Annotated in this window: 56 protein-coding genes and 2 pseudogenes (1 of these 58 running past the window's edge); 42 read left to right on the top strand and 16 right to left on the bottom strand. The window is 70.9% G+C overall.

Annotated features, from left to right (window positions below):
• On the bottom strand, positions 1-49 hold the beginning of the coding sequence (locus CCL05_RS14380) for a GH32 C-terminal domain-containing protein (protein ID WP_086560893.1). 2,510 nt of this gene lie to the left of the window's left edge; the window shows 49 of its 2,559 coding nt (coding positions 1-49); its start codon is at positions 47-49; its stop codon lies off the left edge, out of view.
• A gap of 580 nt (positions 50-629) precedes the next feature.
• On the opposite strand from CCL05_RS14380, the gene CCL05_RS46135 reads away from it, so the two are divergent.
• Positions 630-908, top strand: coding sequence for a hypothetical protein (locus CCL05_RS46135; protein ID WP_086560892.1), 279 nt, complete (start codon positions 630-632; stop codon positions 906-908).
• 109 nt (positions 909-1,017) lie between these two features.
• Positions 1,018-2,112, top strand: a complete 1,095-nt coding sequence (locus tag CCL05_RS14370; RefSeq protein WP_086560891.1) for a tartrate dehydrogenase — start codon at positions 1,018-1,020, stop codon at positions 2,110-2,112.
• A 69-nt stretch (positions 2,113-2,181) separates the two neighbouring features.
• Here the strand turns inward: CCL05_RS14370 and CCL05_RS14365 are convergent, their stop codons facing one another.
• A complete protein-coding gene (locus CCL05_RS14365) occupies positions 2,182-3,090 on the bottom strand; it encodes a LysR family transcriptional regulator (protein ID WP_086560890.1) in 909 nt (302 codons plus the stop codon).
• A gap of 137 nt (positions 3,091-3,227) precedes the next feature.
• Here CCL05_RS14365 and CCL05_RS47475 point away from each other — a divergent pair, with 137 nt between their 5' ends.
• From CCL05_RS47475 to CCL05_RS14315, 11 genes are all read left to right on the top strand, one after another.
• The gene (locus tag CCL05_RS47475) at positions 3,228-3,308 is read left to right on the top strand and encodes a putative leader peptide (protein WP_358839838.1); all 81 of its coding nucleotides are present in this window, start codon (positions 3,228-3,230) and stop codon (positions 3,306-3,308) included.
• Between the two features lie 186 nt (positions 3,309-3,494).
• On the top strand, positions 3,495-4,616 hold the full coding sequence (sfnG, locus tag CCL05_RS14360; RefSeq protein ID WP_086560889.1) for a dimethylsulfone monooxygenase SfnG: 1,122 nt from the start codon (positions 3,495-3,497) through the stop codon (positions 4,614-4,616).
• Between the two features lie 57 nt (positions 4,617-4,673).
• Positions 4,674-5,231, top strand: a complete 558-nt coding sequence (gene ssuE / locus CCL05_RS14355; protein ID WP_086560888.1) for an NADPH-dependent FMN reductase — start codon at positions 4,674-4,676, stop codon at positions 5,229-5,231.
• The gene (locus CCL05_RS14350) at positions 5,228-6,424 is read left to right on the top strand and encodes an SfnB family sulfur acquisition oxidoreductase (protein ID WP_086560887.1); all 1,197 of its coding nucleotides are present in this window, start codon (positions 5,228-5,230) and stop codon (positions 6,422-6,424) included. Before ssuE ends, CCL05_RS14350 begins: the two co-directional genes overlap by 4 nt.
• A 26-nt stretch (positions 6,425-6,450) precedes the next feature.
• A complete protein-coding gene (locus CCL05_RS14345; RefSeq protein ID WP_086560886.1) occupies positions 6,451-7,614 on the top strand; it encodes an LLM class flavin-dependent oxidoreductase in 1,164 nt (387 codons plus the stop codon).
• Entirely contained in the window at positions 7,611-8,795 is a 1,185-nt protein-coding gene (locus tag CCL05_RS14340; RefSeq protein ID WP_086560885.1) for an SfnB family sulfur acquisition oxidoreductase, read from the top strand. Before CCL05_RS14345 ends, CCL05_RS14340 begins: the two co-directional genes overlap by 4 nt.
• Positions 8,796-8,808: 13 nt before the next feature.
• Complete coding sequence (locus CCL05_RS14335) at positions 8,809-10,002, top strand: acyl-CoA dehydrogenase family protein (protein WP_086560884.1); 1,194 nt, start codon at positions 8,809-8,811, stop codon at positions 10,000-10,002.
• A 20-nt stretch (positions 10,003-10,022) separates the two neighbouring features.
• Entirely contained in the window at positions 10,023-11,375 is a 1,353-nt protein-coding gene (locus tag CCL05_RS14330; protein WP_086560883.1) for an ABC transporter substrate-binding protein, read from the top strand.
• On the top strand, positions 11,372-12,250 hold the full coding sequence (locus CCL05_RS14325) for a carbohydrate ABC transporter permease (protein ID WP_086560882.1): 879 nt from the start codon (positions 11,372-11,374) through the stop codon (positions 12,248-12,250). The genes CCL05_RS14330 and CCL05_RS14325 overlap by 4 nt, the downstream gene beginning before the upstream one ends.
• The gene (locus CCL05_RS14320) at positions 12,247-13,128 is read left to right on the top strand and encodes a carbohydrate ABC transporter permease (RefSeq protein WP_086560881.1); all 882 of its coding nucleotides are present in this window, start codon (positions 12,247-12,249) and stop codon (positions 13,126-13,128) included. The genes CCL05_RS14325 and CCL05_RS14320 overlap by 4 nt, the downstream gene beginning before the upstream one ends.
• Positions 13,125-14,537 carry an LLM class flavin-dependent oxidoreductase gene (locus tag CCL05_RS14315; protein WP_244204268.1) on the top strand — a complete coding sequence of 471 codons (1,413 nt, stop codon included), beginning with the start codon at positions 13,125-13,127 and terminating at the stop codon, positions 14,535-14,537. The genes CCL05_RS14320 and CCL05_RS14315 overlap by 4 nt, the downstream gene beginning before the upstream one ends.
• 9 nt (positions 14,538-14,546) lie before the next feature.
• On the opposite strand, the gene CCL05_RS14310 is transcribed toward CCL05_RS14315, so the two are convergent.
• A complete protein-coding gene (locus CCL05_RS14310) occupies positions 14,547-15,932 on the bottom strand; it encodes an FAD-binding oxidoreductase (RefSeq protein WP_086560880.1) in 1,386 nt (461 codons plus the stop codon).
• Positions 15,929-16,720 (bottom strand): acyl-CoA dehydrogenase family protein, encoded by a 792-nt coding sequence (locus CCL05_RS14305; protein WP_244204267.1) that lies wholly within the window; start codon positions 16,718-16,720, stop codon positions 15,929-15,931. Before CCL05_RS14305 ends, CCL05_RS14310 begins: the two co-directional genes overlap by 4 nt.
• A gap of 6 nt (positions 16,721-16,726) precedes the next feature.
• On the opposite strand from CCL05_RS14305, the gene CCL05_RS14300 reads away from it, so the two are divergent.
• From CCL05_RS14300 to CCL05_RS14295, 3 genes are all read left to right on the top strand, one after another.
• Positions 16,727-17,092, top strand: a complete 366-nt coding sequence (locus tag CCL05_RS14300; protein ID WP_208641503.1) for a hypothetical protein — start codon at positions 16,727-16,729, stop codon at positions 17,090-17,092.
• A gap of 17 nt (positions 17,093-17,109) precedes the next feature.
• Positions 17,110-17,265, top strand: coding sequence for a hypothetical protein (locus tag CCL05_RS45200; RefSeq protein WP_167409562.1), 156 nt, complete (start codon positions 17,110-17,112; stop codon positions 17,263-17,265).
• Between the two features lie 93 nt (positions 17,266-17,358).
• A complete protein-coding gene (locus CCL05_RS14295; RefSeq protein WP_086560879.1) occupies positions 17,359-18,231 on the top strand; it encodes a glutathione S-transferase C-terminal domain-containing protein in 873 nt (290 codons plus the stop codon).
• Between the two features lie 107 nt (positions 18,232-18,338).
• Here CCL05_RS14295 and CCL05_RS14290 read toward each other — a convergent pair whose 3' ends face one another.
• Positions 18,339-19,082 carry a CbtA family protein gene (locus CCL05_RS14290; protein WP_086560878.1) on the bottom strand — a complete coding sequence of 248 codons (744 nt, stop codon included), beginning with the start codon at positions 19,080-19,082 and terminating at the stop codon, positions 18,339-18,341.
• Positions 19,083-19,095: 13 nt separating this feature from the next.
• Positions 19,096-19,317 carry a CbtB domain-containing protein gene (locus tag CCL05_RS14285; RefSeq protein WP_086560877.1) on the bottom strand — a complete coding sequence of 74 codons (222 nt, stop codon included), beginning with the start codon at positions 19,315-19,317 and terminating at the stop codon, positions 19,096-19,098.
• 249 nt (positions 19,318-19,566) lie between these two features.
• Between CCL05_RS14285 and CCL05_RS14280 the strand changes: the two genes are divergently transcribed.
• Both CCL05_RS14280 and CCL05_RS14275 read left to right on the top strand, forming a co-directional pair.
• A complete protein-coding gene (locus CCL05_RS14280) occupies positions 19,567-20,136 on the top strand; it encodes a histidine phosphatase family protein (RefSeq protein ID WP_086560876.1) in 570 nt (189 codons plus the stop codon).
• A 66-nt stretch (positions 20,137-20,202) separates the two neighbouring features.
• Positions 20,203-20,699 (top strand): annotated as a pseudogene (locus CCL05_RS14275) (transposase).
• A 51-nt stretch (positions 20,700-20,750) separates the two neighbouring features.
• Here the strand turns inward: CCL05_RS14275 and CCL05_RS14270 are convergent.
• From CCL05_RS14270 to CCL05_RS14255, 5 genes are all read right to left on the bottom strand, one after another.
• Positions 20,751-21,251, bottom strand: a complete 501-nt coding sequence (locus CCL05_RS14270; RefSeq protein ID WP_086560875.1) for a cupin domain-containing protein — start codon at positions 21,249-21,251, stop codon at positions 20,751-20,753.
• A gap of 25 nt (positions 21,252-21,276) precedes the next feature.
• On the bottom strand, positions 21,277-21,645 hold the full coding sequence (locus CCL05_RS47470) for an alpha/beta hydrolase (RefSeq protein ID WP_425275917.1): 369 nt from the start codon (positions 21,643-21,645) through the stop codon (positions 21,277-21,279).
• Positions 21,594-22,073, bottom strand: a complete 480-nt coding sequence (locus tag CCL05_RS47260) for an alpha/beta hydrolase fold domain-containing protein (protein WP_341868255.1) — start codon at positions 22,071-22,073, stop codon at positions 21,594-21,596. The genes CCL05_RS47470 and CCL05_RS47260 overlap by 52 nt, the downstream gene beginning before the upstream one ends.
• Positions 22,074-22,102: 29 nt before the next feature.
• A complete protein-coding gene (locus CCL05_RS14260) occupies positions 22,103-23,047 on the bottom strand; it encodes an NADP-dependent oxidoreductase (RefSeq protein ID WP_086560874.1) in 945 nt (314 codons plus the stop codon).
• Positions 23,048-23,144: 97 nt separating this feature from the next.
• The gene (locus CCL05_RS14255) at positions 23,145-23,720 is read right to left on the bottom strand and encodes an NAD(P)H-dependent oxidoreductase (protein WP_086560873.1); all 576 of its coding nucleotides are present in this window, start codon (positions 23,718-23,720) and stop codon (positions 23,145-23,147) included.
• Between the two features lie 312 nt (positions 23,721-24,032).
• Between CCL05_RS14255 and CCL05_RS14250 the strand changes: the two genes are divergently transcribed.
• Together CCL05_RS14250 and CCL05_RS14245 are read left to right on the top strand one after the other, a co-directional pair.
• A complete protein-coding gene (locus CCL05_RS14250) occupies positions 24,033-24,536 on the top strand; it encodes a MarR family winged helix-turn-helix transcriptional regulator (RefSeq protein WP_086560872.1) in 504 nt (167 codons plus the stop codon).
• Positions 24,537-24,695: 159 nt separating this feature from the next.
• Positions 24,696-26,753, top strand: a complete 2,058-nt coding sequence (locus tag CCL05_RS14245) for an ATP-binding protein (protein WP_208641501.1) — start codon at positions 24,696-24,698, stop codon at positions 26,751-26,753.
• A gap of 133 nt (positions 26,754-26,886) precedes the next feature.
• On the opposite strand, the gene CCL05_RS14240 is transcribed toward CCL05_RS14245, so the two are convergent.
• Positions 26,887-27,483, bottom strand: coding sequence for a TetR/AcrR family transcriptional regulator (locus CCL05_RS14240; RefSeq protein WP_086560870.1), 597 nt, complete (start codon positions 27,481-27,483; stop codon positions 26,887-26,889).
• Between the two features lie 95 nt (positions 27,484-27,578).
• On the opposite strand from CCL05_RS14240, the gene CCL05_RS14235 reads away from it, so the two are divergent.
• Entirely contained in the window at positions 27,579-28,622 is a 1,044-nt protein-coding gene (locus CCL05_RS14235; protein ID WP_086560869.1) for an NAD(P)-dependent alcohol dehydrogenase, read from the top strand.
• A 61-nt stretch (positions 28,623-28,683) separates the two neighbouring features.
• Positions 28,684-29,054, top strand: a pseudogene (locus CCL05_RS14230) (transposase).
• Positions 29,055-29,101: 47 nt separating this feature from the next.
• Here the strand turns inward: CCL05_RS14230 and CCL05_RS14225 are convergent.
• Complete coding sequence (locus tag CCL05_RS14225) at positions 29,102-29,611, bottom strand: DUF4396 domain-containing protein (RefSeq protein ID WP_086560867.1); 510 nt, start codon at positions 29,609-29,611, stop codon at positions 29,102-29,104.
• A gap of 118 nt (positions 29,612-29,729) precedes the next feature.
• On the bottom strand, positions 29,730-31,172 hold the full coding sequence (locus CCL05_RS14220) for an MFS transporter (protein WP_086560866.1): 1,443 nt from the start codon (positions 31,170-31,172) through the stop codon (positions 29,730-29,732).
• 115 nt (positions 31,173-31,287) lie between these two features.
• On the opposite strand from CCL05_RS14220, the gene CCL05_RS14215 reads away from it, so the two are divergent.
• Complete coding sequence (locus CCL05_RS14215; protein WP_086560865.1) at positions 31,288-31,938, top strand: TetR/AcrR family transcriptional regulator; 651 nt, start codon at positions 31,288-31,290, stop codon at positions 31,936-31,938.
• A gap of 213 nt (positions 31,939-32,151) precedes the next feature.
• Here the strand turns inward: CCL05_RS14215 and CCL05_RS14210 are convergent, their stop codons facing one another.
• On the bottom strand, positions 32,152-32,448 hold the full coding sequence (locus CCL05_RS14210) for a heavy-metal-associated domain-containing protein (protein ID WP_086560864.1): 297 nt from the start codon (positions 32,446-32,448) through the stop codon (positions 32,152-32,154).
• Between the two features lie 226 nt (positions 32,449-32,674).
• Between CCL05_RS14210 and CCL05_RS14205 the strand changes: the two genes are divergently transcribed.
• From CCL05_RS14205 to CCL05_RS14165, 9 genes are all read left to right on the top strand, one after another.
• A complete protein-coding gene (locus CCL05_RS14205) occupies positions 32,675-33,103 on the top strand; it encodes a hypothetical protein (protein WP_086560863.1) in 429 nt (142 codons plus the stop codon).
• 128 nt (positions 33,104-33,231) lie between these two features.
• Positions 33,232-33,669, top strand: coding sequence for a hypothetical protein (locus CCL05_RS14200; RefSeq protein ID WP_143589885.1), 438 nt, complete (start codon positions 33,232-33,234; stop codon positions 33,667-33,669).
• Positions 33,670-33,813: 144 nt separating this feature from the next.
• Entirely contained in the window at positions 33,814-34,899 is a 1,086-nt protein-coding gene (locus tag CCL05_RS14195; RefSeq protein ID WP_279629937.1) for a PLP-dependent cysteine synthase family protein, read from the top strand.
• A complete protein-coding gene (locus tag CCL05_RS14190) occupies positions 34,896-36,197 on the top strand; it encodes an MFS transporter (protein ID WP_086560860.1) in 1,302 nt (433 codons plus the stop codon). The genes CCL05_RS14195 and CCL05_RS14190 overlap by 4 nt, the downstream gene beginning before the upstream one ends.
• Positions 36,198-36,390: 193 nt before the next feature.
• Positions 36,391-37,476 carry an S-(hydroxymethyl)mycothiol dehydrogenase gene (locus CCL05_RS14185; RefSeq protein ID WP_086560859.1) on the top strand — a complete coding sequence of 362 codons (1,086 nt, stop codon included), beginning with the start codon at positions 36,391-36,393 and terminating at the stop codon, positions 37,474-37,476.
• The gene (locus CCL05_RS14180) at positions 37,476-37,988 is read left to right on the top strand and encodes an MBL fold metallo-hydrolase (protein ID WP_086560858.1); all 513 of its coding nucleotides are present in this window, start codon (positions 37,476-37,478) and stop codon (positions 37,986-37,988) included. Before CCL05_RS14185 ends, CCL05_RS14180 begins: the two co-directional genes overlap by 1 nt.
• Positions 37,989-38,202: 214 nt before the next feature.
• On the top strand, positions 38,203-38,565 hold the full coding sequence (locus CCL05_RS14175; RefSeq protein ID WP_037673830.1) for a bifunctional 3-phenylpropionate/cinnamic acid dioxygenase ferredoxin subunit: 363 nt from the start codon (positions 38,203-38,205) through the stop codon (positions 38,563-38,565).
• Positions 38,562-39,725, top strand: coding sequence for an NAD(P)/FAD-dependent oxidoreductase (locus CCL05_RS14170; RefSeq protein WP_208641499.1), 1,164 nt, complete (start codon positions 38,562-38,564; stop codon positions 39,723-39,725). The genes CCL05_RS14175 and CCL05_RS14170 overlap by 4 nt, the downstream gene beginning before the upstream one ends.
• A 35-nt stretch (positions 39,726-39,760) precedes the next feature.
• A complete protein-coding gene (locus tag CCL05_RS14165; protein ID WP_086560856.1) occupies positions 39,761-40,891 on the top strand; it encodes an aromatic ring-hydroxylating oxygenase subunit alpha in 1,131 nt (376 codons plus the stop codon).
• A gap of 1 nt (position 40,892) precedes the next feature.
• Here the strand turns inward: CCL05_RS14165 and CCL05_RS14160 are convergent, their stop codons facing one another.
• A complete protein-coding gene (locus tag CCL05_RS14160; protein ID WP_086560855.1) occupies positions 40,893-41,639 on the bottom strand; it encodes an IclR family transcriptional regulator in 747 nt (248 codons plus the stop codon).
• A 208-nt stretch (positions 41,640-41,847) separates the two neighbouring features.
• Between CCL05_RS14160 and betA the strand changes: the two genes are divergently transcribed.
• From betA to CCL05_RS46125, 10 genes are all read left to right on the top strand, one after another.
• Positions 41,848-43,506 carry a choline dehydrogenase gene (betA, locus tag CCL05_RS14155; protein WP_086560854.1) on the top strand — a complete coding sequence of 553 codons (1,659 nt, stop codon included), beginning with the start codon at positions 41,848-41,850 and terminating at the stop codon, positions 43,504-43,506.
• A gap of 197 nt (positions 43,507-43,703) precedes the next feature.
• Positions 43,704-45,173, top strand: coding sequence for an aldehyde dehydrogenase family protein (locus tag CCL05_RS14150; protein WP_086560853.1), 1,470 nt, complete (start codon positions 43,704-43,706; stop codon positions 45,171-45,173).
• A gap of 20 nt (positions 45,174-45,193) precedes the next feature.
• Positions 45,194-46,282, top strand: a complete 1,089-nt coding sequence (locus CCL05_RS14145) for a quaternary amine ABC transporter ATP-binding protein (protein ID WP_086560852.1) — start codon at positions 45,194-45,196, stop codon at positions 46,280-46,282.
• The gene (locus CCL05_RS14140; RefSeq protein ID WP_086560851.1) at positions 46,282-48,279 is read left to right on the top strand and encodes an ABC transporter permease; all 1,998 of its coding nucleotides are present in this window, start codon (positions 46,282-46,284) and stop codon (positions 48,277-48,279) included. Before CCL05_RS14145 ends, CCL05_RS14140 begins: the two co-directional genes overlap by 1 nt.
• Positions 48,280-48,292: 13 nt before the next feature.
• Entirely contained in the window at positions 48,293-49,255 is a 963-nt protein-coding gene (locus tag CCL05_RS14135; protein WP_086560850.1) for an ABC transporter substrate-binding protein, read from the top strand.
• 226 nt (positions 49,256-49,481) lie between these two features.
• The gene (locus tag CCL05_RS14130) at positions 49,482-51,920 is read left to right on the top strand and encodes a GcvT family protein (protein WP_086560849.1); all 2,439 of its coding nucleotides are present in this window, start codon (positions 49,482-49,484) and stop codon (positions 51,918-51,920) included.
• A 69-nt stretch (positions 51,921-51,989) separates the two neighbouring features.
• On the top strand, positions 51,990-52,850 hold the full coding sequence (locus CCL05_RS14125; RefSeq protein ID WP_086560848.1) for a bifunctional methylenetetrahydrofolate dehydrogenase/methenyltetrahydrofolate cyclohydrolase: 861 nt from the start codon (positions 51,990-51,992) through the stop codon (positions 52,848-52,850).
• Complete coding sequence (gene glyA, locus CCL05_RS14120) at positions 52,847-54,130, top strand: serine hydroxymethyltransferase (protein ID WP_086560847.1); 1,284 nt, start codon at positions 52,847-52,849, stop codon at positions 54,128-54,130. Before CCL05_RS14125 ends, glyA begins: the two co-directional genes overlap by 4 nt.
• Entirely contained in the window at positions 54,127-55,359 is a 1,233-nt protein-coding gene (locus CCL05_RS14115) for a sarcosine oxidase subunit beta family protein (protein ID WP_086560846.1), read from the top strand. Before glyA ends, CCL05_RS14115 begins: the two co-directional genes overlap by 4 nt.
• Before the next feature lie 20 nt (positions 55,360-55,379).
• Positions 55,380-55,787 (top strand): sarcosine oxidase subunit delta (locus tag CCL05_RS46125; RefSeq protein WP_143589884.1); only part of this gene is annotated, 408 nt, incomplete at its 3' end.

Genomic DNA, 55,787 nt, shown 5'->3' with positions numbered 1-55,787 from the left:
CCGCCATCGATCGCAGGCGGGCATGCCGGGATACGCGTACAGAGCTCATGGTGTCTCCTTGTCCCGCGGCCGTCCGTGCAGCGGCGACTGCGGCCCCGGTGCGGACGGACCAAAAAACGAGGTGTCAACGTTGACTTGTGTCAGCGATGACATCGAGTGCCGATTATGAAGGGCAGCCCGGCCGGTGCGTCAACGGTGCGGGCGCGATTGTTTCCGTAGGCACGGGGCTCTACGCGTATCCCACGGCCGGGATGACACCGCCGAGGCTTCGTTCGACGAACTCGCGGGTGCGGCGGTCGAATTGGGCATGACGATGGTCCAGCCTGTGTGACCCGCCCCGGGTGCGGACTCGTCGCACGTGGTCGCGACGAGCTCCGACCACGGCCGTCCCACAGCCTCCCAGTAGTGCCGCTCGCGGATCGACGATGAACCGAAGAAGAGGGCGCCGTCGCCCCGCAGATCGGTGACGACCAGCCGGTGGCCGCAACTGACATCGCCGGTGCCGGTACTGATAGGCACGGCCTATACGGGGCATCGATTTTTGGTCGTGGACCCCCTGACACGTGGCCCGGTTCACTGTGGCCCAGGCTGCCGATCGGGCTCGGTGGCGCGCGATCAGGGAGGCTGCAATGACGCAAACCCCGGACAACGAGCGAGCCGCACAGGCCGTACGCATCGCGGCGAAACCGTGGTACCGGCAGTTGTACGTCCAGGTCCTCGTGGCGATCGTGACGCCGTCCTCCTGGACCCGGCTGGCCCGGCGCTGCGGCGCCGTGGTCGCCCCCATCGAGCCGACGGCCCACCTCCACGTGGCCATGGTCAGCCTGCCCGCTCACCTCACCCCGGCGGCGCGGGCGTTCCTCGCCCTCACCAGGTCGCTGGCGCAGCGGCGGGTGCACGCCGCCTGACGCAGGACCGATCGGCCACGCCTATACGTCGTATCGGAAGCAGGTCTTGGACGCGCGGGGACGCCGCTGTGTTGACTCGAACCGACCGCACGACAGTGAGCCGGAGGCCATGACAGCCGCACCCCGCACGTTCCGCATCGCCGCCATCCCCGCCGACGGGGTGGGCAAGGAGGTCGTCGCCGCCGGGCGGGCCGTCCTCGACGCCCTGGCCGAGACCTCCCATGGCTCCGCGGCTCCCTTCGCCTTCGCCTGGGAGGAGTTCCCCTGGGGCTGCGCGTTCTACGAGCGCACCGGCACGATGATCGACGACGACGGCCTGGAGCGGCTCAAGGACTTCGACGCGATCTACTTCGGCGCTGTCGGCTGGCCGACCGTCCCCGACCACGTCAGCCTGTGGGGCCTGCGCCTGAAGATCTGCCAGAACTTCGACCAGTGGGCCAACGTCCGCCCCGTGCACTTCCTGCCCGGCGTCCAGAGCCCGCTGCGCAAGGCCGACGACACCGAGCTGGACTGGGTGGTCGTCCGCGAGAACAGTGAGGGCGAGTACGCGGGCCTCGGCGGCCGCAACCTCTCCGGCCGCGGACCCGGCGGTGAAGTCGCCGTGCAGTCGGCCCTGTTCACCGAGGTGGGCTGTGAGCGGATCATGCGGTTCGCCTTCGGCCTGGCCCGGACCAGGGCGCACAAGAAGGTCTCCTCCGTGACCAAGAGCAACGCCCAGCAGTACGGCATGGTCCTGTGGGACGACGTCTTCAAGCGCGTCGCCGCCGACTATCCGGACGTCGAGACGGAGAGCGTGCTCGTGGACGCGATGTCCGCCAAGTTCGTCCTGCACCCCGAGGACCTCTCGGTCGTCGTCGCCTCCAACCTCAACGCCGACATCCTCTCCGATCTCGGCAGCGCCCTGGCCGGCAGCCTGGGCCTGGCCGCCAGCGCCAACCTCAACCCCGAGCGCCGCTTCCCCAGCATGTTCGAGCCGGTGCACGGTTCCGCCCCGGACATCGCGGGTCAGGGCCTGGCCAATCCGATCGGCGCGGTCGGCAGCGCGGCGCTGATGCTGGAGCACTTCGGCCTGCCCGACCAGGCGGCCCGTCTGCTCAAGGCGATCGAGACCACGACCGCCGCCGGCATCCTCACCCGCGACGTCGGCGGTACGGCCACGACGGACGACGTGACCAAGGCCCTGATCGACGCGCTCGACGCCTGACGGACCTGCGGCGCCGCTGGTGGCGCTCCCCGGCACGCAGGGCTGTCCGGCGGACCGGCCGAGCCTCCTTCACGAAGAGGCCTCGTACGCACGGGAGTTGCGCACGAACAGCTCGTGCAGATCGCGCACGGCCCGGGGGACGGAGCCGGAGTGGCGGCGCTGCAGGACCAGCAGCACCTCGGTCGCGTCCCCGGCGAGCGGCCGTACGGTGAGTGCGCCCCGCCGCTCCAGAGGGTCGCCGACGACGCTGAAGTCCGGCAGCACCGTCGCCCCCAGGCCCTCGGCGACCATCAGCTTGCCCATTTCCGCGCCGTCGGTCGAGTACGAGAAGGACGGTGTCCTGCCGCCGAGCAGGCGGTGCACGAATCGGTGCATGACATAGCCGGACCGCATCACGACCAGCGGCTCGGCCAGGAGGCTGTCCACGTCCACCGCGTCCAGGGCCGCCAGCGGACTGTCCGGGCGCAGGCACACCACGGGCCGGCCGCGCAGGAGTTCCGTGGTGTCGAAGCCGGGTGGCATGTCATCGCCCCCGAGGTAGTTCACCAGCCCCAGGTCGAACGCGCCCTCCAGCAGCCCGCGGTGGATCTCGGACTGCTGCGCGCCGACCAGCTCGACCTGGGTGACCGGGTGCGAGGCCCGGAATTCCCGCACCGTCGGGATGACCAGCGGGACAGTGGCCGTGTTGACCGTGCCGAGGCGGACCATGCGGCTGATGCGGTGCTGGTCGCCGGCCGCACCGCGCAGGCGGTCGACCGCGTCCAGCACGCTCATGATGTGCGGCAGCAGTTCCCGGCCCTCGTCGCTGATCTTCGCCCCGGACCGCTTGCGCTCCAACAGGTCCACGCCGAGCTCGCGCTCCAGATTGCGCATGGTCTCGCTGAGCGCGGGCTGGGACAGGTGCAGTTCCTCGGCGGCGCGCCGCAGTGATCCCAACCGTGTGACGGCGGCGATGTATTCGAGCTGTTCGATACGCACGCCAGGAGACTGCCGTCCGCCGGGCGCCGGGTTCAAGGGAATCCCTGTCACAACCTCGTGAATACCGACTCTCAGCATGTGGAATCACTTCCGCGCTTTCTTGACCGGTCCGACTCCCCGCTGGTTGGATCGATGACATGAAGCGACAGGATCTCACGCGGCGACGCCATGTCGACCTTGCGCGTGTCTCCAGCTCCTGCTGTCGCTGTCGCGCCTGAGCGCATCCGAGGGAAACCCTCGCACCCGCGCCGCTCTCTCTCGTGAATTCCACCGCCGGCCGCTTTCCATGGTGATTTCGGCTGTGCCGGATGCGGCGTCCCCGCACGCCTGAATCGCGATCACCGCACTCTTTTCCCTGTCACCACACGTGCTTTTTTCGTGTGTGCTTTTACCAGGAGCTCCCCATGCCCGTACCGCCCGTGTCCGACCCCCTCCGCTTCGCCTACTGGGTGCCGAACGTCAGCGGCGGCCTGGTCACCAGCACCATCGAGCAGCGCACCGACTGGGGCTACGACTACAACCGCGAACTGGCCGTGCTCGCCGAGAACAACGGCTTTGACTACGCCCTCAGCCAGGTCCGCTACATGGCGAGCTACGGCGCCGAGTACCAGCACGAGTCGACCAGCTTCAGCCTCGCCCTGCTGCTCGCGACCCAGCGGCTGAAGGTCATCGCCGCCGTCCACCCCGGCCTGTGGCACCCGGGCGTGCTCGCGAAGCTGGGCGCCACCGCCGACCACCTGTCGCACGGCCGCTTCGCCGTCAATGTCGTCAGCGGCTGGTTCAAGGGCGAGTTCACCGCCCTCGGCGAGCCCTGGCTGGAGCACGACGAGCGCTACCGGCGCTCCGAGGAGTTCATCCGCGCCCTGCGGAAGATCTGGACCGAGGACTACGCCGAACTCGCCGGTGACTTCTACCGGTTGCGCGACTTCTCCCTCAAGCCGAAGCCGCTCAACACCCCCGAGCGCCCGCACCCGGAGATCTTCCAGGGCGGCAACTCCACCGCCGCCCGTGCCATGGCGGGCCGCGTCTCCGACTGGTACTTCAGCAACGGCAAGGACTTCGACGGCGTCACCGAGCAGATCGGCGACGTCCGCGCGTCCGCCGCCCAAGCGGGCCGCACGCCGCCGAAGTTCGGCCTCAACGGCTTCCTGATCGCCCGCGACACCGAGGCCGAGGCCCGCGAGACGCTCCGCGAGATCGTCGCCAAGGCCGACACACCGGCCGTGCACGGCTTCCGTGACGCCGTGCAGCAGGCCGGTCCGTCCACCGCGGACGGCAAGGGCATGTGGCAGGGCTCCAGCTTCGAGGACCTGGTCCAGTACAACGACGGCTTCCGCACGGGCCTGATCGGCACCCCCGAGCAGATCGCCGAGCGGATCGTCGCCTACAAGCGGCTCGGCGTGGACCTCTTCCTCCTCGGCTTCCTGCACTACCTGGAGGAGGTCGAGTACTTCGGCAAGCGGGTCCTGCCCCTCGTGCGCGAACTGGAGGCACAGGAGCCCGCGCCCGTCACCGCCCACGCCTGACCGCCCTCGAAACGGCGAACTTCCCCACCCCACCCGGTACTTCTGAAAGGTCCCCTCATGGCCACCGTCCTGTCCGTCTCCGGAAGCCCGTCCGCCACCTCCCGCACCGCCCGTCTCCTGCGCCACCTGGACGACCGGCTCACGGCCCAGGGGCACGAGGTGATCCCTCTGGACGTCCGCACTCTCCCGCCCGAGGCCCTGCTGCGCGCCGACTTCGGCCACCCGGCGATCGTCGAGGCCACCGCGCTGTTCGAGCAGGCGGACGGGGTCGTGATCGGCACCCCGGTCTACAAGGCCGCCTACTCCGGCCTGCTGAAGTCGCTGCTGGACCTGCTCCCGCAGTACGCGCTGGCGGGCAAGACCGTCCTCCCACTGGCCACCGGCGGCAGCACCGCCCACGTCCTGGCCATCGACTACGCCCTGCGCCCGGTGCTGAGCTCCCTGGGCGCCGCCCACATCACCCCGGGCTGGTTCACGCTCGACAAGGACATCACCGTGGGCGACGACGGCGCGCTGACCGTCGCACCGGGCGCCGCCGAGCCCCTGGCCCAGGTCACCGACCAGTTCTCGCTCGCTCTCGATGGCCGCTCGGCACTGCTGGCGGCCACGGCATGAGTGCCGTGACCGTGATCGCCGACGACGCCGGGGCTCTTGCCGTCGCCGCCGAACTGGCCGCGGACTTCCGCAAGGACGCCGCCGAGCGGGACGCACGGCGCAGGCTTCCGCGTCCGGAGCTGGAGCGGCTGTCCGCCTCCGGACTGCTCGCCGTGACGGTGCCCGCGGAGTTCGGCGGCGCGGACGTCCGTACGGAGACACTCGCGGAGATCTTCCGGCTGCTGGCCTCGGCCGACGCGAGCCTGGCCCAGATCCCGCAGAGCCACTTCGTGTACGTGGGCGTGCTGCGCCGGCAGGGGACGCGGGAGCAGAAGGAGTTCCTGTTCGGCGAGGTGCTGGCGGGCAAGCGGTTCGGCAACGCCCAGTCCGAGGCGGGCACCAGCCATGTGCAGGACATCCGTACCCGGCTCGCGCGGCGCCTGGACGGGTCGTACGTCCTCGACGGCGTCAAGCACTACTCCACCGGCGCCCTGTTCGCCGACTGGATCCCCGTCCTCGCCCGCGCCGACGACGACAACCTGCACGTGGCGTACGTACCGCGCGACGCACCCGGCCTCACGGTCGTGGACGACTGGGACGGCATGGGACAGCGCACCACCGCCAGCGGAACCGTCCGCCTGGAGTCGGTGCCCGTGCCCGCCGACCGGGTCGTGCCGCACCACCTCACCTTCCGGGGACCCCAACTCCACGGAGCTGTGGCCCAGTTGCTGCACGCCGCCATCGACGCCGGGATCGCCGCCGGCGCGCTGGCCGAGGCGGTGGAGTTTGTGCGCACCAAGAGCCGCCCCTGGTTCGAGAGCGTCGCCGAAGGACACGAGAGCGCCACCGAGGACCCGCTGCTGATCCAGCGCTTCGGCGAACTGGCGATCCGGGTACGGGCCGCCGACGCGCTGCTGTCCACCGCGGCGCGGTCCGTGGACGCCGCCCACGCCCACCTGACCGACGACTCGGCCGCCGCGGCTTCGATCGCGGTGGCCGCGGCCAAGGTGACGGCGGCGGAGGCGGCCGTGGAGGTCGGCAGCGCCCTCTTCGAGGTCTCCGGCACCCGCTCGGCGCTCGACTCCCTGGGCCTGCACCGCCACTGGCGTGACGCCCGCACCCACACCCTGCACGACCCGGCCCGCTGGAAGGTCCAGCACATCGGCCGCTACCTCCTGAACGGCACCCAGCCGCCCCGGCACGGCCTGCTGTAACGGACAACCCCGAACGGAGACCCCACGTGTCCCTCACCTTTCACTGGTTCCTGCCCACCAACGGCGACAGCCGCCATGTCGTCGGCGGCGGCCACGGCACCCCCGCCACGGAGTCCGGGCGCGACCGGCCGCCGACGGTCGCCTACCTGAGCCAGATCGCCCGTGCCGCCGAGGACCTGGGCTTCGTCGGCGCGCTCACCCCCACCGGCGCCTGGTGCGAGGACGCCTGGCTGACCACCGCCATGGTCAGCCAGAACACCGAACGTCTGAAGTTCCTCGTCGCCTTCCGGCCCGGCTTCGTCTCGCCGACGCTCGCCGCGCAGATGGCGTCCACCTTCCAGCGGCAGACCGGCGGACGGCTCCTGCTCAACGTCGTCACGGGCGGCGAGAGCCACGAGCAGCGGGCGTACGGCGACTTCCTCGACAAGGACGCCCGCTACCGCCGAACCGGCGAGTTCCTCGAAGTCGTACGGGAGCTGTGGCAGGGCAAGAGCGTCGACCTGGTCGGCGAGCACCTCCAGGTCGAGGGCGCCAGGCTGGCCCGGGTGCCCGACCCGCTTCCGGAGGTGTACTTCGGCGGCTCCTCGCCGATCGCGGGCGACGTAGCCGCCAAGCACGTCGACGTCTATCTCACCTGGGGCGAGCCGCCCGCGAAGGTCGCCGAGAAGATCGCGTGGATCCGGGCGCTGGCCGAGAAGGAGGGCCGGAGCATCCGCTTCGGCATCCGGCTGCACGTCATCACCCGCGACACCGCCGAGCAGGCCTGGGCCGAGGCGAACCGGCTGCTGGACGGCTTCGACCCGGAGACCGTGGCGTCGGTGCAGGCCGGCCTCGCCCGCAGCGAGTCCGAGGGCCAGCGGCGGATGCTCGCCCTGCACGGCGGCGGCAGCCGCGAGCGTCTGGAGATCCACCCCAATCTGTGGGCCGGCATCGGCCTGGTGCGCGGCGGCGCGGGCACCGCCCTGGTCGGCAGCCACGACGAGGTCGCCGAGCGGATCAAGGAGTACCACGCCCTCGGCATCGACGAGTTCATCTTCTCCGGCTACCCCCACCTGGAGGAGGCGTACTGGTTCGGCGAGGGCGTGCTGCCGAGGCTTCAGGCACAGGGCCTGTGGACGCACCCCTCCGGCAACCAGGCCGCCGCCCCCTCGGCACAGATCCCCTTCGCGGGCGCCGGGAGCCCACGATGACCCACGTGATCGCCGACGACGCCGAGGCCGTCGCCGTCGCCGCCGAGCTGGCCGACAAGTTCTCCCGCGAGGCCGCCCTGCGCGACGCCGAGCGCATCCTGCCGCGGGCCGAACTCGACGAACTGTCGGCCTCCGGGCTGCTCGGCATCACCGTGCCCCGCTCCCACGGCGGCGCCGAAGTCGGCGCCCGCACCCTCGGGGAGGTCGTCCGGCTGCTGTCGGCGGCCGACTCCAGCATCGGCCAGATCCCGCAGAACCACTTCTTCTTCGTGGAGGTGCTGAAGGAGAACGGGACGGCGCAGCAGCGCGACTTCTTCTACGCCGAGGTGCTGGCCGGGCGCAGGTTCGGCAACGCCCTGGCGGAGAAGGGCACCGGACACGCGCTGGAGTTCGCCACCCGCCTGGAGCCCCGTCCCGACGGCTCGTACACCCTGACCGGCACCAAGAACTACTCCACCGGTGCCCTGTTCGCCCACTGGATCCCGGTCTTCGCGCTCGCCCCGGACGACAGTCTCACCGCCGCGTTCGTCCCGCACGACGCCCCCGGCGTCACCGTCGTCGACGACTGGGACGGCATCGGCCAGCGCGGCACGGCCAGCGGCACCGTGAAGTTCGAGGACGTGCACGTCCCCGCCGACCGGGTCGTGCTCCACCACCTCACCTTCGAACGGCCCGAAGTCTTCGGCGCCTTCGGCCAGTTCATCCACGCGGCCGTCGACACCGGCATCGCCCGCGCGGCGCTGGAGGAGGGCGGCGAGCTGATCCGTACGCTCGCCCGGCCCTGGGGCGAGTCGGGCGCCGACCGGGCGAGTGAGGAACCGCTGGTGATCCAGCAGTTCGGGGAACTGTCCCTCCTCGTCCGTGCCGCCGAAGCCCTCCTCGACCGGGCGGGCGCCGCCATCGACGCCGCCCGCCGGGCACCCGCCGACGCGGAGCTCGCCGCCGGGGCGTCCCTCGCCGTCACCGCCGCCCGCGCGCAGGCGGACACGGCCTCGCTGACCGTGGCGAACGACGTCTTCGCGCTCATCGGGACCCGGTCCGTGACCGGCGGCCGAAACCTGGACCGGCACTGGCGCAACGCCCGCACCCACACCCTCCACGACCCGCGCCGATGGAAGATCCAGCACCTCGGCAACCACGCCCTCAACGGCGTCCACCCGCCCGCCAACGGAATCGTCTGAGGACGGCACCACCATGACCGGCACAGCCCCCCGACCCCACGCCGACTGGATCGCCACCGCCCGCGCGGTCGCCGCCGACCTCGCCCAGGACGCCCCCGCACGCGACAAGGCCAACAAGCCGCCCTTCGACGAGATCGAGCGGCTGCGCGCGGCCGGTCTGCTCACCCTCCTCGTGCCGGCCGAGCGCGGCGGCGGGGGAGCGGACTGGCGCACCGCCTACGCCGTCATCCGCGAGATCGCCGCCGGTGACGGCTCCATCGGCCAGCTCCTCGGCTACCACTACCTGTTGTCCTGGAACCCCCGCTTCTTCGGCCGGCCCGCCACCGTCGAGCGCCTGGAGCGCGCCGCCGCCGACGGCGCATGGCTGTGGGGCGGGGCCTTCAACCCGCGCGACCCCGACATCACCCTGACCCCGGACGGCGCCGGCTTCCGGCTCGACGGACGCAAGTCCTTCGCCACCGGCGCCCGCGTGGCCGACCGGCTCGTCGTCGGCGCCGCCCGAGCCGACACCGGCGAACCCGTCGTCGTCTTCGTCGACCCGGCCCACCCCGGAGTCGTCCGCAACGACGACTGGGACAACTTCGGACAGCGGCTGTCGGCGAGCGGCAGTGTGGAGTTCCACGCCGTGCCGGTGGCGGCGGACGACATCCTCGGCTCCCTGTCCCAGGACGAGGAGGCGCTGTCCCCGTTCGCCACGCTGGTCACGCCCGCGATCCAGCTGGTCTTCGTCCACTTCTACCTGGGCATCGCCGAGGGCGCGCTCGCCGCCGCGGCCGAGTACACCAGGACCGCCACCCGTCCCTGGCTGCTGTCGGGCGTCGAGGCCGCCACCGAGGATCCGTACACGCTCGCCACCTACGGCGAACTCGCCGTCTCCGCCCGCTCGGTGCGGGTCCTCGCCGACCACGCCGCCGAAGCGGTCCAGCGCGGCCTCGACCGCGGCCCGGACCTCACCGCCGACGAGCGCGGCGAGATCGCCGTCACCGTCGCCACCGCGAAAGTCGCCTCCACCCGGGCCGCCCTCGACATCACCGCCCGCGTCCTCGAGGCCACCGGCGCCCGGTCCACCGCCTCCGCGTACGGCTTCGACCGGTTCTGGCGCAACGTACGCACCCACACCCTGCACGACCCGGTCGCCTACAAGCTCCGCGAGGTCGGCGATCACTTCCTCAACGGCGCCCACCCGCCGTTCACCCTCTACACGTAACAAGCCAGGAGAACCACCCCATGTCCCCGTCGTCCCCGCTGTCCCGCAGAACGCTCCTGCGCGCCTCCGCCGGCGCCGCCGCCCTCACCGCCGCCGGCCCCCTCCTCACCGCGTGCGGCGGCTCCGCCTCCGCCGCCCTCGACCCGACGGCCAAGCCGGATCTGGACGGCGTCACCCTCAAGATCCTCGCCAACCAGCCCAACGCCCTGTCCTTCGAGTACCTGAGAAGGCCCTTCGAGGAGGCCACCGGCGCCAAGCTCAAGGTGACGCCGGTGCCGTACGACAAGCTCACGGCCAAGGCCGTGCTCGACGTGCAGTCGGGGGCGGGCCAGTTCGACGTCTTCATGTACTGGTACGCGGCCGTCGGCACCCTCGCCGAGGGCGGCGTCATCGAGGACCTGACCGCGTACATCAAGGCGCACAAGGACATCGAGGAGAGCGACTTCCTGCCGTCCCTGTACGACACGTACACCCGGTACGACGGCAAGCGCTGGGGGCTGCCCTACGACGGAGACACCCACATCCTCTTCTACAACACCGAGATCTTCGAACGGCACAAGGTGGAGGCGCCCAGGACCTGGGACGAGTACAACGACATCGCCGCGAAGATCACCAAGGATGCCCGGGGCAGGTACTACGGCACCATCATCGAGGCCCAGCAGGTCCCGGTCATCCTCGGTTGCGACTTCGCCAACCGCCTCGCCGGATACGGAGGTTCGTTCCTCGACGCGTCGGACGCGCCCACGCTCGACACCCCGGAGGCGATCGCCGCCGCCCAGGTGCTGTTCGACGCCGCACCGCACGCCCTGCCCACCCCGCTGCAGATCGGCTTCGACCAGGCGCTGCCCGCCTTCCTCGACGGCAAGGGCGCCATGCTCGACTTCTGGACCGACTTCGCCAAGCGCGCCCAGGACCCCAAGCAGTCCAAGGTCGTCGACAAGTGGGCCGTCACCACGCTCCCCGTCGGCGGCGACAACACCGAGCCGCGCACCTCGCTGGACGCGGGCTTCGGGCTCGCGGTGTCCACGGCGTCGAAGCAGAAGGAGGCAGCCGCCGCCTTCGTCAAGTGGGCCACCGCCGCGCGGCAGAACCTCCTCGTGCTGGCCCAGCCCGACGCGGGCGCCGACCCCGTCCGCACCAGCACGCTCAACTCCGCGGCGTTCCGCAAGAACTCGCCCGGCTCCTACGAGGTCGTCCGCACCGGTCTCGCGGGCGACCCCCTGCCCTGGCCGACCGTCCCGAAGGCCCCGGAGCTGCTGCAGACCCTCGTGGACGAACTCGCGCTGGGCCTGCAGGGCAAGCAGAGCGCGAAGACCGCCCTGGCCAACACGCAGCGGGCCTGGGCCAAGGAACTCAAGGGAGCGTCCGGATGACGGCCAGGTCCGCCGTGCGCGTCCCCGGCGCGCTCGCCGTGCCGCCGGTGGCCTTCCTCGCGGTGTTCGCCGCCTACCCGCTCGTCTACGTCATCGGCCTGGCGTTCACCGACTCCACCCTCGCCCGGCCGCTGCAACGCTGGACCGGGTTCGACAACTTCCGTACCGCGCTGGAGAGCCAGTCGTTCACCGGCTCGCTGTGGCGGTCGGTGCTCTTCGCGGTGCTCGCCGCCGCGGTCCAGCTGGTGCTGGGCACCGCCCTCGCGCTCCTGCTGCGCGCCCGGGCCCGGCGCCCCGGCCTGCTCGGCACCCTCCTGCTGCTGCCGCTGGTCACTCCGCCCGTCATGGTCGGCGTGGCGTGGAAACTGCTGCTCGCCCCGGTCGGCGGGGCCCTGGGCGGCGTGCTGCATGCCCTGGGCCTGCCCGGCGTGAACCCGCTCGGCAGCGCCACCGGGGCGTTCGTGACCCTCGTCGTGATCGACAGCTGGCAGTGGACGCCGTTCGTGATGCTGCTCGTGTACGCGGCCCTGCTCGGCGTGCCGGACGACCTGCGCGAGGCCGCCGCCCTCGACGGCGCCGGCCGCTGGCGCACCGTCCGCTCGGTCGTCCTGCCGTACATCGAACCGACGCTGCTGTCGGTCGTGCTGCTGAAGCTGGTGATCGGCTTCAAGGTGTTCGACATCGTCTACGTCGTGACGGCCGGCGGCCCCGGCTTCTCGACCACCACCAGCACCTACGACATCCAGCGCACCGCCCTCCAGGAGTTCGACGTCGGCGGCGCGGCCGCTGCCACCGTGCTGTTCTCCCTGCTCATCGGCCTGGTCACGAGCCTGGTGGCGGTGCGCCGGAAGCGGCACGAGGAGGTGGCCGTATGACCACGCTGGAAGCCACCGGAGAAACCGTCGCCCACGAAACCGCGGTCAGGTCCCCGGCCCGACCCGCCGCCCGCCGCCGTACCACCGGCCTCACCGCACTGCTCGCGGTCATCGCCCTCCTCGCCGCCGTTCCGGTGCTGTACGTCGCCTCACTGTCCGTCCGCTCCCGCGACGACGTCCTCAACGGCGGACTGCTGCCCTCCCGCTTGTTCTGGCGGAACTGGCCCGACGCGTTCCGGGCCGTCGACCTCGGCCACTACATCGCCAACTCCTGGGCGGTCGCGGCTGGTTCCGTGGTGCTGACGCTGCTCGTCGCCGTCCCCGGCGCGTACTTCACCGCCCGGGCCGGACGCCGCGGAGCCAGGCTCGCGACCCTGGTGCTGTCCAGCTACTGCGCGCCGCCCGTCGTCGCGGTCCTGCCGCTGTTCTATCTGCTGCGGAACCTGGAGCTGAACAACACCGTCGCCGGGCTGGCCCTCGTCGACGGGCTGGCCAACGTGCCCGTGGCGATCTGGCTCCTGGACGGTTTCGTGCGCCAGGTGCCGAAGGAGATCGAGGAAGCCGCCTGGCTCGACGGGCTCGGCACCTGGGCGAGTCTGCGCCGCGTCGTGCTGCCGCTGATCTCGCCGGGCGTCGCGGCCGCCGCGCTGATCTGCTTCTTCCTCAGTTACAACGAGTTCCTCTTCGCCCTGAGCTTCGCCCAGGACAGCACCGCGCAGACCCTGCCGGTGCTGCTCTCCCTCTTCCAGGGCGACAAGAACGTCGAGTTCGGCCAGCAGGCGGTGGTGTCCCTCATCGGCGTCGCGCCCGTCTACGTCCTGGCCGTGGCCGCCCAACGCCGGCTCGTCGCCGGCCTGTCCTCCGGAGCCCTCAAGTGACCCGCCGTATCCACCTCAACGCCTTCGACATGGCCTGCGTCGGCCACCAGTCGCCAGGCCTGTGGCGACACCCCGACGACCAGGCGCACCGCTACACCGACCTCGCCTACTGGACCGACCTGGCGCGGCTGCTGGAGCGCGGCGGGTTCGACTCCCTCTTCATCGCCGACGTACTCGGCGCCTACGACGTCTACCAGGGCTCGCGGGACGCCGCCGTCCGCCAGGGCGCCCAGATCCCGCTGTCCGACCCGCTGCCCGCCGTGTCCGCGATGGCCGCGGTGACCGAGCGCCTCGGCTTCGGCGTCACGGTGTCCCTCACCTACGAGCAGCCGTACAAGCTCGCCCGCACCCTCACCACCCTCGACCACCTCACCAAGGGCCGGATCGCCTGGAACGTCGTCACCTCCTACCTGGAGAGCGCCGCCCGCAACCTGGGACTCGGCGAACAGGTCGCCCACGACGACCGCTACGAGGTCGCCGAGGAGTTCCTGGAGGTCTGCTACAAGCTGTGGGAGTACTCGTGGGACGACGACGCGGTCGTCCGCGACCGTGAGCGCGGCGTCTACACCGACCCCGGCCGCATCCGCGACATCGCCCACAAGGGCCGTCACTTCACCGTCCCGGGCGTGTTCCTGTCCGAGCCGTCCCCGCAGCGCACCCCGGTCATCTTCCAGGCCGGCGCCTCGCCGCGCGGCCGGTCCTTCGCCGCCCGGCACGGTGAGGGGGTCTTCATCAACGCCGTCAGCCCGCAGGCCACCCGCCGCGTCGTCGACGACATCCGGGCCAAAGCCGCCGCCGAGGGCCGCGACCCCTACAGCGTCAAGATCTTCATCCTGTTCACCGCCATCACCGCCCCCACCGACGAGGAGGCCCGCGCCAAGCACGCCGACCTCCTCTCCCACGCCTCCTACGAGGGCGCCCTCGCCCTCTACGGCGGCTGGAGCGGCCTCGACCTGTCCGCACTCACGCCGGACCAGCCGCTGGAGTACATCGACACCGACGCCGTCCGCTCGGCGCTCGCGATCTTCTCCACCGCCGACCCGACCCGCCGCTGGACCCCCGACCAGATCGCCCGCTACCTGGGCATCGGCGGCATCGGACCGGTGGTGGCCGGCTCCCCGGCAACGGTCGCGGACGAACTGGAACGCTGGGTCGAGGAGGCCGACGTCGACGGCTTCAACCTCGCCTACGCCGTGACCCCCGGCACCTTCACCGACTTCGTCGACCTGGTCGTCCCGGAGCTGCGCGCCCGCGGCAGGGTCCCGGACCCGCCGGCCGGTTCCACGCTCCGCGAGCGCCTGCAGGGTCCGGGCGGCGGCCCTCGGGTCCGGGACGACCACCCGGCCGCGCGCCTTCGCGAACTCGCCGTGCGGGAGCGGGAATCAGCCGGAGCACGGGCACGTCCCTAGCCTTCCTCCTCAGAGGGCCTTGCCCGGGTTGAGGATGTGGTGCGGGTCGAAGGCCGCCTTGATGCGGTGCTGCAACGCGTGCTGCTCCGGGCCGAGTTCGTCCGCGAGCCACCGCCGCTTGAGGGTGCCCACGCCGTGCTCCCCGGTGAGGGTGCCGCCCAGGCGCAGTGCCGCGGTGAAGACGTCGCCCGCCGCCCGCCAGGCAGCGTCAGGGATGCCGGGCGTGTCGGGGTCGAGGACGAGAATGGGGTGGAGGTTGCCGTCCGCGGCATGGGCCAAGGTGAAGATCCGTACGTCATGACGCTCGGCGGCGACCGTGATCTCCCGTACCGCGGCGGCCAGTTGAGACCTGGGCACGGCGATGTCCTCGATCAGCACCCGCCCCAGCCGCTCCAGGGCGGGCAGGGCGAGTCTGCGGGCCGTGAGCAGCCGGTCCGCCTCCGCCGGGTCGTCGGTGGTCTCGACCGATGCCGCGCGCCCGCGCAGCAGCCGTACCGCCCGCTCCGCCTCCGTCGCGGCCGCCTGTCCGTCGCACTGCACAAGCAGCAGCGCACCGCCACGGGAGCGCAGGTCCGTGCCCTGAGCGTCGTCCACGGCGCCGAGCACCGGACCGTCCAGCAACTCCGCCATGGAAGGCTCCAGCCGGGCGGCGGTCAGCGCCGACACGGCCTCGGCTCCCTCGGCGAAGGTGTCGAAGTACGCCGCGACGGTGGCGGTCGTCTCCGGCACCGGACGCAGTCGCAGCGTGGCCGCGGTGATCACGCCCAGGGTGCCCTCGGAGCCGGTGAGCAGGGCCGTCAGGTCGTAGCCGGTGACCCCCTTGACGGTGCGCCGGCCGGTCCGTATCGGCGTGCCGTCCGCGAGGACCACGTCGAGGCCCAGCACCGCGTCCCGGGTCACCCCGTACTTGGCGCACCGCAGCCCGCCCGCGTTGGTGGCGATGTTGCCGCCCACCGTGGAGATCGCCGCGCTCGCCGGGTCGGGGGCGTAGCGCAGCCCGAACTCGCGCGCCGCGCGATCCAGTTCGGCGGTGATGACGCCCGGTTCGACGACGGCGATCTGGTCGTGCGGGTCCAGGTCGAGGATCCGGTTCATCCGCGACAGGTCCAGAACGACCGTGCCCGTGCCGGCGTTCGCACCACCGGACAGTCCGGTCCCGGCCCCGCGCGGCACCACCGGCACCCGCAGCGCGTGCGCATGCCGCAGTGTCGTCCGCACCTGCTCGGCGTTCGCGGCGCGCACGACGGCCAGGGGCTCGCCGTCCGGGCGGCTGCCGGAACGGTCGGCGGCGTACGGGGCGGTGGCCTCGGGGGCGGTGCGGAGGGCGTCCCCCGGCAGGTCACGGCTCAGGGCGGTCAGCAGGGCCTCGGCGGTGCGGGACTGGGTGACGGTCATCCGGTGCCCTCCAGCGCACGGCTGCCGACGGCGAGCAGCGCGACGTCCTCCTGCGGGGCGTGGACCGGGGCGCACTGGATGTCGCGGAAGTGGCGCTCCAGCGGGTTGTCACGGCTCAGCCCCGGATTGCCCAGCAGCCGTATCGCCAGCCCGACCGCCTCGACGGCGTGCCGGTCGGCCAGGATACGGGCGCCCAGGGCCAGTTCAGGGGCGTACGTTCGGTCGGCGGCGTCCACGCGTTCGGCGCCGCCGAACACCAACTGCTCGGCCGAGTCCAGCCGCAGGGCGATCTCGCCGGCGGCCCGCCGGAAGCGTTCCGTGCGGGCGACCGGGTGGCCGAGGTTGGCGGGGATCCGATCGTGGGCGAAACGGTGGAAGTACCGCTGGGCCGCGCGGGCCACGCCCAGGTAGAGAGCCGCGAGCGGGAGATGGAGGGCAGCGGCTGCCCGGTTGTCCTGCTCGGCGCCCGGACCGTGTGCGGCGATGTCGACCACGTTCCCGGCGGGGATCTCGACCTCGTGCAGTGCGATGTCGTGGCTCCCGCTGGCCCGCAGACCCAGGTGGTCCCAGCGGTGGGTGATCTCGATGCCGGGGGAGGCACCGGGCACGGCGAACGTGCCGACCCGCGGTATGGGTTCGTCCGTGGTGGCCCACACCAGCAGCCAGTCGAGCCCCTCGACGCCGGTGGCGAACCGCTTGCGGCCGGTGAGGGTCCAGCCGGTCGCCGTGCGCCGGGCCACCGTCGCGGGCAGCCCGCCGCGCGCCGGTGAGCCCAGCTCGGGCTCCACCCGCGCATGGTTGAGCAGCACCGGCCGTCCGGCGCCCTCGCCGCGCTGGCCGCCCACCGCACACCGGCCACGGTCGTCGCCGAGGCCGGATATCTCGCGGGCGTCCTGGACGCGGCCCGCGCCGGACTGGGCGCCGCGCTGCTCGCCGTGCCCGGCGGCCAGCACCCCGAGGGGCTGAGCCCGGTCGAGGGCTTGCCCACCGTTCCTCCGGTACGGCTCAGCGCGCGCCCCCGGCACGGCGCGGACCCCTCCGTGACCGGCGCCGCCGTCGAGGCGGTCCGCGCGCTGCTGGCCGCATCCCGAACCGGCCCCTCGAACGGCCCTCTTGACGCGGCGTGGACGCGGCCGGACACTTCACTACGGGAATCCTAGTGAGCTGGTAGGGAATCATGGGATGTGTCGCGCTGGACCTCGGCGGTGACGCCGTGCGTGTCGCCGTCCGGCCACTGCCCCTGCTGACGTCCCGCCGCCACATCGATCTCGTGCGCGTCTGCAGTGCGGCGAGTTCCCTGCGCGACGGCGGCTCAGCCCCCGCCCCCGCCTGACCCTTCCGCAGCAGTACCGCATCCCGGCCGCGCCGGAGCTGCCGCGTGCCGTCGCCGTCGTACGCCCAGACCCAAGCACGCCCAAGGAGACGCATGTCCGCGACATCCCCGACAGCCGTGCCGTCCTTCCGGAGCAGGATCGGCTGCGACGCGCGCAGCGGTTACTACGCCGCGCCACGCCGCTACCGGCTCCATCTCGCCCTCTCCTGTCCGCACTGCCTGCAGATCGCCGTGACGCACCGTCTGCTCGGCCTCGACGACACGCTCCCGGTGACGCTGCTGCCCGCCGTGCCCGACGCACCCGGTGGCGGATACCGGGCACTGCGTCCGCTGTACGAGGCCAGTTGGCACCAGCACCCGGGCCCGGCCGTGGCGCCGGTGCTCAGCGACGGCTGGACCGGGCGGATCGTGAGCACGCACGCCCCGGACATCCTTCGGGACCTGACTCGGTTCGGTGGTCATGGCCCTGATCTCCACCCGCGTGGTGCCGAGAAGGCGATCGAGGGCGTAGGCCGGCTCTGTGAGCAGGGCATCACCTGGACCGCCCAGCGTGCCGGGCAGTCCGGTACCGACTCGGCGGCACGCGACACCGCGCTGGCCACCCTGCTGAGCGCCCTGGATGTGCTGGAGTGGCGGTTCGCCTCCCAGGAGTACGTGCTGGGCGGCGAACTGAGCCTGGCGGACGTGCAGTTGTGGGTGACGCTGGTCCAGCTGGACACCGTGCACCGCCACCACCTGGATGCCGCCGCGGTGCACCGCATCACCGACCACCCCCGTCTGTGGGCGTACGCACGACGGCTGGCGGCGCACCCCGCCTTCGGCTCCCGCCTCGATCTGGACGGCATCGCCCGCAGGCACCACGCCCACTGCCGGGGCACGGAGGCCGCCGGAGCGGCGGTACAGATCGTGGACTGGGCGGCGTACGCACGACGGGACGCAGGGGAGCCGGTGCGGCAGCCCGGCTGACGGGGAAGCGGGGGCGGATGCTCCGGCCCCCGGGGGTTTCACGCGACTGCGAGCGGAGGGGGTACCGGGCGCGCCCCCGGTACCCCCTCCGCCACATGGCCTCCTTGTCAGGCCGTCAGTGTGGAGACCCGGCCGCGTACGGGCCGCGGTTCGAGGACGCGTTCGGCCAGGTAGCCGAACAGGAGCCCGAACGCCGACCACAGCACGGCCTGGATGCCGATCGAGGCCAGGCGGAACTCCCAGAGGTCGGCGGCGGGGAAGCCCTTGGGGATGTTGTCCCCGTGCGGCAGGACCGCCATCGCGACCCCGACCGCCGCCACGAAGGCGACGCCGGCGGTGATGGAGGCGTTCCAGTTGCCCCAGCCCGGCGCGAGCCTGCGGCCCAGCAGGACGGCGCCTGTGCCCAGCAGGACGCTCAGGGCGATCATCAGCACGAACAGGGCCGTGCGTTGGCCGATGGTGTCCGGGTCGCCGACGGCCGGCGGGTTGGCCGGGTACTTCAGGATCGGCACCAGGTAGACGAGGAGAAACCCGGCGAGCGCGGTCAACGCGGCGGTCGCCCGGGCGCCGAACCGGCCGATGCGGCCCAGCGCGAAGCAGAACGCGAGCGCCGCGATGCCGCCGATGGCGACGCCGAAGACGAGGACGCCTGTCGCGAGACCGGCCGTCGACTGCAAGGACCGGCTGACGAGTTCCTCGCCGTGCTCATGGGAGTGGGACTCTTCGAACGCGATGGCCGCGTCGACGGATCCCTCTCCCACGACATAGGCGAAGACGAAGGCGAGCACGCCGGCGGCGAGGCCGGCGAGCATGCCGCGCACCAACAGGGTGCGTACGGTCGTGGAGTTCATGAAGGGCGCCCTGTCAGTGGCAGGGGAAGCCGAGGAGGTGGCGGGCGTCGTGCACCCACTCGTGTACGCCCTCACCGGAGACCAGTGCGGTGGCGCCCTGCTCGGCGCCGACGAAGTAGAGCAGAACGAGCATCAGGACGCCGAAGAACACAGCCCAGGGGGCGATCGCCCGCAACGGCAGCGGCGTGAGGGTCTGGGTGGTGGTGGGAGTGGGGGCGGCAGTGGACTGCGCCATGGCGAGACCTCCTCGGGAACATCGCGTCCCGCATCGTGTGGAGCACTCGACGACGGCGTTGGGTCTGACTCACCACACCTCGGGGGAGGGTGGCACACAGTGGCGCGACCGTGCCGGGCTTGCACCGGACTTCCGTGGCGCCGTCGTCCTTGTCGTCCCAGATGGTAGGGGCAAGCGGGACTTCGGCCAACATGGCGTACGCCACGTACGATGAACCGCCCACTGGCGGAATCCGGCGAAGGGACTGCCATGACCGTCCGGCTCACGCTGCTGTGTGCCGCCGCGCCTGTCGAGAGCGATGTGCGCTTCGGCGACACGCCGCTCGACGAACGGGCCGTGCGGCAGGCGCGAGCAGCCGCCGGAGCCCTGCCGGCGGCGTCGGCTCTGTATACGGCGCCGTCGGAGCGGTGCCGGCAGACGGCGCGGTCCCTGGGCTGGGACGCGGTGGTGGTCGAACCGCCGCTGCGGGACATGGACATGGGGAGCTGGCAGGGCCGGACCCTCGCCGAGGTCGCCGCTGACGACGGTGCGAGCCTGGCTGCCTGGATGTCGGATCCGGAAGCCGCCCCGCACGGAGGCGAATCCGTGGCGGACGTCTGTGGTCGGGTCGCCGCCTGGCTGGACACACTGCCGGCTGATACGGGACGGGCGCACGCCGTGGTGGAACAGGCCGTGGCGCGAGCCGCGGTGCTACGTGCGCTGGATGCGCCGATGTCGTCGTTCTGGCGCGTCGACGTTCCGCCGCTGTCCGCTGTCACCCTCACCGGCCGCAACGGCCGTTGGAATCTGAGGGCGGGCGCTGTCGACGGACGCGCCTAGAGCGTGTCTCTTTGGTGGGTCATCAGTTGATCGGGTGTGCCTGTCCGATGAGTGATCACTGATGCGATGTGGGATCGGATCGAGCCGCTGATGCCGGCCGATCCGGTTCGTGGACGGCGGTGGGCCACCACCGCCGAACGCTGGACGCCATCACGTGGAAGTACCGCACCAACTCGCCCTGGCGGGACCTCCCCGACGAACCGGGCTCGTTCCAGACCGCTCACAAACGGCTGATCAGGTGGGCCGTCGAGGGGACGTGGAAGATCCTCGCCGCCCTTCTCGCGGCAGCGGACGCCGCCGACGACATTGCCTGGACCGTGTCTGTCATGGCCCTCATCCGTCCCACAACCGTCGGAGCAGATCGGCCACCGTCTGCGGCGGGGCAGCCAAGGTGGGCGTCCGCCCGGCTTCGATGCAGAGGCCTACACGCAGCGCAACACCGTCGAGCGGTGCATCAACCGCCTCAAACAGTGGCGCGGCCTGGCACACGAACCGACAAACTCGCGATCGCCTACCAGGCCGCACTCCACCTTGCCGCCATCATCATCTGGACAGGACGCTGATTAAGGAGACTTCACCCTGTCGACCCGTGCCGGGCTTGCCGGCCCTGCGGGTCACAGGAACTCGCTCCGGTAGGTCGAGGCCAACTCGGCCGCGCGGCGGCGGCGCTCCGCGAGCTCGTCCTGCGACAGCTGCGGCGGCGGCGCGTCCTTGCCCGCGACGACATCGCCGATGCGCGTGAAGTATTCGTCCTGGCCGGCCGGGGTGCACATGCAGAGCATGCGGGCCGGCGCACCCGAGACGTTGCGGAAGTTGTGCGGGGCGTTGGCCGGGATGTTGACCGTGGACCCGGCCCGTACGGTGTGCTTCTCGCCGCGGAAGGAGAACTCGATCTCGCCCTCCAGGATCGTGAACATCTCCTCGAAGTCGTGCCGATGGGGCGGCGGGCCGCCGCCGTCGGGGACGCGCATGTCGATCAAGCAGTACCGGCCGTCGGTCTGCTCGCCGGTGACCAGCATGGCGTACGTGTTGCCCACCAGAGAGATGTACGTCGTACCGGGATCGTCGGGGTCCGCCACGGTCAGCGAGCGGGACAGGTCGTCGTCGGGAATCATCGAAGTCGTCTCCTTCAAAGGTCAGTCAGGTGAGGATCAGGTGCCGGGCGGATATGGAGTCCGGCAGTCTCCCGGCCGTCGATGCGCGTGCGGCGCGAAGTGGGAGTCCGGCTCGGCCGATCGGTGCTTCAGTGTGTTCTTGCCGGTGTCCGAGGGGTCCCATCGCGGCGGGCACGGAGCGAGGGGCCGGGGCCGCCTGTGTGACGGGCTTGCATACCCCCTGCTGAGGCGCGGGGTGAGCGCGCTCGGTGAGCAGGATCTGGCGGGCGATCTTCGGACCGCCGCGCTCGCGGGCGAGGATCGTCAGTCCCGCGGCCATGCCGCCGCCCGCGCTGTCACCCATCACACCGATCCGGTCGGGGTCGATGCCGAGTTCGGCGGCGTGTGCGTGCAGCCAGCGCAGTGCGGTGTCGGCGTCCTCGAGCGGGGTCGGGAAGGGGTGTTCGGGGGCGCGTGGTACTGGACTGACAGCATCGGCACGCCGCTGGCGGAGACGTAGCGGGAGACCGGGCCGTCGAACAGGTCGATGTGGCCGAAGATGTATCCGCCGCCGTGGAAGGACGGCACGGCCGGGCCCGGCGCCGCGCCGTCCTTGGTGTACCAGCGCATGGTGATCCGCGCGCCGTCGCCCGCAGTCGTGTGGTGCTCGCTGGTCTGCACGTCGGCCGGGATCGGCTGGGCCGTTCCCGCTGCACCGATGATCGGCTCCCACATGGCGCGTCGCGCCGCGATGTCCCCCACTGCCGGTGGTGTGGCGTCCGCCATCGCGCCGGCCATCGGGGCCGGCGCCTCGGCGATTTCGGGATCCAGACCGAGTGCCATGGTCTTTTCCTCTCGGTGGAGGATCGGCGTCAGGCGGCGGACGGGACCACGATGACCTTGCCGTGCACCGCGCCTTCGGCGGCCCGGGCGTGGAGCGCCGGCAGTTCGGCCAGCGGCACCCGCTCGGCGACATCGACGCGCAGCTCGCCGCCGTCGGCCAGCGCCACGAGTCGGGCCAGCTGGTCGGCGTCGCTGCGGACGAACAGGTCGATGCCGCGCACGTCGCGCTCCTCGTCGCTGGGTGCGGGCATCCATACCGTGGTGTTCACGACGACCCCACCGGGACGGACCAGGGTGACCAGCGAGGCCAGTTCGTCCGGGGCGACCGGTGCGAGGTTGAGTGCGAGGTCGACCGGCTCGGTCACCGCGGCGGTCACTCCGGTGGTGGTGTGGTCGATGACTTCGTCGGCGCCGGCCGAGGTGACCGCCCCGCTGCTGCGCGGGCTGGCTGTGGCGATGACGTGGGCGCCGGCGTTCTTGGCCAGCTGCACGGCGTAGCCGCCGACCGCTCCGCCGGCTCCGTTGATCAGCACACGTTGCCCGGCGGTCAGCTTGCCGTGGTCGAACAGCGCCTGGTACGCGGTCAGGGCCACCAGCGGCAGTGCGGCGGCGTCGGCCAGGGGGACGCTCTTGGGCGCCGGGGTCAGGGCATCGGCCGGCGCGAGGACGTACTGCGCGGCGGCTCCGGTGCCGTCCATCGGCAGGAAGCCGATGACGTCGTCGCCGACGGCGATGCCGTCGACGTCGTCGCCGACCGCGTCGATGGTGCCGGCGACGTCGATGCCGGGTGTATGGGGCAGCACCACCGGTATGGGGCCTTGCATGAAGCCGGCGCGGATGTTGCCGTCGACGGAATTGAACGACGTCGCGGCGACGCGGATGCGGACCTGCCCGGCCCCGGGGACGGGCTGCTCCACGTCCTCGTAGCGCAGGACGCTCGGGTCGCCGTACTCGTGGAAACGCACTGCCTTCATTTGGGTTCTCACCTTCACTGCGATCAGTTTTGCTTCGAATTCGAAGCAACTGTTGATGACGATACATCTACTTCGAATTCGAAGCAAGTGCTGTCGGTCACCGCCGGTGCGAACGCATCGCCACGGCGAGTTCGACGGCGGCTCGGTCGATGCAGGCGCGCAGCCGCGCCGCGTCGTTGAGCGCGGTGGCCTGCCAGTCGGCGGGGCGGGCGACGACGATCGTGGGCATGGGTTCGGCGTGCACGCTGGTCAGGCGCCTGCGCATCACTTGCGCGAGGTCGGGTGGCTGCCGGCGGGAGCTGCTGTCGAGCGCGAGCAGTACTGGCATGCCGGAGAGGACTTTGTCCCCGATGACGTCGAAGAACGAGTCGAACGCCTTGCTCGGTGATGCGGCGACCACTGGGGTCGCCACCACCAGCCCGTCCGCTGTCACGACCGCCGCGATGGCCTCCCGCAGGTCAAGGCTGACGCGGTCGTGGGTGGAGTGCTGAGCGAGGTCGGCCGCCAGCCGGTGCAGCTCCAGCACCTCCACCTCGGCGCGCGCGCCACCAGCTGCCAGTGACCGGCACACAGCCTCGGAAACCCAGTCCGCGAGCAGGCGAGTCGAGCGCCCGTAACCGACGCCGGCGCACAGGACTGCCAGGGACACCGGGCTCCACGCGGCGGTGCTCATCCCGGCATCGTGTTCATGGCTTCTGCGCTGCGGCCGGGCTGTCGTGCCGTCACCGGTGAGGGCCGAGGACGACGTCGTGCGAAGCAGGGGATGTTCATGGCCGGTCCTCGGGATACGTGGGCGGCGGCGCCGTCCTCCTGCTCGTAACCCTGCGCCGCGGCACTGTCCGAACTCGACGTTCTGCGGTGCTCAGTCGGGCCCAACACTGCCCACACCGTGCGCTCACGAGGTCACGCCATCGGGCCTGGGAGACCCTGGTGGCTGCACGGCGCCACGCCACACGCTTCGAATTCGAAGCAGTAGACTTCGGTCATGTCTGATTCACTGCCGTCGCTCGACCCCGTGCAGCTCGGCGCCTACTTCGACCTCGTCGAGGTGGCCAGCCTGCTTCGGCATGCAGTCGAGCAGCAACTGCGCGAGGCCGGTGATCTCAGCTATGTGCAGTTCCAGCTGCTGGCCCGGCTCGGGGACTCCCCGACGGGCAGTCACCGCATGACCGACCTGGCCGACGGCGTCGTCTACAGCCGCAGTGGTCTCACCTATCAGGTGGGCCTGCTCCAGAAGGAGGGCCTGGTCGTCCGCGCTCCCTCGCCGGACGACGAGCGGAGCATCACTGTCACCGTCACCGATGCCGGGCGTGCGCTGCTTGCGAGGGTGCTGCCGGGGCATGTCGAGGTGGTCAACCGCCTGCTGTTCGAGCCCCTTTCGCGTGACGACGTCAAGGCTCTCGCCGGCCTGCTGGCGCCGGTGCGCGACCACATGCGCTCGATGCCGTCCCGCTCGGCCGCGCCTCGCCGCCGTAAGGGCGGAGCATAAGGACTCGACTCAGGCCACGCAGAAGGCACAACGACATGTCCCGCTGCGAGCAGCGCTCTCCGTCCCCTGAGCTGCCCCGCACTCGGTGCTACTCACGTGGAAAGCGCTTCATCAATCGGATCTTCGACGGCAAGATGGGCCTGACGAGAGGAGCCCGGATTGGGTGGAAGGGGCCTGGCGGACCGGCTGGCGGAGGCTCGAGCCGGAGCGCTGGTGGGCAGGGAGCAGGAGCGGGCGGTGCTCGACCTGATGCTGTCGGGCGCGGCGCACGCTCCGCTCGTCGCCTACCTGCACGGCCCCGGCGGCATCGGCAAGTCTTCGCTCGTGCGCTACGCCGCCCGGCAGGCGGAGCTCGCCGGCCGCCGCGTGGTGCATGTGGACGCACGGTTCCTTGACGCCGATCCACGCAGACTGGAGGAGGCCGCCGCCCCGGCGTGCGCCGAACCCGGCGCGGTGCTGCTCATCGACACCTTCGAACAATGCCAGCCCCTCGAGACGTGGCTGCGCGACACCTTCCTGCTACGGCTCGCCGACCAGGCGATCGTGGTGGTGGCCGGCAGGACCGCCCCCGACGCCGAATGGTCGCTGGACCCCGGGTGGGCGCAACTGTTCACCGCACTGCCCCTACGGCCGCTCGATCCCGCCGAGTCCGACGCCCTGCTCGCCGCCCGGGGTGTCCCCGCCGAGCAGCGCGGCGCCTTCGTCGCCTTCGCGGGAGGCAGCCCGCTCGCCCTCTCCCTGGCCGCCTCCGTGCCCCCGGCCGCACCCGGCGCGCCGTGGTACCCCACCGGCGACACCCTGACGACCCTGGTCGAGCGGCTGGTCGGCGACCTGCCCAGTGCCGTCCACCGACGCGCCCTCGAAGTCGTCGCGCAGGCCTACGTCACCCGCGAGCCCCTGCTCCGCAAAGTGCTGGGTGACGAGGACACCAATACGGTGTTCTCCTGGCTGCGCCAGCTGCCCTACATCGAGGTCACACCGGAAGGGCTGCACCCGCACGACGCGGTGCGGGCGACCCTCGAGGCCGACCTGCGCTGGCGGGACCCAGAGCGCTACGACGACGTCCGCGCCCGCATCTCGCTCGCCGGTCTGCACGCCGTGCGCTCCGCCACCGCCGACGACGCGCTCTTACGAGTCGCGGAATGGATGTCCCTCTTCCGCGACCAGGGCGGTCCGGACCATCTGTATAACTACCGGACGCACCCCCACATCGAGGACACTCCGCTCCGCTCCGAAGACGTGCCCGCCGTGCTGCGCATGGCCGAGGAGGCCGAGGGCCCGGCATCGGCAGCCGCGGTCGCATACTGGCTGCGCCGCCAGCCGGAGGCCTTCCGCGTCCACCGCTACGCGGGCTCCACCACACCCGTTGCGTTCATGGCCATCCTGCGGCTGGACGCACCGCTGCCCGAGGACCGCGCCGCAGACCCGGTCATCGCAGCAGTCTGGGACCTCGTGGAGGCAGCCGCTCCCCTGGGACCGGGCGAGCACCTGGGCATCCGCCGCTTCGCGGTGCAACCCGGCGGGCACCAGCGGCCCTCACCTCTGATGGAACTCATCAGCCGGCGCACCATCGCCGAGGAGATGAGGACCCAGCAACGCGCGGTGACCTTCACCGTCTTCGAAGACGCCGACCGGTGGGGACGCTACCTCGCCGCGGCCGGGATGCCCGAGGTCGCGGCCGTGGACGTCGGCGGCCTGCCACAGCACGTCTACGGCCGGGACTGGCGACGGCAAACGGTGGAACAGTGGGTGCGACACCGGGCTCGCACCGCGGTCACGCCCACGGCGACATGGCCCGCAACCGGCTCCATGAGTGGCCCAGGCGACCAGCCGGCGCGCGCCGCGTTCGAGGAAGGCGTACTCGAGGCGCTGCGCACCTGGCACACCCCGCGCGAATTCGCGACCAGCGTCCTGCTGCGCTCCCATCTCGTGGCGCCGGGCTCACCCGACCCGGCCGCGGACCTGCGCGGCGCCATCACCACCGCCCTCGACGCGATACAGAGCGACCCGGCAGGCGTCAAAGCCCACGAGGCCCTCACCGCCGCCTACATCTCGGCCTCCCGCACCCACAAGGCCGCCGCCCGACGACTCGGGGTGCCCTACGGCACCTACCGGCGCCACCTCGCCCTGGCCAAGGAACGCCTCATCGAACAACTGCTGCGCCAACCGGCCACGAGATCCACACCGACCGCGCCGCACTCGATACCGGAGGAGTGAGGCCAGCGCGGTACCGCAGGGCAACGTCCTCACCCTCGGGCTCCTTCTGGCCGTGGTGAGGATCTCTGGGATTGGCCAGGGCTGCTCGTCGCCCCACTCGTTTCGCCCCTCAACCGAGACCGTCGTGGTGTGCTCAGGCTCCCTGGTCCGGGACGACGGCGCGGCTTACGCAGTCTCGGAGCAGGGAGCGCCGTTGTTCGTGCATGCTCGCGGGTTCATGGGCGGAGGCGGCGTAGACGTTGCTCACCGGAGACCAGGCCATGGACATGGCGATGACCATGGCCATCACGTCGAAGGGGTCTCCCTGTCTGATGCGCCCGGCGGCCTGAGCCTCTGCGATGGCGCGGAGTTTGTGGTCGTCGTAGCGGTCGTGGTTCGCCACGAGATACCCGGTCGGGCGCCGCTCCAGGCGCGCCCAGGTCGCGAGCCGGATCAGATCAGGGCGGCTGAGGTACTCGTCGTAGAGGCGCACCGCCCAGTCGGCGAGGTCCGTGGCGTCGATGGGGACGACATTGGTGATCCGCTCCAGTGAGGCGAAGAAGATCGCGTCGAAGAGCTGCTCCTTGTTGCCGAAGTAGCCATAGAGCTGTGCCTTGTTGGTGCGTGCGGCGGCGATGATCCGCTCGATGCGTGCACCGGCGATGCCGTACTGGGCGAATTCCTGGGTGGCGGCGTCGACGATGCGCTGATACGTGGCGGCTCCACGGCTGCTGGATGGCTGGTCAGGCATACTCCGCACCTTAACAGACAGACTCGTCTGTTTACTTCTGGGCACGCATGTGTCTACCGTGAAATAGACCGAACAGTCTGTCTTAGGAGTCGGAGATGCGTTCCACGACCGGATGGCAGGCGGACAGCGCGACGCGGACTCTGCGCCGCGCGGCGCTGGAGCGCCGGGACCTGCGCCCGGACGACGTCGCGGTACGTGTCGAGTACTGCGGTGTCTGCCACACAGATCTCCACGCGCTGCGGGCGCACGAGAGCGACGCGAACGGCGTGCTCGTACCCGGGCATGAGTTCACAGGCGTGGTGACCGAGGTCGGCAGCGCGGTTCCCGACTTCTCGCCCGGCGACCGCGTGGCCGTCGGCAACATCGTCGACTCGTGCGGCATGTGCCGCATGTGCCAGGCCGGCCAGGAGAACTTTTGCCGTGATGTCCCGACACTGACCTACGGCGGAGCCGACCGGCAGGACGGGTCGACCACGCTGGGCGGGTTCTCCCGCGAGTACGTTGTGAGCAATCAGTTCGCCTACCATCTCCCTGCGGGACTCGACGCAGCCGCCGCAGCCCCCCTGCTCTGCGCCGGCGTCACCGTCTGGGAACCGCTGCGGGCGCTCGGAGTTGGCCCAGGCAGTACCGTCGCCGTGGCCGGGCTGGGCGGCCTGGGACACCTCGCGGTCAAGATGGCGACCGGGCTCGGCGCCACGACCTCCGTCATCAGCCGGACCCTGGACAAGGCTGACGAAGCGCGCGGCCTGGGGGCGCAGGGATTCGTCGTGTCCACTGACCCGAAGCAGATGGAAGCGGTCCGCGACCAGTTCGATGTGGTCATCGACACCATCTCCGCTCCTCACGACCTGGCTCCGTACCTGCGTGTGGCCGCCATGGACGGCACCCTCAGCCACCTGGGTCACCTCGGACCGGTCACCGTGGAAACCATGGACCTGCTCGTCGGCCGCAAGAAGCTCAGCTCCGCCGGCAGCGGCGGCCGCCCGTCCACCGCCGCCATGCTGCACTTCTGCGCTGAACACGGCATCACCGCCGACATCGAGCTGCTGCCGTCGTCCCAGGTGAACAGGGCTCTCGAACGCCTGGCTCGCAACGACGTCCGCTACCGCTTCGTGCTCGACATGTCCGACCTGGACTGACCGACGGTGCGGCTTGTCCAACGGCAAGACTGATGCGTTGTGGGATCGGATCGAGCCGCTGATGCCGGCCGATCCGGTTCGTGGGCGGCGGTGGGCCGACCACCGCCGAACCCTGGAGGCCATCGCGTGGAAGTGCTGCACCAAGTCGCCCTGGAGGGACCTCCCCGACGCCGCAGTCACCTGCGTCGCCGGCAGATCCGCGCTGTCATCCCACAACCGTCGGACCAGATCGGCCACCGTCTGCGGCGGGGCAGCCAAGGTGGGCGTCCGCCCGGCTTCGATGCAGAGGCCTACAAGCAGCGCAACACCGTCGAGCGGTGCATCAACCGCCTCAAACAGTGGCGCGGCCTGGCCACACGAACCGACGAACTCGCGATCGCCCACCAGGCCGCACTCCACCTCGCCGCCATCCTCATCTGGACAGGACGCTGACCAGGGAGACAGAACCCAGGCGGGTTCTGAACCGGTCCGGCTGATGGTCAGTGGTAGGCGTGGACGACGGCGTGGCCCTTGCCGCGGCCGATCATCCACTTGTTGACCGGCGTGGTGATCAGGAAGGCGATCGCGAAGCCGCCCAGCAGTGCGTACCAGAACAGCCCGTCGGACAGGTGGGCGTCCATCGCGCCGGGCGTGACGGCGATGATGGCGTTGTCGACGAGCTCCATCACGGCGATGGAGACGGTGTCGGCGGCGAGCGCGACCTTCAGCGCGGTCTTGAAGTCAAGACCGGCCCGGCGGACCGCGAACAGCGTGAACGAGTAGCCGAAGAGGAACGCGAGCGCGATCGCCAGGATCATGGTGGGCACGTTGCCCCACGCCAGGGCTGTGCCGATGACCATGCCGAGGATCTCGCCGATGGCGCAGCCGGTCAGGCAGTGCAGCGTCGCCTTGACCGCCATTCCCCAGGACGCTCCGGCGTGCCCGTCATGATGACCCTCGTGGGCGGCGTGGTCGTGCCCGTCGCCGGCGTGGTGAGCGGTGTGGTCCATGACCTTCTTCCCCAATCCCGTCGAATGCGGCCCGTTCCTTGAGCCCCACAGCCAGAACCATATACCCCCAGGGGGTATATGGCCAAGCTTTCTCCAGGCGGATCGGGTGGAACGGTCCTCAGTGCACGTGCGGCCCCCCGCTCACCTGCGGCTTGCCGCGCGGTACGAGCGCCAGGGCCACCGCGGCACTCGCGGCCGCCGCGACGGCGCAGACCGTGAAGGCGTCGGTGAAGCCGCCGACGGAGCCGGACTCGATGCCCGAGGCGGCGATCGTGGAGACGATCGCCACGCCGATCGAACCGCCCACCTCGTGGAAGGTGTTGACGACACCCGAGGCAAGACCCGCCTCGTGGTGGTCGATCATGCCCAGCGCGGTGGTGGTGGCGGTGACGAAGGCCATGCCGAGGCCGAAGGAGGCGACGACGAAGCCGGGGAGCAGGCCGGCGTACACGCTGCCCTCGTCGGACAGCCGGGTCAGGGGTGCCGATCCGACGGCGGCGAGCGCCATGCCGGCCACGGCGACGGCGCGAGCGCCGATCCGGCCGACGAGGCGGGAGGCGAGATGGGCGCCGAGACCGGTGGCCACGGCCGCCGGCAGGAACAGCAAGCCGGTCCTGAGCGGCGTGAGACCGCGGACGTGCTGGAGGTAGACCGAGCCGAGGAAGAAGTACGAGATCAGCAGCGCGGTGGCGATGAGCATGAGGAACGCACCCGCGAGTACCGGTCGGCGGGTGAACATCCGCAGGTCCATCAAAGGGGCGCGGCTCGCCCGTTCCACCGCGGCGAACCCCGCGTACAGCATCACCGCGGCGGCCAGCGGCAGCAGCGTGGCCGTGTCGGCCCAGCCGCTGTCGCCCGCCTCGACCAGGCCGTAGATGAGGGAGCCCGTCCCCGCGGTGACCAGGAGGGCGCCGGGCAGGTCGAGTCGTGCCGGCTGCGGGGCGTGGGCGGGGACGAGTGCCGGCAGGGCGGCGAGGACGGCGAGGCCGATCGGCACGTTGATGTAGAAGACCCACTGCCAGCCCGGCCCGTCGGTCAGGGCGCCGCCGATCAGGACGCCGGCCGCGGCGCCCGAGCCGCCGATCGCGGCCCACACGCCCAGCGCCTTGTTGCGCTCCGTGCCGTGGAAGGTCGTGGTGACGATCGAGAGGGCCGCGGGGGAGAGGAGAGCGGCGCCGACGCCCTGGGCGATCCGCCCGCCGAGCAGCACGGAGGCGGTTCCGGCGAGGCCGGTGACCAGGGAGGCGGCGGTGAACACCGCGAGGCCGGCCAGGAGCGTGCGGCGGGCGCCCAGGGCGTCGGCGAGGCGGCCGCCCAGCAGCATCAGCCCGCCGAAGCAGAGCGTGTACGCCGTCACTGCCCAGGTCAGTGTGGCCCGGTCGAGGTCCAGGTCGGCGGCCATGTCGGGCAGCGCGACGTTCACCACGGTGACGTCGAGGATCAACATGAACTGGGCGACGCAGATGAGGGCCAGTGCCGCCCAGCGGCGAGGGTCGGCCGGCGGCGGGTGATGTTCCGGCGCGTGGTGGGTGCGGCTTGCGGAATGAGCCGGATGCGTCATGACGGGTCCTCCTGTCGGAGCAGAGGCGGAAACAGGTCACCGCCCACAACTGAACTGTACGGGCCAGTACATATGAACTCAACTGTTCAGTTCAGTCAATTGCTAGGATCGGCTCATGAGCGTGGACAGTGTCAAGCAGCCCCCCAGCGGCCCCCGTGCCGAACTGAAGCGGCAGGCCATCGTCCGGGCGGCGCGCGAACTCTTCCTGCGGGACGGCTTCGGCGTCGGAATGGACGCCATCGCCGCCGAGGCGGGCGTGTCCAAAGTGACCGTCTACAACCACTTCGGCAGCAAGGAAGCGCTGTTCACCGCGGTCATCACCAGCGCCCTCGACGAACCCCTCGGCCACGCCTCCTCGGCCGCGCTCGAAGAGCTGCCCGAGGCCGAGGACCTGCGCGCGGCCCTCATCGAGGCCGCCCACAGCTGGGTGCAGACCGTCAGGACGAACAAGGACATCACCGCCCTGCGCAACCTGGTCGCCGCCGAACAGCACCGCTTCCCCGAACTCGGGCGGGCCTGGCACCGCCATGGTCCCGAGGGTCACCATCCGGCCGTCGCCGGTGCCCTGCGCGCGCTCGCGGACCAGGGCCGGCTGGTCATCCCCGATCTGGAAGTCGCGATCATGCAGCTCTACACGCTGCTGGTCTTCCCTCACATGGTCTTCAGCACCTACGGCACCCACATCGAGGACAGCCTCACGGACCGCCTCATCGTCAGCGGCGTGGACATGTTCCTCGGGCACTACGGTCCGGGGCGGGACCGCTGAGTCCCGCCTCGGACCCGCGTTGACCAAGTCGATCCGGACGGACCAGAGTCGCTGAGGCGCCGGTCCGCGCTGACGGCCCGACCCCCCCGGGGGTACGGAAGAGGCGTGGGGCAGGGTCTTCCGCAAACAGAAACACCGCCTGGTCGCCGTCGTTCCGGACGGCGGCCAGGCGGCGGTGTGCGGTGGTCCGGGGCCGCTTGGTCCCGGACGGGCTCACGCCGTGCCGACGAGCTCGTAACCCGCCTCGTCGACGGCGGCACGGACGGCCTCCTCGTCGAGCGGGGCGGCGGAGGTGACCGTCACTTCACCGGTCTCGGCGACTGCCGTGACGGCGGTGACGCCGCTCAGCGCGGATATCTCCTGCGAGACCGCGCCCTCGCAGTGCCCGCAGGTCATGCCGGACACCTTGTAGACGGTGGTGACCCCGCCGTCCTGTGTGCCGGCCGCGGCGCCGGAGTGGCACGAACCGTCGGTGGAGCAGCAGGAGCCGGAGTTCTTCAGGTCGGTCATGGCTTTCCATCCTCGGATGTCGATGCGTGGACGCTTCGGGAGCGGCTCGTACCCGCTCCTCTCGAACGATTCCACAATATACCCCTGGGGGGTATATGCAAGATGCGGGCGGCCGCAGACGGTCCGTGATCTCCGCCGAAGCGAATCGGTCATGTGTGTGGCTCGTTAACGCGCTGTGGCGCGGGAGTTGACCGGACCAAGGTCCACGAGCCGTTAGGATCACGGCATGATTACGGCCTGGTCACTCCCGCGCCTGGTGCGGGCTCGCGCGTCTGCGGGTCCGTTGCTGCGCGTGCTGGCCATGGTCGTGTTGCTGTTCGGCATCGTGTCCGCCCACGGGCTGAGCGCCGAGGGCACGGAAGGGCACCTGGCGACCAGCGCGGTGGCCCCAGTGGCCCCGCCGCACGAGCAGACCGCGCCGCGGCTCGTCGCGATAGGTGAGCCGGGAGAGGGCCATGGCTCCTCGCACACCGGTGAGCACTGCGTATCCGGCCAGCCGCAGCAGGGCCCGGTGCTGACACCACCGTGCTTCGCGCAGTCGGTCGCCGCATCGACCGACCCCGGGCGCGTCTCGGGCGGGCCGGGCCGCGACGAGCCGGCGCTGTCCGCCGCGTCGTCGTCCGCCCTGAGGCTGTCCGTGGTCCAGCAGGTCTAGAAACACCGGTCCTCTTTCTTCTTTCTTCCCACGGCTGCGTCTACGCCGTGATTCCCCCACCCCTGCCCGCCTTTCCTTCCCGCCGTGGCTGCCGCCGTGGCCGAAAGGGGCGAGCGCACGGAGAACCTGTGCCGACACACTCCCGTACCCCCACGCCTGCCCCGCACGCCCCGGCCGACTCGTGTCGGCGGCGCCCGCTTCTCGCTCTGCTGTCCGGAGCGTTGCTCGTGATGCTCGGGCTGTGCGCCCTGCCGCATGGGCAGTTCGAAGAGCAGGAGCGGCTGACGCCCACCGTCGCCACGGCCTTCGGACGCCCGGCGGTGGCGAGCGATGTGGTACCTCATGGGCCGCACCGGCACCATGAGGCCGAGGAGTGCGGCCTGGACGGGGCCGCCCGCACGACGGCGCAGGCCGCTCACCAGCCACCCGCCGAAGCCGCAACGACGGCGTTCGCCGGCCTTCCCGAGGCGCTCCTGCGGCCGCAGCCCCGGCATCGGCAGTTGCGAACCCGCATAAGACGTACCGGCAGAACCGCGCTGGTCCGCACCTCGCGGTGGCGGATCTAGACCTCTCGCTCGCAGCCGGCCCCGCCCGGCTGCCGCGCGACGGCCCCACGACCTCGGACGGAGCGACCGTCCCCCGCGCGGCCGTGGCGCGAGATGAACGTGCCCCGCGTATTCATCGAGCGAGAGCGAAATGACATGCAGTCCATGACGAACACCGCCGCCCTGCCCGAGCGGTCCGCCTTGTCGGCACTGGTGGGCAACACGCCGCTGCTGCGGGTGTCCGAGCCCCTGACACCCCCGGACCGCGGCTTCTGGGCGAAACTGGAGGGCTTCAACCCCGGCGGCATCAAGGACCGGCCGGGTCTGCACATGGTGGAACGCGCCCGCGCCCGGGGCGATCTGCGCCCCGGCGCCCGGATCATCGAGTCCACCAGCGGCACCCTCGGACTGGGCCTCGCCCTGGCCGGAATGGTGTACGGCCACCCTGTCACCCTGGTCACCGACCCCGGCCTGGAGATGTCGATGACCCGGCTGCTGACCGCGTACGGCGCCCAGGTCAACGTCGTCTCCGAGCCGCACCCCACCGGCGGCTGGCAGCAGGCTCGCCGTGAGCGCGTGGAGCAGCTCATGGCGCGGCATCCTGATGCGTGGTGCCCCGATCAGTACAACAACCCGGACAACACCACCGCCTACACCCCGCTCGCCCTGGAACTGGCGTCCGAGCTGGGCCACATCGACGTCCTCGTGTGCAGCGTCGGCACGGGCGGGCACTCCGCCGGCGTCTCCCGCGTGCTGAAGCAGCTCTACCCCGGGCTGAAGGTGGTCGGCGTCGACACCATCGGCTCCACGATCTTCGGCCAGCCGGCCCGGCCACGGCTGATGCGGGGCCTGGGATCGAGCATCTACCCCCGCAACGTCGCTTACGACAACTTCGCCGAGGTCCACTGGGTGGCCCCGGCCGAGGCGGTGTGGACCTGCCGGCAGCTGGCCGGCTCGCACTACGCCACCGGCGGGTGGAGCGTCGGCGCCGTCGCCCTGGTCGCCGGATGGCTGGCCCGCACCCTGCCCGCCGACAGCCGGATCGCCGCGATCTTCCCGGACGGTCCGCAGCGTTACCTCGGGACGGTCTTCGACGACGACTACTGCGGCGCGCACGGCCTCCTCGACGCCCCTCCTGCTCCGGAACCGGAGGTGGTCGGGCGCGCGGACGAGAAGGAGGTCGCACGCTGGACCCGGTGCACCACCGTGGTCGACCCGCTCACCCTCGCCGCCGCGGAGGAGAACCGGTGAAGGGCACCCTCGCACAGGTACGCGGTTACGAACGCAGCGTCCAGCTGTTGATGGTCAATCAGTTCACCATCAACCTGGGCTTCTACATGCTGATGCCCTACCTGGCCGCTCACCTGTCCGGCACCCTCGGACTGGCCGGCTGGATCGTCGGACTGGTCCTCGGCGTGCGGAACTTCAGCCAGCAGGGCATGTTCCTGGTCGGCGGGACACTCGCCGACCGGTTCGGCTACAAGCCGATGATCGTGGCCGGATGCGTGCTGCGCACGGCCGGCTTCGCCACGCTCGGCCTGGTCGACTCGCTGGCCGCGCTGATCGCCGCCTCGGCGGCCACCGGGCTCGCCGGGGCCCTGTTCAACCCGGCCGTCCGGGCGTATCTCGCCGCGGACGCGGGGGAGCGCAGGGTCGAGGCGTTCGCTCTGTTCAACGTCTTCTACCAGGCCGGGATCCTGCTGGGTCCCCTCGTGGGCATGGTGCTGACCGGCGTGGACTTCCGCGTCACCTGCCTGGTCTCGGCCGGGATCTTCGCGCTCCTCAGCATCGTGCAGATCCGTGCCCTGCCGGCGCGACGGGCCGGCGACACCAAAGGCGGCAAGGAGGGGCAGGACCGCGACGGCGTACTGGCCCAGTGGCGCGGCATCCTCGCCAACCGGCCGTTCCTGCTCTTCTCCGGCGCCATGATCGGCTCGTACGTCCTCTCCTTCCAGGTCTATCTCGCGCTGCCGCTGGAGGTACGACGGGTCGGCGGCGACGGGGAGTTCGGCACAGCGGCGGTGGCGGCGCTCTTCGCCGCGTCCGGGCTGAGCACGATCGTCGGCCAGACGCGGGTGACCGCCTGGTGCAAGGCCCGCTACGAGCCGGGCCAGGCCCTGACCCGGGGACTGGCCGCCATGGGCCTGGCGTTCGTGCCCCTGTCGCTGGCCACCGCGGTGCCCGTTCCGGACGCGGGCGTGGGCCTGTGGCTGCTGGCCGCGGTACCGCCCATGCTGGCCGCTCTGCTGCTGGCCGTCGGCACGATGATCGCCTATCCCTTCGAGATGGACACCATCGTCCGCCTCTCGGGTGACCGGCTCGTCGCCACCCACTACGGGCTCTACAACACCATCTGCGGCATCGGCATCACCCTCGGCAACCTCCTCACCGGCGCGTCGCTCGACGCCGCCCGAGAGGCGGGGATGCCCGCGCTGCCGTGGATCTGCTTGTGCGCACTCGGCCTCGCGTGCGCGGCCGCCCTGTGGGGTCTGCACCGCACGGGCCGTCTGGCGGCTCCGGCGGCCGGGCCGCAGCCCGTCGCCGCCTGACCGCCTGACCGCCTGACCGCGTGAACCGCTGACCGTGTGCGGCCGGATCGGACCGGCCGCACACGTGTCGGCCCGGCTGGAACCGAGCCCTTGACCCTCGGTGCGCTCCTCCGCGATGCTCGGTTGCGTATAGCGGTGCGTGTAGCGAATGAGGCAACGCACTCGCCAGGGTATCCCGTGTGAGGAGCAGCTCATGGCTCACGAGGTTCGTGCCGTCGTCGCCCGGAAGAAGGGCGCACCGGTCTCCGTCGAAACGATCGTCGTCCCCGACCCCGGTCCGGGTGAGGCGCTGGTCCAGGTCGAGGCCTGCGGCGTCTGTCATACCGATCTCCACTACCGCGAGGGCGGGATCAACGACGAGTTCCCCTTCCTGCTGGGGCACGAGGCGGCAGGTCGCGTCGAGGCGGTCGGGGAGGGAGTCACCGGTGTCGGGCCCGGCGACTTCGTCATCCTCAACTGGCGTGCGGTGTGCGGCCAGTGCCGGGCTTGCAGCCGGGGCAGGCCCTGGTACTGCTTCGCCACCCACAACGCGACACAGCCGATGACGCTGCTCGACGGCACCCCGCTCTCGCCGGCGCTCGGCATCGGCGCGTTCGCGGAGAAGACGCTGGTCGCCGCCGGGCAGTGCACCAAGGTGGACCCGGCGGCACCGGCCGCGGCGGCCGGTCTGCTCGGGTGCGGCGTCATGGCGGGCTTCGGCGCCGCCGTGAACACCGGTGCCGTCGGCCGGGGCGACTCCGTCGCCGTCATCGGCTGCGGCGGCGTCGGCATGGCCGCCGTCGCGGGGGCGAGGCTGGCCGGAGCGAGCAAGGTCATCGCCGTCGACATCGACCAGCGCAAGCTGGACCGGGCCATGGCCATGGGAGCCACCCACACGGTCGACGGGGCCAAGGGCGACGTCGTGGAGGCGGTGCGCGAGCTGACGGGCGGCTTCGGCGCGGACGTCGTCGTGGAAGCCGTCGGCCGCCCCGAGACGTACCGGCAGGCCTTCTACGCCCGCGACCTGGCCGGCACGGTCGTGCTGGTCGGCGTGCCCACCCCGGAGATGAAGGTGGAGCTGCCCCTGCTCGACGTCTTCGGACGGGGCGGCTCGCTGAAGTCCAGCTGGTACGGCGACTGCCTGCCCTCGCGCGACTTCCCGGCCCTGATCGACCTGTATCTGGGAGGCCGTTTCGACCTGGACGCGTTCGTCTCCGAGACCATCGGCCTCGGTGACGTGGAGGAGGCGTTCGAGAAGATGCACCGCGGCGACGTGCTGCGCTCGGTGGTGGTGCTGTGATGGCCGGCGCACCGCGCATCGAACACCTCGTCACCAGCGGGACCTTCAGCCTCGACGGCGGGACCTGGGACGTCGACAACAACGTCTGGATCATCGGTGACGACGACGAGGTGGTCGTCATCGACGCGGCCCACGATTCCGACGCCGTCCTGGCGGCCGTCGGTGACCGTCGGCTGTCGGCCATCGTGTGCACCCACGCCCACGACGACCATGTGCGTGCCGCACCGGACGTCGCCCTGGCCACGGGCGCACCCGTCCTCCTGCACCCCGACGACCAGGTGCTGTGGAAGATGGCGCACCCGGGCCGGCGGCCCGACAGGCCGCTCGCCGACGGCGACGTACTCACGGTGGCGGGCCTCGGCCTGCGTGTCCTCCACACGCCCGGACACGCTCCGGGTGCCGTGTGCCTGTACGCACCAGACCTGGGGGCGCTGTTGAGCGGACACGGCGAGACGACGACCGTCGAGGCCGAGGCACCACACCTGGAGGAGTGGGCCGCCCGAGGCTGGTGACAGCCCGCCACCGGGCCGGCCGGGGCGCTCGCGCCCCGGTTCCGGCAGGTGCTCCGCCCTGACCTGCGTTTCTTATGGCGCAGGTAGTTGCACGACACGCAACGGAAATCGAGGCCGTCGGGTGTCCCGCGAACTCCTTGACAAGCATTTGAAGGCGCCCTCAAACTGGCGTTGCGTTCACCGCAATCCGTTTCGCTATACGCACCGAGGTGTCATGATGATTGCCGCGTGCCGTCTCGTGGATCTGCCCCGAGGCGAGGCCCACAGGCTCGACATCGACCCGCCGGTCTCGGTGTTCCACACCGACGACGGCGAACTCTTCGCCATCGACGACACATGCACCCACCAGGACGCCTCGCTCGCCGACGGCTGGCTGGAGGGCTGTGAGGTCGAATGCCCGCTGCACGCCTCGAAGTTCAACCTCAAGACCGGAGCCGTCGACGCCCCGCCGGCCAAGCTCCCGGTGCGCACGCACGAGGTCTTCGTCGAGGACGGCATGATCTACGTCCGGCTGTCCACGGCAGCCCCGAACCTGCCTCCCTGCATCGCCGCCCGGCTCGCCGGGGGCGTCGCGTGAGGACAGTGGCCGTGGTGGGCGCGTCGCTGGCCGGTCTGTCGGCGGCGCGCTCGTTGCGCAAACAGGGATACGACGGACGGCTGGTCGTCATCGGCGACGAGATCCACCGCCCGTACGACAGGCCGCCCCTGTCCAAGGAGTTCCTGGCCGGCGGCATCGGCGAAGCCGAACTCGCGCTGGAGCCGGACGACGAGGACCTGCAAGCGGAGTGGCTGCTCGGAGCCCGCGCCGCCGGACTCGACACCACGCCCCGCGCCGTGCGGCTCACCGACGGCCGGCAGGTGCGGGCCGACGGCATCGTCATCGCCACCGGCGCCGCCGCCCGGACCCTGCCCGGCATGGACGGACTGGCCGGTGTGCACACCCTGCGCACCCTGGACGACGCCCGCGCCCTGCGGGACGAACTGGCCCGGGGCGGACGCCTGGTCGTCATCGGCGGCGGCTTCATCGGTGCCGAGGTCGCCTCCACCGCTTCCGCGCTCGGCCTCGACGTGACCATCGTCGAGGCGGCGCCCACCCCCCTGGCCGGACCGCTCGGCGCGGCCATGGGACGCATCGTCTCCGCCCTCCACGCGGACCACGGCGTACGCCTGTTGTGCGGCGTGGGCGTCAAGGGGCTGAGCGGCGAGACCCGTGTCGACGCCGTCCTGATGGAGGACGGCCGCAGTATCGCCGCCGACATCGTCGTCGTGGGTGTCGGGGCCCGCCCCTGCGTCGACTGGCTGGCCGGCTCCGGCATCGAGCTCGACGACGGCGTCAGGTGCGGTGCGGACGGCCGTACCAGCCTGGCCGGGGTGGTCGCGGTCGGCGACTGCGCCTCCTGGTACGACCCGCGCGCGGGCACCCACCGCCGCGTCGAGCACTGGACCGGCGCCCGCGAACGCCCCGACGCGGCCGTGGCCGCCCTGCTGTCCTGGGGCGAGTGCGAACCGGGCCTGCCCCGGCCGCCGTACTTCTGGTCCGACCAGTACGGCGTGAAGATCCAGTTCGCCGGCAACGCGGCCCGCGCCGACAGCGTGACGATCGAGGCGGGCACCGCGGACGACCGCGACGTCCTCGCCGTCTACCGGCGTGCCGGACATCCGGTCGCCGTGCTCGGGATGAACCAGCCGAAGCTGTTCACGCGCTGGCGCAAGCAACTCGCGGCCAAGGCGCCCTGACCGGGGCGATCCACCACTTCCCCGAGGAGTGCACAGTGACCTCGACCGGCCTGCCGGACAGCCTGATCGCCACTCTCCCCGGCTCCGCTTACACGGATCCCGCGGTCTTCGCCCAGGAGCAGGAACACATCTTCGAGGCGATGTGGTTCTGTGCCGTGCGCTCCGCCGACCTCGCCAGGCCCGGTGCCTTCCGCACCGTCGAGGTGGGCCGCGAGAGCGTCCTGATCACCCGGGCACGGGACACCTCCGTCCGTGCCTTCCTCAACGTCTGCCGGCACCGCGGAGCCAGGCTCTGCACGGCCGAGACCGGCGAGGTCAAACGCGCCTTCCAATGTCCCTACCACGCCTGGACGTACGACCTGACGGGCAAACTCGTCGCGGCACCCAACCTCACGAAGATGCCCGACGTCGGCCGCACCGAGTACGGCCTGGCCCCCGTGGCCACGCGGGAATGGCTCGGCTATGTGTGGGTGTGCCTCGCGGCGAACCCGCCCCCCTTCGACGAGGTCGTGGGCGATGTGGTGGCGCGCCTGGGTGACACGGAGTCGATCGAGCACTACGACATCGACCACCTCGACGTCGGCCGGCGGATCGTCTACGACGTGCGGGCGAACTGGAAACTCATCGTCGAGAACTTCATGGAGTGTTATCACTGCGCGACGATCCACCCCGAGCTGACCGAGGTCCTCCCCGAGTTCGCGGACGGGTACGCCGCCCAGTACTACGTGGGACACGGCGCGGAGTTCGGCTCCGAGATCAAGGGCTTCACCGTCGACGGCTCCGAAGGCCTCGACCGCATTCCGGGCATCACCGAGGACCAGGACCGCCGGTACTACGCGATCACCGTACGGCCGCAGGTGTTCCTCAACCTCGTGCCCGACCATGTGATCTTCCACCGGATGTACCCGGTCGCCGCGGATCGCACCATCGTCGAGTGCGACTGGCTCTACCTCCGGCACGTCGTCGAGACCGGCAAGGACGTCAGCCGGTCGGTGGAGCTCTTCGACCGGGTCAACCGGCAGGACTTCGACGCGTGCGAGCGCTGCCAGCCCGCGATGAGCTCCCGGCTGTACGCCAAGGGCGGAGTGCTCGTCCCCAGTGAGCATCACATCGGCGAGTTCCACGCCTTCGTCCAGGAGCGCCTCGGCATGGGGCGGCCGCGGTAGGTCAGCCCAGGTAGCCCATGCGGTGGCTGATCTCGTCCGCGCCCTTGACCAGCACAGGGGCGAGTTCGTGCATACGGTCCTCGGTGAGCCGGTACGCCGGTCCCGAGGCGCTGAGCGCCGCGATGACCTCGCCGTCCCTGTTGCGGACCGGGGCCGCCATGGCGTGCAGTCCCACTTCGAACTCCTCCAGGGTCCAGGAGTAGCCGCGTTCGAGCGCCTCGACGAGGTTCTTCTCGAGCTTCGTCTTGGCGGTCAGGGTGCGGGGAGTCAGCTTCTTGAGGCCGGTCTCCGACAGGAGCGCGGCACGCTCCTTCGGCGGCATGTGGGCCAGCAGGATCTTGCCGCTGGAGGTGGCGTGCAGCGGCGTCAGCTGGCCGACCCAGTTGAACGCCGTGACAGCGCCGGGACCGCGCACCTGGTACAGGTTGATCGCGTAGTGCTCCTGCATCACGGCGAGGTTCACGGTCTCGCCGATCTCCTCGGCGAGACGCTCGCAGACCGGGCGGCTCTGCTGGGTGATGTCGATGCGGCCGGTGACCGCGCCGGCGAGCCGGACGAGGCCGAAGCCGAGGCGGTACTTGCCGCGTTCGCCCGCCTGTTCCACCAGGCCGCGCACCTCCAGGGCGCCGAGCAGCCGGAACGCGGTCGACTTGTGGACATCGATCTCGGCGGCCACCTCGCTGACTCCCGCCTCGCCGCGCCGGGCCAGGATCTCCAGCACGGTGATGGCGCGGTCGACGGACTGCACGCCACCGGTCGGCGCGGTTGTCGTTTCGGCATCTGCAGGGTAGTTGCTCACAACGCAACTATACGGGCGTTAAACATAGCGGCCAGCGGTGCAGGTCAAGGCCTTGTGCAGACCTCGGAGAAGTTGCGCGCTTCGCAACCTGGTGCGCATAGCGGTACGAGTACTAGCATGCCGCGCATTCTCAACGGCGCGAGCGAGACGAGGCCCCATGGCTCACGTGCAGTACGACTTCGTCATCGTCGGTGGTGGATCGGCCGGCAGTGCCCTGGCCAACCGGCTCTCCGCGGACCCGGGCAACCAGGTGCTGGTCCTGGAGGCGGGCCGGCCCGACTACCCCTGGGACGTCTTCATCCACATGCCCGCGGCACTGACCTACCCCATCGGCAGCCGGTTCTACGACTGGAAGTACGAGTCCGAACCGGAGCCCCACATGGGCGGCCGGCGCGTCTACCACGCGCGAGGCAAGGTGCTGGGCGGGTCCAGCAGCATCAACGGCATGATCTTCCAGCGCGGCAACCCCATGGACTACGAGCGCTGGGCGGCCGACCCGGGCATGGAGGCCTGGGACTACGCGCACTGTCTGCCGTACTTCCGGCGGATGGAGAACTGCCTCGCCGCCGGCCCGGACGACGAGTTCCGCGGTCACGACGGCCCTCTCGTCCTGGAGCGCGGCCCGGGGACGAATCCGCTCTTCGAGGCCTTCCTGAAGGCCACGGAGGAAGCGGGCCACGCTCCCACCGACGATGTGAACGGCTACCGGCAGGAAGGTTTCGCCCGGTTCGACCGCAACGTCCACCGCGGCCGCCGCCTCTCGGCCTCCAAGGCCTACCTCAAACCCGTACGCAAACGCCCCAACCTCACGATCAGGACCCGCACCCTCGTCACCCGCGTCCTCTTCGAAGGCAAGCGGGCCGTCGGTGTCGAGTACCGGAGGGGGAGTGGCAGACCCCGGCGGGTGCGTGCCCGCGAAGTCATCCTGTGCGGAGGCGCGATCAACTCCCCGCAACTGCTCCAGCTCTCGGGCGTCGGCAACGCCGAGGAACTGCGCGCCCTCGGCATCGACGTCGTACACGATCTGCCGGGCGTCGGCGAGAACCTCCAGGACCATCTGGAGGTGTACATCCAGTACGCCTGCAAGCAGCCCGTCTCCATGCAGCCGTACCTCGCGAAGTGGCGCGCCCCCTTCATCGGCCTCCAGTGGCTCTTCCGCACCGGCCCCGCCGCGACCAACCACTTCGAGGCGGGCGGCTTCGTCCGCGGCAACGAGGACGTGGCCTACCCCAACCTGATGTTCCACTTCCTGCCCGTCGCGGTCCGCTACGACGGCTCCGTGCCCGCCGGCGGACACGGATATCAGGTGCACGTCGGGCCCATGTACTCCGACGCCGTCGGATCCGTGAAGATCAAGAGCAAGGACCCGGCCGAGCACCCCGCGCTGCGCTTCGACTATCTGTCCACCGAGCAGGACCGACGTGAGTGGGTCGAGGCCGTCAGGGTCGCCCGCAGGCTGCTCAACCAGCCCGCCATGGCCCCTTACAACGCCGGGGAGATCTCGCCGGGGCCGTCCGTCGAGACCGACGAGGAGATCCTCGCCTGGGTCGCCGAGGACGGCGAGACCGCGCTGCATCCGTCATGCACCTGCAAGATGGGCACCGACGAGACGGCCGTCGTGGATCCGGCCAGTATGAGGGTGCACGGGCTGGAGGGTCTGCGTGTCGTCGACGCGTCGGTGATGCCGTACATTACCAACGGCAACATCTACGCACCGGTGATGATGATCGCGGAAAAGGCGGCCGACCTCATCCTCGGGAAGGATCCGCTGCCCCCGTCCGCCGCCGCCTATTACCGGCACCGTCCCCTGCCGTAACCAGCACTTTTCAGATCGCCGACCGGCCCGGAGGCGAGGCGTTCCGGGCCTGCCGGTGCTGCGTCCTCGTGGCTGTCTCCTTGGCGAAACCGTCATCGGCCAACCCCTTGACGTGGGTTGTGGGCTTCTCCAGAGTGTTCCACCACAAGCAATTCGATGCACGATGCGCAACGCGATTCGCTCGAAGGGCCCTCGACGTGGCAGACCTGTACGTGGACGGACAATGGCGGGATCCCGTGGCCGGCGGTCACCGGGAGATCCGCTGCCCCGCCGACGGCTCGCTCTGCGTCACGGTGTCCGAAGGCACCCGCCCCGACGCCGAGGCGGCCATCGCCGCGGCCCGCCGCGCCTTCGACGAAGGGCCCTGGCCGCGCACCCCCGAGCGTGAGCGCGGCGCGCTCCTCCTGCGCACCGCCGACCTCCTCGAACGCGACGCCGACGCCTTCGCCCGCGCCGAATCGCTGGACACCGGCAAACGGCTGGTGGAGAGCGAGTACGACATCGCCGACGTCGTCTCCTGCTTCCGCTACTACGGAGGGCTCGGCGGCACCGACGCGGGCCGGGTGATCGACACCGGCCGCGACGACGCCGTCAGTCGCGTCGTATACGAGCCGATCGGCGTGTGCGCACTGATCACCCCCTGGAACTACCCGCTGCTCCAGGCGAGTTGGAAGGTGGCGCCCGCTCTCCTCGCGGGCAACACGATCGTCCTCAAGCCCAGCGAGCTCACCCCCTCGACGTCCGTCCTGCTGATGAAGGCGCTGGCGGAGGCCGGGCTTCCGGCCGGTGCCGCCAACCTCGTCCTGGGGCCCGGGCCCCAGGTGGGCGCACCGCTCGCCGAGGCCCGGGCCGTCGACATGGTCTCCTTCACCGGCGGCCTGGACACCGGCAGACGCATCATGGCCACCGCCGCCGCGACCGTGAAGAAGGTCGCGCTGGAACTCGGCGGCAAGAACCCCAATGTCGTCTTCGCCGACGCCGACTTCGAGACGGCCGTGGACTTCGCGCTCACGGCCGTCTTCCTGCATTCGGGCCAGGTCTGCTCGGCCGGCGCCCGGCTGATCGTCGAGGACGCGCTGCACGACCGGTTCGTCGACGAGGTGGTCCGCCGCGCACGGCGGATCCGGCTCGGCGGCCCCTTCGACGCGCGGGCCGAGACCGGCCCGCTGATCTCCGCGCAGCACCTGGCGAAGGTCGAGGCGTACGTCGCGGCCGGACTCGCCGAGGGCGCCGTCCTGCGCTGCGGTGGCGCACGCCCCGACGACCCGGACCTGGCCGGCGGCCACTACTACCCGCCCACCGTGCTCGACGAGTGCGGTCAGGACATGCGGGTGGTGCACGAGGAGTCCTTCGGGCCCGTGCTCACCGTGGAGCGCTTCACCGACGAGGACGACGCCGTACGCATCGCCAACGACACCGAGTACGGACTCGCCGGCGCCGTCTGGACGCAGGACGCCGGCAAGGCCCAGCGGGTCGCCCGCCGGCTGCGCCACGGCACAGTGTGGATCAACGACTACCACCCCTATGTGCCGCAGGCCGAGTGGGGCGGGTTCGGGCACTCCGGCGTGGGCCGGGAGCTGGGCCCGACCGGCCTGGACGAGTACCGCGAGCCCAAACACATCTGGCAGAACATCCAACCCAGGCCGCAGCACTGGTTCCGCGGCTGAACGCCGAAAAGAGGTCGAACATGACCCCAGCAACGACCGAGGTACCGCAGCGGCGCGGCACTCCCCAGGACTCGGCAGGCACGCCGGTCATCTCCGTACGCGAGCTGTGGAAGGTGTTCGGGCCGAAGGCGGACCAGGTACCGGGCTCCGAGGAACTGCGCGGGCTCACCCGCCGCGAACTGATGGACCGTACCGGATGCACCGCCGCCGTGCGCGACGTGAGCTTCGACGTCGCGCCCGGCGAGGTGTTCGTCGTCATGGGCCTGTCCGGCTCCGGCAAGTCCACCCTGGCGCGCTGTCTGACCCGGCTCATCGAACCCACCGCCGGCGAGATCCTCTTCGAGGGCGAGAACATCCGCGACGCGGACGCGGGCCGCCTGCGCGAACTGCGCCGGAGCAAGTTCTCCATGGTCTTCCAGCACTTCGGGCTGCTGCCGCACCGGCGGGTCGTCGACAACGTGGCGTTCGGGCTGGAGATACGCGGCATGGGCCGGGCCGAGCGCACCAAGCGGGCCCTGGAGGTCGTCGAACTCGTCGGCCTCTCGGGGTACGAGAGCTCCTATCCCGACCAGCTCTCCGGCGGTATGCAGCAGCGCGTCGGTCTCGCCCGCGCACTGGCCGGCGACCCGGACGTGCTCCTCTTCGACGAGCCGTTCTCGGCGCTCGACCCGCTGATCCGCCGCGACATGCAGAACGAGGTCATCCGGCTGCACCACGAGGTCGGCAAGACGATGGTGTTCATCACCCACGACCTGTCCGAGGCGCTCAAGCTGGGCGACCGCATCCTCATCATGCGGGACGGCAGGACGGTCCAGTGCGGCACCGGCGACGAACTGGTCGGCGCCCCCGCCGACGACTACGTACGCGACTTCGTCAGGGACGTGCCCCGCGGTGACGTCCTGACCCTGCGGTGGATCATGCGCCCGGCGGAGCCCGACGACCCCCTGGACGGTCCCGAGCTCGGCCCCGACGTCGTGGTGAAGGAGGCCACGCGTGCGGTGCTCGCCGCCGAGAAGCCGGTCAAGGTCGTCGAGGACGGCAAGCTGCTCGGCATCGTCGGCGACGAGGAGATCCTCGCGGTGGTCGCCGGGCAGGAAGGCGACGCGTGATGACCGTCGCGATGGAGAAACCGGAGAAGACCGGGACCGTGGAGCCCGCTCCCGCCCGGCGCGTGCGGACGGTCAACCGCGCCGTGGTGGTGGCCGCGATCCTGGTCCTCTGGCTGGTGCTCTTCGCCGTGCTGCGCGGCAAGCAGACCCTGTCCCTCGCGGCGGCCGACCTGACCGATCTGCACCGGTGGTTCAACGACGTCAACGACTCGATCGGCGCCGACCGCAACTCCAACCCGCTCTTCCTCTACTTCTTCAACGAGATCCGCCTGGTCATCGACACCCTGGTGACCTTCGTCCAGGAGCTGATCTCGCAGCCGTCCACGGACCGCCCGGTTCCGCAGATCGGCTGGCTCGGTGTCGTCGGCATCGTCGGCTATGTCTCCTGGGCCGTGGGTAACTGGCGCGTCGCGCTGCTGGCCGTGGCCGGCTTCACCTTCCTCGGCCTGCAAGGGCTCTGGCAGGAGAGTATGGACACGCTGGCGCTGACCCTCTCCGCGGTCTTCGTCGCGCTGCTGTTCGCCCTTCCCCTGGGTGTGTGGGCCGGGCTGTCGGAACGGTTCCACCGGATCGTCACGCCGTTCCTGGACTTCATGCAGACCATGCCGACCTTCGTCTACCTGGCGCCGCTGACCCTGTTCTTCCTGATCGGTCCCGCCTCGGCCACGATCGCCACCGCCATCTACGCGGCACCCCCGGCGATCCGCATCACCGCGCACGCCATCCGCTCCGTACCTCGGACCACGGTCGAGGCGGCGGACTCGATGGGCGCGACGCGGCGGCAGACGCTGCTCAAGGTCCTGCTGCCGATGTCCAAGCGGACCGTGGTGATGGGCGTCAACCAGACCATCATGGCCGCCCTGGCCATGGTGACCATCGCGGCCCTGATCGACGCGCCCGGCCTCGGCAAGACCGTCGTCCAGGCCCTGCAGTCGCTGGACGTCGGCACGGCCTTCAACGCCGGTCTGGCCATCGTCGTCATGGCCATCGTGCTGGACCGGGTCACCACAGCGGCGAGCGCACGGGCGGAGACGGCCCGGGGCTCGGACAGCCCCTTCCTCAAGTGGCGGCGGCAGCTGCTCGCGGCCGGCGCGGTGGTGACGGTGGTGCTGGCGTACCTGTCGCACACCTATGTGTGGGCTGCCGAGTTCCCCGGCGACGGCGGCATCGGCAGCAGCATCGCCAAGACCACGGCCGATGTGACCACCTGGGCACAGGACAACCTCTCGGGCCTGACCAACGCCTTCCGCGACGCCCTCACCAACGGCCTGCTCAATCCGTTCCAGACCGTGCTGACCGACTCCCCGTGGTGGCTCGTCGGCGCCGCCCTCGTCGCCCTCGGCACGGTGCTGGGCGGGTGGCGCGCCGGGGTCACCACGGCCGTGTGCGTGGGCCTGCTGGTCGGTACCGGTGTCTGGTCGGACGGCATGACGACGCTGGCGTCCACCGCGGTGGCGACGGTGCTGGTGATGCTGCTCGGCGTCGTCCTCGGGGTGTGGATGGGACGCAGCGCGCTCGTGGACCGGCTGCTGCGGCCCACCCTGGACGCGGCCCAGGTCATGCCGCCGTTCGTCTATCTCGTGCCGTTCCTCGCGCTGTTCGGCGCGACCCGGTTCACGGCCATCGTCGCCGCGGTCGTCTACGCGGCACCGGTCGCCATCAAGATCATCGCGGACGGGGTGCGGGCCGTGCCCGAGACCACCGTCGAGGCGGCGACGTCCACCGGGTGCAACACCTGGCAGATCATCACCAAGGTCCAACTGCCCATGTCGCGGGGCGCCCTGACCCTCGCGACCAACCAGGGCCTGATCTACGTGCTGTCGATGGTCGTGGTGGGCGGCCTGGTGGGTGCGGGTGCCCTCGGCTACGACGTCGTGGCCGGGTTCTCACAGGGCCAGCTGTACGGCAAGGGACTCGCGGCGGGGCTCGCCATCGTCCTGCTCGGAGTCATGTTCGACCGGATCACTCAGGCAGCGGCTCGCCGCGCCGGCGCATAAGGAGCAGCACACCATGGCACGACATTTCAGAGCCGGCGCTGCCGGCCTGGCCGTCCTCGGCCTCACCCTCACGGCCTGCTCGGGCGCGAAGGTCGGTGACGACAGCGCGGGCGGCTCGGGCAGCTCGGGCAAGTGCGGCACCTTCAACCTCGCCATCAACCCCTGGGTGGGCTACGAGGCGAACGCGGCGGTCCTCGCCTACGTCGCCGAGCACGACCTCGGCTGCAAGGTCGAGCAGAAGAACCTGAAGGAGGAGATCGCCTGGCAGGGCTTCGGGACGGGCGAGGTCGACGCCGTCGTCGAGAACTGGGGCCACGACGATCTGAAGAAGAAGTACATCACCCAGCAGAAGACCGCCGTCGAAGCGGGCACGACCGGCAACAAGGGCCTCATCGGCTGGTACGTGCCGCCGTGGCTGGCGAAGGCGCACCCGGACATCCTCGACTGGAAGAACCTCGACAAGTACGCGTCGAAGTTCAAGACCTCGGAGTCGGGCGGCAAGGGGCAGCTCCTCGACGGCGACCCCTCGTACGTCACCAACGACGAGGCACTGGTGAAGAACCTCAAGCTGGACTTCAAGGTGGTGTACGCCGGCAGCGAGACCGCGCTCATCCAGGCCTACCGCAACGCCGAGAAGAACAAGGAATGGGTGATCGGCTACTTCTACGAGCCGCAGTGGTTCCTGTCCGAGGTGCCGCTCAAGAAGGTCAGCCTGCCCGCGTACAAGACGGGCTGCGACGCCGACGCCGAGAAGGTCGCCTGCGACTACCCGGTGTACAACCTCGACAAGATAGTCAGCGCCAAGTTCGCCAAGTCGGGCAGCCCGGCCTATGACCTGGTGAAGAAGTTCAACTGGACCAACGACGACCAGAACACCGTGGCCAAGTACATCGCGGTGGACAAGATGGCGCCCGAGGCCGCGGCGAAGAAGTGGGTCGAGGCCAACCGCGGCAAGGTCGACGCCTGGATCAAGTAGGGCGCACGAGTGTCCGTGTGAACCCCGCCGGGAAGGCCCGGCAGGCTGTGTCTCCAGCCTGCCGGGCCTCTTCGTTTTCTGGTGATTCCTCCCCGCCACTTCCGGGGTTTTTCCGGCGTCGCGGACCCCTTGACACGCCTGTCCACGGCGGGCACATTGAGTTGCGCAACCTGAACTCTGTTGCGCACACAGCAACTGCATCGCTTTCAACGTCGGAGGTGCGGCGATGGCGGGACCCCGGGTGGTCATCATCGGAGCGGGCGTCGTGGGGGCCGCGCTCGCCGATGAGATCTCCGCGCGAGGCTGGACCAATGTGACCGTCGTCGACCAGGGCCCGCTGCCCGCCACCGGGGGATCGTCGTCACACGCCCCGGGCCTGGTCTTCCAGACCAACCCCTCCAAGACCATGACCGAGATGGCCCGCTACACCGTCGAGAAGTTCTGCTCGCTCGACGTGGACGGCCGGCCCTGCTTCCTCCAGGTCGGCGGCCTGGAGGTGGCGACCAGCCCGGAGCGCGTCACGGAACTCCGGCGGCGCCACGGCTGGCTCACCTCCTGGGGCATCGAATCCCGGCTGCTGACCACCGAGGAATGCGTCGAGCAGCACCCCCTCGTCAACCCGGACAAGGTCCTCGCCGGCCTCCACGTGCCCACGGACGGCCTCGCGAAGGCGGTCCTCGCCGTCGAGGCGCAGATCCGCCGGGCCACCGAGCGCGGCGTGCGCTTCCTCGCCCGACACGAAGTCCTCGACGTCCCAAGGGCCGACGGCGCGGTGACCGGCGTCCTCACCGACCAGGGCGAGCTCCCCGCCGACATCGTCGTGTGCTGCGCCGGCATCTGGGGCCCGAGGATCGCCCGCATGGCCGGCATGAACCTCCCGCTCACGCCGCTCGCCCACCAGCTCGCCTGGACGGGCCCGGTACCGGCCCTGGCGGGCCAGACGCAGGAGGCGGTCCGCCCGATCCTGCGCCACCAGGACGCCGACCTCTACTACCGCGACCGCTTCGACGCCCTGGGCATCGGCTCCTACGGCCACCGCCCGATGCCGGTCTCCGCCGACGACATCCTCTCCGTGGACGAGTCCGAGGACATGCCCTCCGTCCTGAAGTTCACCGAGGAGGACTTCGAGGAGGCCTGGAGCGAGACGCAGTCGCTGCTTCCCGCGACCAAGGACGCCAAGGTCGAAGAGGGCATCAACGGCCTGTTCTCCTTCACCACCGACGGCCTGCCGCTGCTCGGCCCATCCCCGGACGTCAAGGGCTTCTGGGTCGCCGAGGCCGTCTGGGTCACCCACTCCGCGGGCGTCGGACGGGCCATGGCCGAGTGGCTGGTCGACGGCCACTGCTCCTCGTTCGACCTCCACGAGTGCGACGTCAACCGCTTCGAGCCGCACCAGCTCTCGCCCGAGTACGTGCTGGCCCGCGACTGCCAGAACTTCGTCGAGGTCTACGACATCCTCCACCCCCTCCAGCCGTCGGGCGACCCGCGCCCGATCCGCACCAGCCCGTTCCACGCCCGCCAGCAGGAACTCGGCGCCTTCTTCCTGGAGGCGAACGGCTGGGAGCGCCCCCAGTGGTACGAGGCCAACGCCGGCCTGGTCGAAGACCGTTCCATCCCGACGCCCAACGACTGGGCCGCCCGGTACTGGTCGCCCATCGTCGGCGCCGAGGCCCAGGTCACCCGCGAGACCGTCGCGATGTACGACATGACGGCCCTCAAGCGCCTGGAGGTGAGCGGCCCCGGTGCCGCCGCCTACCTGGAGCGGCTGTGCACCGGCAAGGTCGCCAAGTCCGTCGGCTCGGTGACGTACACGCTGCTGCTCGACCACGACGGCGGCATCCGCAGCGACATCACGGTCGCCCGGCTGGCCCCCGACCGCTTCCAGGTCGGCGCCAACGGCAACCTGGACCTCGACTGGTTCACCCGTCACCTCCCGGCCGACGGCACGGTCCAGGTCCGCGACATCACGCCCGGCACGTGCTGCATCGGCCTGTGGGGGCCGCGCGCCCGCGACGTCCTCCAGCCGCTCACCGACGCCGACTTCTCGGCGGCCGGCCTGAAGTACTTCCGCGCCCGGAGCGCCCACATCGGCTCCGTCCCGGTGACGGCCATGCGCCTGTCGTACGTCGGCGAACTCGGCTGGGAGCTCTACACCACCGCGGACCTCGGCCAGAAGCTGTGGGACACCCTCTGGCAGGCGGCCGAACCGCTCGGCGGCATCGTCGCCGGCCGGGGCGCCTTCAACAGCCTCCGTCTGGAGAAGGGCTACCGCTCCTTCGGTACGGACATGACCTACGAGCACGACCCCTACGAGGCCGGCGTCGGGTTCGCCGTCAAGCTCGACAAGGACGACTTCATCGGCAAGGCGGCGCTGGAGCGGCGGAGGGCGGACGTACGGCGGAAGCTCACGTGTCTCACGATCGAGGACCCGAGGGCGGTCGTGATGGGCAAGGAGCCGGTGTACGACGGTGACCGTGCGGTCGGGTACGTCACGAGTGCGGCGTACGGCTACACGATCGGCAAGGGCATCGCCTATGCGTGGCTGCCGGTGGAGCTTGCGGCTCCGGGGACCGTGGTGCACATCGGGTACTTCGACGAGTCCGTCGAGGCCGTGGTTGCCGAGGAGCCACTGTTCGATCCCGCCATGTCCCGTCTTCGTGGCTGAGTTTTCGAGTGCGGCTTCGTCGTGGCTGGTCGCGCAGTTCCCCGCGCCCCTTTTTGGAAGGAACTCCAGGTGACCGCACAACTCCTTGACGGCAAGGCGACCGCCGCCGCCATCCGTCTCGAACTCGCCGAGCGCGTCGGCAAGGTGACCGCGACGACCGGTCGGGCGCCGGGGCTCGGTACTGTGCTGGTCGGTGACGATCCCGGCAGTCGCGCCTACGTCGGGGGCAAGCACCGGGACTGCGCCCAGGTGGGCATCGCCTCCCTCCGCCGGGAGCTGCCCGCCGACGCCTCACAGCGGCAGGTCGAGGAGACGATCGACGAGCTCGACGCCGACCCTGCCTGCACCGGCTACATCGTCCAGCTCCCGTTGCCGCGCCATCTCGACGCGGGCGCCGTACTGGAACGCATGGACCCGGCCAAGGACGCCGACGGACTGCACCCCGTCAACCTCGGCCGGCTCGTCCTCGGCGCCGAGGCTCCGCTGCCGTGCACCCCGCGCGGCATCGTCGAACTGCTCCGCCGCCACGACGTGCCGCTCGCGGGAGCACGGGTGTGCGTGATCGGCCGGGGCACCACCGTCGGACGGCCCATCGGACTGCTGCTCACCCGCAGGTCCGAGAACGCCACCGTGACCCTGTGCCACACCGGAACCAAGGGCCTGGCCTGGCACGTGCGCGAGGCGGACGTCGTCGTCGCGGCCGCCGGCTCGCCCGGACTGATCACCAAGGACATGCTGCGCCCAGGCGCGGCCGTCCTCGACGTCGGCATCACCCGCACCGACCAGGGCCTGGTGGGGGACATCCACCCGAACGCCGCCCAGGTCGCCGGATGGCTGGCGCCGATGCCCGGGGGAGTGGGCCCCATGACCCGGGCCATGCTGCTCGCCAATGTCGTCGAGGCCGCCGAGAGGAACGCGAACGCCGTATGAACGCGCTGAACACCCCCCTGGCGGAGCTGGACCCCGAGGTCCACGCCGCGCTCCGCGCCGAACTGCACCGCCAGCAGTCCACCCTGGAGATGATCGCCTCCGAGAACTTCGCGCCCTCCGCCGTGATGGAGGCCCAGGGCTCGGTCGCGACCAACAAGTACGCCGAGGGCTACCCGGGCCGCCGCTACTACGGCGGATGCGAACACGTCGACGTCACCGAACGGCTGGCCATCGAGCGCGTCACGTCCCTCTTCGGCGCGGGCTTCGCCAACGTCCAGCCGCACTCGGGCGCCCAGGCCAACACCGCCGTCTTCTTCGCCCTGCTCCAGCCGGGCGACACCGTCCTCGGCCTCGACCTCGCGCACGGCGGGCACCTCACGCACGGCATGCGCATCAACTACAGCGGCAAGATGCTGAACGTCGTGCCGTACCACGTGTCCGAGGGGGACAACCTCGTCGACATGGACGAGGTCGAGCACCTCGCCAAGGAACACCGCCCCAAGATGATCATCGCGGGCTGGTCGGCGTACCCGAGGCAGCTGGACTTCGCGGCCTTCCGCAGGATCGCCGACGAGGTGGGAGCCCTGCTGATGGTCGACATGGCGCACTTCGCCGGCCTGGTGGCGGCGGGACTGCACCCCAGCCCCGTACCGCACGCCCATGTCACGACCACCACGACCCACAAGACGCTCGGCGGCCCGCGCGGCGGCGTCATCCTCACCAACGAGGCCGACCTCGCCAAGAAGATCAACTCGGCGGTCTTCCCCGGCATGCAGGGCGGCCCCCTGGAGCACGTCATCGCCGCGAAGGCGGTGTCGTTCAAGGTCGCCGCGTCACCGGAGTTCGCCGAGCGCCAGGCCCGTACGCTCGCCGGTTCCCGCATCCTCGCCGAACGCCTCACCCGGGCGGACGCGGCGGCGGCCGGCGTGAAGGTCCTGACCGGCGGCACGGACGTCCATCTCGTCCTGGTCGACCTGCGTGACTCGGAGCTGGACGGCAGGCAGGCCGAGGACCTGCTCCACGAGATCGGCATCACCGTCAACCGCAACGCCGTGCCCTTCGACCCGCGCCCGCCCATGGTCACCTCGGGCCTGCGCATCGGCACCCCGGCCCTGGCCACCCGCGGCTTCACCGAGGCGGACTTCGCCGAGGTCGCGGACGTGATCGCTCTCGCCCTCCAGCCGGAGCCGGACGTGCCCGCCCTGCGCGCCCGCACGGAGGCCCTGGCCGCCAAGCACCCGCTCTACCCCCACCTGTCCGAGGACGGAGACGCCCGATGAGCCCCCGCACCCCTGGCGCCGAGCTCCCCGAACACCCCGACTGGCTGTGGCGCAACCCCGAGCCGAAGCGCTCGTACGACGTCGTCGTCGTGGGCGGCGGCGGCCACGGCCTGGCCACCGCCCACTACCTGGCGAGGAACCACGGCATCACCAACGTCGCCGTGCTGGAGAAGGGCTGGCTGGCGGGCGGCAACATGGCCCGCAACACCACGATCATCCGCTCCAACTACCTCTGGGACGAGAGCGCCGGCATCTACGAACACGCGCTCAAGCTGTGGGAGGGCCTGGCCGAGGAGCTCGACTACCCGATCCTCTTCTCCCAGCGCGGCGTACTGAACCTCGCCCACAGCCTCCAGGACGTCCGCGACAGCGTGCGCCGCGTCGAGGCCAACCGCCTCAACGGCGTGGACGCCGAGTGGCTCGACGCGGACGGCGTCAAGGACGTCTGCCCGATCGTCAACGTCTCCCCGGACGTGCGCTACCCCGTCCTGGGCGCCACCTACCAGCCGCGCGCGGGCATCGCCAAGCACGACCACGTGGCATGGGGCCTCGCCCGCTCCGCCGACGCCGCCGGGATCGACATCATCCAGAACTGCGAGGTGACCGGCCTCGACGTCGTCGGCAACCGGGTCGTGGGAGTACAGACCACCCGCGGCCCGATCGGGGCGGGCAAGGTCGCGCTCTGCTCGGCGGGCCACACCTCGGTCCTCGCGGCCATGGCGGGCATCGAACTCCCCCTCCAGAGCCACCCGTTGCAGGCGCTGGTGTCGGAGCTGCTGGAACCCGTCCACCCGACGGTCGTCATGTCCAACGCGGTCCACGTGTACGTCAGCCAGGCGCACAAGGGCGAGCTGGTCATGGGCGCGGGCATCGACGCGTACAACTCCTACACCCAGCGTGGCGCCTTCCACATCATCGAAGAGCAGATGTCGGCGGCCCTGGAGCTCTTCCCGGTCTTCGCCCGGGCCCACGTCCTGCGCACCTGGGGCGGCATCGTCGACGTCAGCCCCGACGCCTCACCGATCATCGGCCTCAGCCCGGTGGACAACCTCTACCTCAACTGCGGCTGGGGAACCGGCGGTTTCAAGGCCACCCCGGGCGTCGGCTGGGTCTACGCCCACACCATCGCCCACGACTCACCGCATCCGCTGAACGCCCCCTTCTCGCTCGACCGTTTCACCACCGGCGCGCTCGTCGACGAGCACGGCGCGGCCGCGGTGGCCCACTAGGACCATCAGGGAGCCGACCCATGCTGCTGATCCCCTGCCCGTGGTGCGGGCCCCGCGACGAGGCCGAGTTCCACTACGGCGGCCAGGCCCATGTGCCGTACCCACAGGACCCGTCCCCCCTCACCGACGAGGAGTGGGCCCGCTACCTCTTCTTCCGCGACAACCCCAGGGGCCCCTTCGCCGAACGCTGGAGCCACGCGGCGGGCTGCCGCCGCTGGTTCAACGCGGTGCGGGACACGTCGACGAACGAGATCCTTACGGTGTACCGGGCGGGGGAGGAGCGTCCGGCAACGGTTGAGCTGCGTGCGGGCTCTCTTGAGCCGCGTCCGGCCACTTTCCAGCCGAGTCCGGCACCACCAGCCCGTCCGGCGCTTGAGGACGAGGCCGTTCAGGCCGAAGCGGGGTCCGGGGCGGCAGCGCCGGTGGGG

It is taken from the genome of Streptomyces africanus (assembly GCF_002150735.1).
GTDB classification, from domain to species: domain Bacteria; phylum Actinomycetota; class Actinomycetes; order Streptomycetales; family Streptomycetaceae; genus Streptomyces; species Streptomyces africanus.
The sequence above is the reverse complement of the archived record's forward strand: the minus strand, read 5'-3'. Positions and strand labels throughout refer to the sequence as shown.

Excerpts from the sequence above, each read along its gene's own strand:
- CCL05_RS14175 (WP_037673830.1), top strand. The coding sequence starts at position 38,203 with ATGATGATTGCCGCGTGCCGTCTCGTGGATCTGCCCCGAGGCGAGGCC.
- CCL05_RS14335 (WP_086560884.1), top strand. The coding sequence starts at position 8,809 with ATGACCGGCACAGCCCCCCGACCCCACGCCGACTGGATCGCCACCGCC.
- CCL05_RS14330 (WP_086560883.1), top strand. The coding sequence starts at position 10,023 with ATGTCCCCGTCGTCCCCGCTGTCCCGCAGAACGCTCCTGCGCGCCTCC.
- CCL05_RS14325 (WP_086560882.1), top strand. The coding sequence starts at position 11,372 with ATGACGGCCAGGTCCGCCGTGCGCGTCCCCGGCGCGCTCGCCGTGCCG.
- CCL05_RS14225 (WP_086560867.1), bottom strand. The coding sequence starts at position 29,611 with ATGGACCACACCGCTCACCACGCCGGCGACGGGCACGACCACGCCGCC.
- CCL05_RS14340 (WP_086560885.1), top strand. The coding sequence starts at position 7,611 with ATGACCCACGTGATCGCCGACGACGCCGAGGCCGTCGCCGTCGCCGCC.
- CCL05_RS14135 (WP_086560850.1), top strand. The coding sequence starts at position 48,293 with ATGGCACGACATTTCAGAGCCGGCGCTGCCGGCCTGGCCGTCCTCGGC.
- CCL05_RS14310 (WP_086560880.1), bottom strand. The coding sequence starts at position 15,932 with ATGACCGTCACCCAGTCCCGCACCGCCGAGGCCCTGCTGACCGCCCTG.
- sfnG (WP_086560889.1), top strand. The coding sequence starts at position 3,495 with ATGCCCGTACCGCCCGTGTCCGACCCCCTCCGCTTCGCCTACTGGGTG.
- CCL05_RS14130 (WP_086560849.1), top strand. The coding sequence starts at position 49,482 with ATGGCGGGACCCCGGGTGGTCATCATCGGAGCGGGCGTCGTGGGGGCC.
- CCL05_RS14115 (WP_086560846.1), top strand. The coding sequence starts at position 54,127 with ATGAGCCCCCGCACCCCTGGCGCCGAGCTCCCCGAACACCCCGACTGG.
- CCL05_RS14280 (WP_086560876.1), top strand. The coding sequence starts at position 19,567 with ATGACCGTCCGGCTCACGCTGCTGTGTGCCGCCGCGCCTGTCGAGAGC.
- CCL05_RS14255 (WP_086560873.1), bottom strand. The coding sequence starts at position 23,720 with ATGAGCACCGCCGCGTGGAGCCCGGTGTCCCTGGCAGTCCTGTGCGCC.
- CCL05_RS14235 (WP_086560869.1), top strand. The coding sequence starts at position 27,579 with ATGCGTTCCACGACCGGATGGCAGGCGGACAGCGCGACGCGGACTCTG.
- CCL05_RS14300 (WP_208641503.1), top strand. The coding sequence starts at position 16,727 with ATGGTTGAGCAGCACCGGCCGTCCGGCGCCCTCGCCGCGCTGGCCGCC.
- CCL05_RS14260 (WP_086560874.1), bottom strand. The coding sequence starts at position 23,047 with ATGAAGGCAGTGCGTTTCCACGAGTACGGCGACCCGAGCGTCCTGCGC.
- CCL05_RS14145 (WP_086560852.1), top strand. The coding sequence starts at position 45,194 with ATGACCCCAGCAACGACCGAGGTACCGCAGCGGCGCGGCACTCCCCAG.
- CCL05_RS14195 (WP_279629937.1), top strand. The coding sequence starts at position 33,814 with ATGACGAACACCGCCGCCCTGCCCGAGCGGTCCGCCTTGTCGGCACTG.
- CCL05_RS14290 (WP_086560878.1), bottom strand. The coding sequence starts at position 19,082 with ATGAACTCCACGACCGTACGCACCCTGTTGGTGCGCGGCATGCTCGCC.
- CCL05_RS14140 (WP_086560851.1), top strand. The coding sequence starts at position 46,282 with ATGACCGTCGCGATGGAGAAACCGGAGAAGACCGGGACCGTGGAGCCC.
- glyA (WP_086560847.1), top strand. The coding sequence starts at position 52,847 with ATGAACGCGCTGAACACCCCCCTGGCGGAGCTGGACCCCGAGGTCCAC.
- betA (WP_086560854.1), top strand. The coding sequence starts at position 41,848 with ATGGCTCACGTGCAGTACGACTTCGTCATCGTCGGTGGTGGATCGGCC.
- ssuE (WP_086560888.1), top strand. The coding sequence starts at position 4,674 with ATGGCCACCGTCCTGTCCGTCTCCGGAAGCCCGTCCGCCACCTCCCGC.
- CCL05_RS14215 (WP_086560865.1), top strand. The coding sequence starts at position 31,288 with ATGAGCGTGGACAGTGTCAAGCAGCCCCCCAGCGGCCCCCGTGCCGAA.
- CCL05_RS14220 (WP_086560866.1), bottom strand. The coding sequence starts at position 31,172 with ATGACGCATCCGGCTCATTCCGCAAGCCGCACCCACCACGCGCCGGAA.
- CCL05_RS14295 (WP_086560879.1), top strand. The coding sequence starts at position 17,359 with ATGTCCGCGACATCCCCGACAGCCGTGCCGTCCTTCCGGAGCAGGATC.
- CCL05_RS45200 (WP_167409562.1), top strand. The coding sequence starts at position 17,110 with ATGGGATGTGTCGCGCTGGACCTCGGCGGTGACGCCGTGCGTGTCGCC.
- CCL05_RS14350 (WP_086560887.1), top strand. The coding sequence starts at position 5,228 with ATGAGTGCCGTGACCGTGATCGCCGACGACGCCGGGGCTCTTGCCGTC.
- CCL05_RS14320 (WP_086560881.1), top strand. The coding sequence starts at position 12,247 with ATGACCACGCTGGAAGCCACCGGAGAAACCGTCGCCCACGAAACCGCG.
- CCL05_RS14205 (WP_086560863.1), top strand. The coding sequence starts at position 32,675 with ATGATTACGGCCTGGTCACTCCCGCGCCTGGTGCGGGCTCGCGCGTCT.
- CCL05_RS14240 (WP_086560870.1), bottom strand. The coding sequence starts at position 27,483 with ATGCCTGACCAGCCATCCAGCAGCCGTGGAGCCGCCACGTATCAGCGC.
- CCL05_RS47475 (WP_358839838.1), top strand. The coding sequence starts at position 3,228 with ATGAAGCGACAGGATCTCACGCGGCGACGCCATGTCGACCTTGCGCGT.
- CCL05_RS14370 (WP_086560891.1), top strand. The coding sequence starts at position 1,018 with ATGACAGCCGCACCCCGCACGTTCCGCATCGCCGCCATCCCCGCCGAC.
- CCL05_RS14180 (WP_086560858.1), top strand. The coding sequence starts at position 37,476 with ATGGCCGGCGCACCGCGCATCGAACACCTCGTCACCAGCGGGACCTTC.
- CCL05_RS47260 (WP_341868255.1), bottom strand. The coding sequence starts at position 22,073 with ATGGCACTCGGTCTGGATCCCGAAATCGCCGAGGCGCCGGCCCCGATG.
- CCL05_RS14185 (WP_086560859.1), top strand. The coding sequence starts at position 36,391 with ATGGCTCACGAGGTTCGTGCCGTCGTCGCCCGGAAGAAGGGCGCACCG.
- CCL05_RS14270 (WP_086560875.1), bottom strand. The coding sequence starts at position 21,251 with ATGATTCCCGACGACGACCTGTCCCGCTCGCTGACCGTGGCGGACCCC.
- CCL05_RS14250 (WP_086560872.1), top strand. The coding sequence starts at position 24,033 with ATGTCTGATTCACTGCCGTCGCTCGACCCCGTGCAGCTCGGCGCCTAC.
- CCL05_RS46135 (WP_086560892.1), top strand. The coding sequence starts at position 630 with ATGACGCAAACCCCGGACAACGAGCGAGCCGCACAGGCCGTACGCATC.
- CCL05_RS14210 (WP_086560864.1), bottom strand. The coding sequence starts at position 32,448 with ATGACCGACCTGAAGAACTCCGGCTCCTGCTGCTCCACCGACGGTTCG.
- CCL05_RS14285 (WP_086560877.1), bottom strand. The coding sequence starts at position 19,317 with ATGGCGCAGTCCACTGCCGCCCCCACTCCCACCACCACCCAGACCCTC.